General features: G+C 49.5%; 49 protein-coding genes and 1 tRNA gene. 25 read left to right on the top strand and 25 right to left on the bottom strand.

Annotated elements, in window-relative coordinates:
• Positions 1–409: 409 nt before the first annotated feature.
• The gene (locus AC1S52_RS26330; RefSeq protein ID WP_482032013.1) at positions 410–2,665 is read left to right on the top strand and encodes a spermidine synthase; all 2,256 of its coding nucleotides are present in this window, start codon (positions 410–412) and stop codon (positions 2,663–2,665) included.
• Between the two features lie 200 nt (positions 2,666–2,865).
• On the opposite strand, the gene AC1S52_RS26325 is transcribed toward AC1S52_RS26330, so the two are convergent.
• Together AC1S52_RS26325 and AC1S52_RS26320 are read right to left on the bottom strand one after the other, a co-directional pair.
• Positions 2,866–3,261 (bottom strand): PIN domain-containing protein, encoded by a 396-nt coding sequence (locus AC1S52_RS26325; RefSeq protein WP_482032012.1) that lies wholly within the window; start codon positions 3,259–3,261, stop codon positions 2,866–2,868.
• Between the two features lie 23 nt (positions 3,262–3,284).
• Positions 3,285–3,512 (bottom strand): hypothetical protein, encoded by a 228-nt coding sequence (locus AC1S52_RS26320; protein WP_482032011.1) that lies wholly within the window; start codon positions 3,510–3,512, stop codon positions 3,285–3,287.
• A 1-nt stretch (position 3,513) separates the two neighbouring features.
• Here AC1S52_RS26320 and AC1S52_RS26315 point away from each other — a divergent pair, with 1 nt between their 5' ends.
• Entirely contained in the window at positions 3,514–3,654 is a 141-nt protein-coding gene (locus AC1S52_RS26315) for a hypothetical protein (protein ID WP_482032010.1), read from the top strand.
• Between the two features lie 210 nt (positions 3,655–3,864).
• The gene (locus tag AC1S52_RS26310; protein WP_482032009.1) at positions 3,865–4,083 is read left to right on the top strand and encodes a hypothetical protein; all 219 of its coding nucleotides are present in this window, start codon (positions 3,865–3,867) and stop codon (positions 4,081–4,083) included.
• Positions 4,084–4,203: 120 nt separating this feature from the next.
• On the opposite strand, the gene AC1S52_RS26305 is transcribed toward AC1S52_RS26310, so the two are convergent.
• Complete coding sequence (locus AC1S52_RS26305; protein ID WP_482032014.1) at positions 4,204–5,235, bottom strand: IS5 family transposase; 1,032 nt, start codon at positions 5,233–5,235, stop codon at positions 4,204–4,206.
• 121 nt (positions 5,236–5,356) lie between these two features.
• Between AC1S52_RS26305 and AC1S52_RS26300 the strand changes: the two genes are divergently transcribed.
• On the top strand, positions 5,357–5,986 hold the full coding sequence (locus AC1S52_RS26300; protein WP_482032008.1) for a class I SAM-dependent methyltransferase: 630 nt from the start codon (positions 5,357–5,359) through the stop codon (positions 5,984–5,986).
• Between the two features lie 84 nt (positions 5,987–6,070).
• Here AC1S52_RS26300 and AC1S52_RS26295 read toward each other — a convergent pair whose 3' ends face one another.
• The 5 genes from AC1S52_RS26295 to AC1S52_RS26275 form a co-directional block, all read right to left on the bottom strand.
• Entirely contained in the window at positions 6,071–7,504 is a 1,434-nt protein-coding gene (locus AC1S52_RS26295) for a carotenoid oxygenase family protein (protein ID WP_482032007.1), read from the bottom strand.
• A gap of 206 nt (positions 7,505–7,710) precedes the next feature.
• Positions 7,711–8,445, bottom strand: coding sequence for a DevA family ABC transporter ATP-binding protein (locus AC1S52_RS26290; RefSeq protein ID WP_482032006.1), 735 nt, complete (start codon positions 8,443–8,445; stop codon positions 7,711–7,713).
• Positions 8,446–8,545: 100 nt separating this feature from the next.
• Positions 8,546–9,703 carry an ABC transporter permease DevC gene (gene devC, locus AC1S52_RS26285; protein WP_482032005.1) on the bottom strand — a complete coding sequence of 386 codons (1,158 nt, stop codon included), beginning with the start codon at positions 9,701–9,703 and terminating at the stop codon, positions 8,546–8,548.
• A complete protein-coding gene (locus AC1S52_RS26280; RefSeq protein ID WP_482032004.1) occupies positions 9,700–10,092 on the bottom strand; it encodes a DUF3291 domain-containing protein in 393 nt (130 codons plus the stop codon). The genes devC and AC1S52_RS26280 overlap by 4 nt, the downstream gene beginning before the upstream one ends.
• A 126-nt stretch (positions 10,093–10,218) precedes the next feature.
• The gene (locus tag AC1S52_RS26275; RefSeq protein ID WP_482032003.1) at positions 10,219–11,364 is read right to left on the bottom strand and encodes an ABC exporter membrane fusion protein; all 1,146 of its coding nucleotides are present in this window, start codon (positions 11,362–11,364) and stop codon (positions 10,219–10,221) included.
• A gap of 278 nt (positions 11,365–11,642) precedes the next feature.
• On the opposite strand from AC1S52_RS26275, the gene AC1S52_RS26270 reads away from it, so the two are divergent.
• The 5 genes from AC1S52_RS26270 to AC1S52_RS26250 all read left to right on the top strand — a co-directional run bounded on the left by AC1S52_RS26270 (position 11,643) and on the right by AC1S52_RS26250 (position 16,552).
• Complete coding sequence (locus AC1S52_RS26270; RefSeq protein WP_482032002.1) at positions 11,643–12,194, top strand: PadR family transcriptional regulator; 552 nt, start codon at positions 11,643–11,645, stop codon at positions 12,192–12,194.
• 86 nt (positions 12,195–12,280) lie between these two features.
• On the top strand, positions 12,281–12,784 hold the full coding sequence (locus tag AC1S52_RS26265; RefSeq protein WP_482032001.1) for a DNA-processing protein DprA: 504 nt from the start codon (positions 12,281–12,283) through the stop codon (positions 12,782–12,784).
• Positions 12,785–13,079: 295 nt separating this feature from the next.
• The gene (der, locus tag AC1S52_RS26260) at positions 13,080–14,441 is read left to right on the top strand and encodes a ribosome biogenesis GTPase Der (protein WP_482032000.1); all 1,362 of its coding nucleotides are present in this window, start codon (positions 13,080–13,082) and stop codon (positions 14,439–14,441) included.
• Positions 14,442–14,453: 12 nt separating this feature from the next.
• On the top strand, positions 14,454–15,446 hold the full coding sequence (locus tag AC1S52_RS26255) for an energy-coupling factor transporter transmembrane component T family protein (RefSeq protein ID WP_482031999.1): 993 nt from the start codon (positions 14,454–14,456) through the stop codon (positions 15,444–15,446).
• A gap of 221 nt (positions 15,447–15,667) precedes the next feature.
• Positions 15,668–16,552, top strand: a complete 885-nt coding sequence (locus tag AC1S52_RS26250) for an eCIS core domain-containing protein (protein ID WP_482031998.1) — start codon at positions 15,668–15,670, stop codon at positions 16,550–16,552.
• A 240-nt stretch (positions 16,553–16,792) separates the two neighbouring features.
• Here AC1S52_RS26250 and AC1S52_RS26245 read toward each other — a convergent pair whose 3' ends face one another.
• The 4 genes from AC1S52_RS26245 to lpdA all read right to left on the bottom strand — a co-directional run bounded on the left by AC1S52_RS26245 (position 16,793) and on the right by lpdA (position 21,495).
• A complete protein-coding gene (locus tag AC1S52_RS26245) occupies positions 16,793–18,211 on the bottom strand; it encodes a hypothetical protein (protein WP_482031997.1) in 1,419 nt (472 codons plus the stop codon).
• A gap of 233 nt (positions 18,212–18,444) precedes the next feature.
• Complete coding sequence (locus AC1S52_RS26240; RefSeq protein ID WP_482031996.1) at positions 18,445–18,741, bottom strand: DUF5340 domain-containing protein; 297 nt, start codon at positions 18,739–18,741, stop codon at positions 18,445–18,447.
• A 95-nt stretch (positions 18,742–18,836) separates the two neighbouring features.
• Complete coding sequence (gene trpC, locus AC1S52_RS26235; protein WP_482031995.1) at positions 18,837–19,736, bottom strand: indole-3-glycerol phosphate synthase TrpC; 900 nt, start codon at positions 19,734–19,736, stop codon at positions 18,837–18,839.
• Between the two features lie 325 nt (positions 19,737–20,061).
• Positions 20,062–21,495 carry a dihydrolipoyl dehydrogenase gene (lpdA, locus tag AC1S52_RS26230; protein ID WP_482031994.1) on the bottom strand — a complete coding sequence of 478 codons (1,434 nt, stop codon included), beginning with the start codon at positions 21,493–21,495 and terminating at the stop codon, positions 20,062–20,064.
• Between the two features lie 299 nt (positions 21,496–21,794).
• Here lpdA and AC1S52_RS26225 point away from each other — a divergent pair, with 299 nt between their 5' ends.
• Positions 21,795–22,028: a hypothetical protein gene (locus AC1S52_RS26225; protein ID WP_482031993.1), complete on the top strand. Its 234-nt coding sequence runs from the start codon at positions 21,795–21,797 to the stop codon at positions 22,026–22,028.
• 127 nt (positions 22,029–22,155) lie between these two features.
• On the opposite strand, the gene AC1S52_RS26220 is transcribed toward AC1S52_RS26225, so the two are convergent.
• Both AC1S52_RS26220 and AC1S52_RS26215 read right to left on the bottom strand, forming a co-directional pair.
• Entirely contained in the window at positions 22,156–22,935 is a 780-nt protein-coding gene (locus tag AC1S52_RS26220; protein ID WP_482031992.1) for a TrmH family RNA methyltransferase, read from the bottom strand.
• Positions 22,936–23,151: 216 nt separating this feature from the next.
• Complete coding sequence (locus AC1S52_RS26215) at positions 23,152–27,723, bottom strand: CHAT domain-containing protein (RefSeq protein ID WP_482031991.1); 4,572 nt, start codon at positions 27,721–27,723, stop codon at positions 23,152–23,154.
• A gap of 378 nt (positions 27,724–28,101) precedes the next feature.
• Between AC1S52_RS26215 and AC1S52_RS26210 the strand changes: the two genes are divergently transcribed.
• The 5 genes from AC1S52_RS26210 (at position 28,102) to AC1S52_RS26190 (ending at position 31,155) form a co-directional block, all read left to right on the top strand.
• Positions 28,102–28,305, top strand: a complete 204-nt coding sequence (locus AC1S52_RS26210; protein WP_482031990.1) for a hypothetical protein — start codon at positions 28,102–28,104, stop codon at positions 28,303–28,305.
• 275 nt (positions 28,306–28,580) lie between these two features.
• Positions 28,581–29,546, top strand: coding sequence for a GNAT family N-acetyltransferase (locus AC1S52_RS26205; protein WP_482031989.1), 966 nt, complete (start codon positions 28,581–28,583; stop codon positions 29,544–29,546).
• 365 nt (positions 29,547–29,911) lie between these two features.
• Positions 29,912–30,121, top strand: a complete 210-nt coding sequence (locus tag AC1S52_RS26200; RefSeq protein WP_482031988.1) for a hypothetical protein — start codon at positions 29,912–29,914, stop codon at positions 30,119–30,121.
• A gap of 318 nt (positions 30,122–30,439) precedes the next feature.
• Entirely contained in the window at positions 30,440–30,763 is a 324-nt protein-coding gene (locus AC1S52_RS26195) for a hypothetical protein (protein WP_482031987.1), read from the top strand.
• A gap of 179 nt (positions 30,764–30,942) precedes the next feature.
• The gene (locus AC1S52_RS26190; RefSeq protein ID WP_482031986.1) at positions 30,943–31,155 is read left to right on the top strand and encodes a DUF6887 family protein; all 213 of its coding nucleotides are present in this window, start codon (positions 30,943–30,945) and stop codon (positions 31,153–31,155) included.
• A 29-nt stretch (positions 31,156–31,184) separates the two neighbouring features.
• Here the strand turns inward: AC1S52_RS26190 and ccmO are convergent, their stop codons facing one another.
• From ccmO to AC1S52_RS26160, 6 genes are all read right to left on the bottom strand, one after another.
• The gene (gene ccmO, locus AC1S52_RS26185) at positions 31,185–32,153 is read right to left on the bottom strand and encodes a beta-carboxysome assembly protein CcmO (RefSeq protein WP_482031985.1); all 969 of its coding nucleotides are present in this window, start codon (positions 32,151–32,153) and stop codon (positions 31,185–31,187) included.
• Between the two features lie 188 nt (positions 32,154–32,341).
• Positions 32,342–32,965, bottom strand: a complete 624-nt coding sequence (gene ccmN, locus AC1S52_RS26180) for a beta-carboxysome scaffolding protein CcmN (RefSeq protein WP_482031984.1) — start codon at positions 32,963–32,965, stop codon at positions 32,342–32,344.
• Positions 32,966–33,035: 70 nt separating this feature from the next.
• Positions 33,036–35,108, bottom strand: coding sequence for a beta-carboxysome scaffolding protein CcmM (ccmM, locus tag AC1S52_RS26175; RefSeq protein WP_482031983.1), 2,073 nt, complete (start codon positions 35,106–35,108; stop codon positions 33,036–33,038).
• Positions 35,109–35,287: 179 nt separating this feature from the next.
• Positions 35,288–35,587, bottom strand: a complete 300-nt coding sequence (gene ccmL / locus AC1S52_RS26170; RefSeq protein ID WP_482031982.1) for a beta-carboxysome shell vertex protein CcmL — start codon at positions 35,585–35,587, stop codon at positions 35,288–35,290.
• Positions 35,588–35,596: 9 nt separating this feature from the next.
• Positions 35,597–35,938: a carbon dioxide-concentrating mechanism protein CcmK gene (locus AC1S52_RS26165; RefSeq protein ID WP_223050155.1), complete on the bottom strand. Its 342-nt coding sequence runs from the start codon at positions 35,936–35,938 to the stop codon at positions 35,597–35,599.
• Positions 35,939–36,014: 76 nt separating this feature from the next.
• The gene (locus AC1S52_RS26160; protein WP_482031981.1) at positions 36,015–36,323 is read right to left on the bottom strand and encodes a carbon dioxide-concentrating mechanism protein CcmK; all 309 of its coding nucleotides are present in this window, start codon (positions 36,321–36,323) and stop codon (positions 36,015–36,017) included.
• 655 nt (positions 36,324–36,978) lie between these two features.
• Here AC1S52_RS26160 and AC1S52_RS26155 point away from each other — a divergent pair.
• The 3 genes from AC1S52_RS26155 to AC1S52_RS26145 all read left to right on the top strand — a co-directional run bounded on the left by AC1S52_RS26155 (position 36,979) and on the right by AC1S52_RS26145 (position 41,731).
• The gene (locus AC1S52_RS26155; protein WP_482031980.1) at positions 36,979–38,814 is read left to right on the top strand and encodes an NAD(P)H-quinone oxidoreductase subunit F; all 1,836 of its coding nucleotides are present in this window, start codon (positions 36,979–36,981) and stop codon (positions 38,812–38,814) included.
• A 102-nt stretch (positions 38,815–38,916) separates the two neighbouring features.
• Complete coding sequence (locus AC1S52_RS26150; RefSeq protein ID WP_482031979.1) at positions 38,917–40,422, top strand: NADH-quinone oxidoreductase subunit M; 1,506 nt, start codon at positions 38,917–38,919, stop codon at positions 40,420–40,422.
• A gap of 166 nt (positions 40,423–40,588) precedes the next feature.
• Positions 40,589–41,731 carry a CO2 hydration protein gene (locus AC1S52_RS26145; RefSeq protein ID WP_482031978.1) on the top strand — a complete coding sequence of 381 codons (1,143 nt, stop codon included), beginning with the start codon at positions 40,589–40,591 and terminating at the stop codon, positions 41,729–41,731.
• 222 nt (positions 41,732–41,953) lie between these two features.
• On the opposite strand, the gene AC1S52_RS26140 is transcribed toward AC1S52_RS26145, so the two are convergent.
• Positions 41,954–44,038, bottom strand: a complete 2,085-nt coding sequence (locus tag AC1S52_RS26140; RefSeq protein WP_482031977.1) for an ABC1 kinase family protein — start codon at positions 44,036–44,038, stop codon at positions 41,954–41,956.
• Positions 44,039–44,416: 378 nt separating this feature from the next.
• Positions 44,417–44,617, bottom strand: coding sequence for a hypothetical protein (locus AC1S52_RS26135; RefSeq protein WP_482031976.1), 201 nt, complete (start codon positions 44,615–44,617; stop codon positions 44,417–44,419).
• A gap of 222 nt (positions 44,618–44,839) precedes the next feature.
• On the opposite strand from AC1S52_RS26135, the gene AC1S52_RS26130 reads away from it, so the two are divergent.
• From AC1S52_RS26130 to AC1S52_RS26100, 7 genes are all read left to right on the top strand, one after another.
• Positions 44,840–44,913, top strand: a tRNA-Val gene (locus AC1S52_RS26130).
• Positions 44,914–44,962: 49 nt separating this feature from the next.
• The gene (locus tag AC1S52_RS26125) at positions 44,963–45,106 is read left to right on the top strand and encodes a hypothetical protein (protein WP_482031975.1); all 144 of its coding nucleotides are present in this window, start codon (positions 44,963–44,965) and stop codon (positions 45,104–45,106) included.
• A gap of 462 nt (positions 45,107–45,568) precedes the next feature.
• A complete protein-coding gene (locus AC1S52_RS26120) occupies positions 45,569–46,264 on the top strand; it encodes a TetR/AcrR family transcriptional regulator (protein WP_482031974.1) in 696 nt (231 codons plus the stop codon).
• Complete coding sequence (locus AC1S52_RS26115) at positions 46,257–47,138, top strand: bile acid:sodium symporter family protein (RefSeq protein WP_482031973.1); 882 nt, start codon at positions 46,257–46,259, stop codon at positions 47,136–47,138. The genes AC1S52_RS26120 and AC1S52_RS26115 overlap by 8 nt, the downstream gene beginning before the upstream one ends.
• Entirely contained in the window at positions 47,128–47,286 is a 159-nt protein-coding gene (locus AC1S52_RS26110; protein ID WP_482031972.1) for a hypothetical protein, read from the top strand. The genes AC1S52_RS26115 and AC1S52_RS26110 overlap by 11 nt, the downstream gene beginning before the upstream one ends.
• The gene (locus tag AC1S52_RS26105) at positions 47,270–47,983 is read left to right on the top strand and encodes a Coq4 family protein (protein WP_482031971.1); all 714 of its coding nucleotides are present in this window, start codon (positions 47,270–47,272) and stop codon (positions 47,981–47,983) included. The genes AC1S52_RS26110 and AC1S52_RS26105 overlap by 17 nt, the downstream gene beginning before the upstream one ends.
• A 215-nt stretch (positions 47,984–48,198) precedes the next feature.
• Entirely contained in the window at positions 48,199–48,981 is a 783-nt protein-coding gene (locus AC1S52_RS26100) for a M48 family metallopeptidase (RefSeq protein WP_482031970.1), read from the top strand.
• Between the two features lie 204 nt (positions 48,982–49,185).
• On the opposite strand, the gene AC1S52_RS26095 is transcribed toward AC1S52_RS26100, so the two are convergent.
• The 3 genes from AC1S52_RS26095 to AC1S52_RS26085 all read right to left on the bottom strand — a co-directional run bounded on the left by AC1S52_RS26095 (position 49,186) and on the right by AC1S52_RS26085 (position 50,799).
• Complete coding sequence (locus AC1S52_RS26095) at positions 49,186–49,491, bottom strand: hypothetical protein (RefSeq protein WP_482031969.1); 306 nt, start codon at positions 49,489–49,491, stop codon at positions 49,186–49,188.
• Positions 49,492–49,785: 294 nt separating this feature from the next.
• Positions 49,786–50,118: a hypothetical protein gene (locus AC1S52_RS26090; RefSeq protein WP_482031968.1), complete on the bottom strand. Its 333-nt coding sequence runs from the start codon at positions 50,116–50,118 to the stop codon at positions 49,786–49,788.
• A gap of 60 nt (positions 50,119–50,178) precedes the next feature.
• Positions 50,179–50,799, bottom strand: a complete 621-nt coding sequence (locus tag AC1S52_RS26085) for a hypothetical protein (RefSeq protein ID WP_482031967.1) — start codon at positions 50,797–50,799, stop codon at positions 50,179–50,181.
• Positions 50,800–51,178 lie beyond the last annotated feature (379 nt).

Below are 51,178 nucleotides of genomic sequence, written 5' to 3'. Positions count from 1 at the left end.
CCCCCCAAGCAGGGTTTTGGCATTCACCGTTGACTCTGCGATCACCTACCGATTCAACTTTCACACTTGTGTATACACAGTAGCCCAGAGCGAGAGAGGGACTTTGATCATTTCCCTTTCTTCTCAATGGGAGAAGGGGTTAAGGGATGAGGGTCAGTCTTTTGGTGTTTCAAGTATGTAATTGACTAAGGTTTTACCTGACCCGGAGACGTTAGCCAGTCAAAAAGCTGCGAGGCGGGGATTGAGAAAGGCTTCATTCAAGGGAAATTGGCTATCGTCAAGGACTGATCAGTTCATTCGGAAACGCAATCTGCGACAACTTAACAGATCCCCGGTTTCTGTGAAGATTATTCGGTAAATTAAACCATATCCTACGAGAAACCGGGGATCTTTTTCCCCTACTACCCCAGTGCTGAGTCTGTTTGCCCTTACCCTGTTCATCAGCGCGTTTCTGCTGTTTTGGGTGCAACTGATGGTTGCCAAAATGATCCTGCCGCTGCTGGGAGGGGCACCTTCGGTCTGGAATACTTGCCTGTTCTTTTTTCAGTTCCTGCTGCTGGTTGGGTATAGCTATGCCCATCTCACCACGACCTGGTGGAAACTGCGGTATCAAACGCTTTTGCATGTCGGACTACTGTTCCTGCCTCTGCTGATTTTGCCCATTGCCATGCCTTCCAGTTGGATACCAACTCAGGAGGTAAATCCTATTCTCTGGGTGCTGGTGGTACTGCTGCGATCGGTAGGCTTTCCGTTCCTGATGGTTTCGACCACTGCTCCGCTGTTGCAACAGTGGTTTGCCCATACGGATCACCCCTCCCGGCACAATCCCTATGTTCTCTATGCCGCCAGTAATTCGGGTAGCCTGCTGGGACTGGTCAGCTACCCCTTATTGGTTGAACCGATGCTGCCGTTAACTCGACAAAGTTGGCTCTGGGCATGGGGGTATGGGTTACTCATTGGTTTGGTCGGGCTATGTGCGGTGCAGGTGTGGCGATCGCGCAGCGTCTCCACTGGAGAATCGGACAGTGCTTCAGACGTTTCTCTAGATGAGAGTATTCAAACATTGGCAGGGACTGAGCAAGGCTCTAGTTCGCTTGCAACAGCCGTTCCACCAACCCCTTTGCATCAGGCGAGGTGGGTTGTGCTGGCGTTTCTGCCATCCAGTTTGTTGCTGGGCGTGACCACCTACCTGACAACGGATATTGCCTCAATTCCGTTTCTCTGGGCAGTGCCCCTGGCGCTTTATCTGTTGACCTTTATTCTGGCGTTTGCCCGTCAACCTCAATTGCCCGCACCTGAAATGGTGGCTTTGCTACCCCTGGTGTTGACCGCACTGATTGTTCTGTTTTTGCTCCAGGTGACTCAACCCGCCTGGGTGTTAATTCCGCTGCATGGGCTGGGCTTTTTCGTGATTGCCCGCCTTTTTCATGGAGAACTCTCCCGATCTCGTCCCGATCCCCAATACCTGACCCTATTCTATTTCTGGATTTCACTTGGGGGTGTTTTAGGTGGATGGTTTAATGCGATCGCCGCTCCCCTCCTCTTCTCAACGATTCTAGAATATCCACTGGCACTGCTTCTCAGCCTGTTACTGTTGCAACAGCTAGCATCTGAGACAACCTTGGAAGAGCAAACGGCTGGCTTCCGGCTTGCCCGCACCCTCCCCTTTGGAGTTGGCATTTTGTTGGCGGTGCTTCTGGTTGGCTTCAACTTTCGTTTGCTCAACGTCAGCCTAGTCGGTGCCGTTCTGTCTCTGGGACTAACCGCAGGGATTGGATGGGTGTTTGCAATTAAACCCTTTCGGTTCATTCTGGCTCTAATTTTGGTGGTTCTGTTGAACCAATTTTCGTTGAATCCACTGGGACGGTTACTGGCTACAGAACGTAGCTTTTTTGGCGTTTACCGGGTGGTAAACGAACGCAACCTCTACCACAGCCTGTTGCATGGAACGACCCTGCATGGTAAGCAAAGTCTGGATCCGGCACGGCACCGCGAACCATTGACCTACTTCTTTCCGAGTGGACCGATTGGGCAGGTGTTTCAAGCATTGGGAGCAAACTTCTCCCATGTTGCCATTTTGGGTTTGGGAACTGGTGCCCTGGCTGCCTATGCTACCCCGGATCAGAACTGGACTTTTTATGAAATCGATCCAACTGATGTGGAGTTAGCAAAGCAGTATTTCACCTATTTGCAAGACTCTCCGGCTCCAACCCAGGTGGTCTTGGGCGATGGGCGATTGGCTGTGAATCAGGCCCCCGCTAACTACTACGATTTGTTGGTGATGGATGCCTTTAGCTCAGATTCTATTCCCGTTCATCTGGTTACGCGAGAAGCCGTACAGCTTTACCTGAGCAAGCTGACCCAGCATGGATTGTTGATCATCAACATCTCAAACCGTTACCTTGACCTGGAACCAATTCTGGGGGCGTTAGCAAACGATCTGGGGCTTGCCAGCCTGCGCCAGTTGGAGCTGACCGTATCCGATACTGAGCGGAAGTTGGGGAAATCCCCTTCCCATTGGGTACTGCTGGCACGCCATCCAGAGGATTTTGGTTCGTTGCGGCAAGATCCTCGCTGGCAGGCTATTCCAACAGATCGAGCATCCCTGTGGACGGATAATTTTTCTGATATCTTCCGCATTCTGAGAGCCGTCCGCGATCGCTGAGTTACTTGCTTCAACAACACTCGGATGAGATCACTCATCGACAGGTCATACTGGGCTGCTAATTGCTCTGCCAATTCCCGATCTTCATCACTGGCTCGAATCACTAGCAGTTTGGTCAGCAGTGCTGAAAAGTTTGAGTTGGTCTGTCATGGCATAGTGGGTAATTCGTTCGCCCTACCCAAAGCGGGTGGGTTAGGTTGTTACCTCAGAATTAACATCGACTTAAGGATGAAGGTTGAGGTTATCGCTAACGTTTGCAGACTCTCCACTTCTTGAAAATGAGCATCGCGTGTTACCAAAGTTAGAGCCTGTTGCAGTGCAAGGGCTGCAATCCAGACATCATTCTCAGGTAACGGACGACCCTTGAGCCTTAACTTGGTTTTGACCTCACCGTATTGCCGTGCGGTTTCAGCGTCACATACCAATATTGTGCTGCCAGCAACTAATTCATCAACTCTTGCTAAGTTTGATTCAACTCGTCCTGACTTTCTGGCTCCATAACACAGTTCACCAATGACAATGCTTGGAATGAAAACTTCACTGGCTTGAGCAAGATTGTCTTTGACGATCGCCTCATCTGAAAAAAGCGCAATCAACGATGTTGGTATCGAGCAAAAACCTACCACTCATCGATATCTACCCGCTCACAATCTTGCTCGATCGCCTCACGCATTAATTGAAGGTCATCAGAGGGAATTGAACCAGCGAAGCGCAACAATTGCTGCCCTGGTGTACCTCGAACTTCCGCTTTTACCAGAGAGCGAACGAATTCAAGCACCTGCCTTTGCAAAGGCTGAGGCATAGCTTTCAACTGTTCAACGACTTCATCGATGATAGGAATATTCATATTGCCCTCCTTGCTACCATCCTATACCGCTTACCTGGAGAGCAGTGAAAGAGCAGTCTTTAATGCTGACAGAGGGTTAACAGGGATTGCCTTTACCGGGGACTTCAGTCGCATAACGGTGCCCATCACCCGCCGCAGATAACCTTTGCATCATAACCGATCAACTTTCGGCGGTCGGTGTGCATGGGCGTTGTTAGACTGCGGCAGCTTGCTTTAAAGAATGCATGAGCATGGTGCGTTCCCAGCAATCTATCGGCGGGGTAGAAGGAGTTGCAGTAGGGAACGCACCCTACAAGATCAGCGATCGCACTTGACGTTATTATTAATACAGTTTTTCTAAAAGGGATACCTTATGAAAGAAATTGATGCCTTCAAAGATGCCTTTAAAGAAGAATTAGAAAAGGAATGGCTGGCTGGATTTAAAGAAGAGTCTGAAATCGAAAATTTAATATTTGAAGATCCAGGTTTTAGTGCTTTCTATCAAAAAATGGGAGCTATTAGAAGCCGCGAAGATTTCTGGAACTTCTATTTTAGGTTAAAAAGAGATATAACTATTGGGCACCTCGATTAATTGGTTTTCTAGCAATTTTCAGTCTCATAACAGTCTCATGGTCAATTGCTGGGCTTCTGCCAGCAAAATTTGCGGCGCATAGAGCGTCTAACCTGACTCAATACCCGATTTTGGGCAGATCTATCCCTCAAGTGGGCGCGTTTGCCAGAACACTAAGCGCAGCAAGTTGTAGGTCAAGTTTTTCAACCCTAACTGCACCTTTGCCCGCTCCCACCCAATCGAGCGCACCAGTTTGCCGCCCATTTGCATCACCCATGCCCCGAAGACATGCTCGACCTTGGCACGGGTTTGAGACCGCTCTCGGTTGGCCGCTTTCTGCTCTTCACTCAAGGGGCGATTGCGATAGGCTCGTTCATGGATGTGGCTGATGAATTTTAAGACGGCTAGCAACCCTTCCAGGGCCACCGACCGATAAGCACTGTCAGCCCATACTTTATCGTCTTCATTGTCGGCATCGAGCACAGTTGTGAAGGCTTGACTATCGTGCACGGCTGCATCGGTCACTGCATAGCGCCGAATAAAGCCATGCTCGACATCAATGCTGACGTGATCTTTGTAGCCGAAGTAACTCTTGCCGTTTTTCCTCGTCCATGTCGCATCGCTATCCTTTTGTGCCCCCTGATTGGGATTCGCCTGCCACTGGGGTGGGATTTTCCCCGCTTCCAGGTGCGCTTTTTCATCCTTGTCAAAGTGCTGTTTGGGTACCGGAATCAGGGTCGCATCAATAATTTGCCCCCCTTGCGCGTGATAGCCCTGTTCGCTTAAGTACTCCCCAAACGACTCAAACAAGGGTTCCACCAACTCATGCGCTTGCAATTGCTGACGGAATAACCACACCGTTGTGGCATCGGGCACCGGATCTTCCATCCCTAACCCCAAAAATCGCATGAACGATAATCGGTCTTTCACTTGATATTCCAATGCTTCGTCACTGATGTTGTACAACTGCTGCAACACCAGTAGCTTAAACATCATCACGACATCCATTGGCTTTCGTCCAGCCTTGCTCTTGCGAGGTTTGTCATGGATCACTTCGAGTTGAGCACGAAACGATTCCCAGGGAATTAACTGGTCTAAATCTGCTAAGGTGCTACTCTTGGCTGCTAATTCTTGCTGGCGTTGCTCTAAATCCCAGAAACCTGTTTGCCCCATTGCTGTTCTCGGATAGCCTAACTGCCGACATTTTAGCTGCTCATTCTCAAGTTGAGACACCCATTTTTCGATTTGTCGAGGTGCCCATTCATTTAGTCGATATAGCCGATATATAAAGATCATGCATTCTGATCCCGTTCAAACCGAATATGCGTATCTTGCGCCTCGCTATGATCGCCGTTGGTCATTTTATGTGAATGCGACCGTTCAGGAAACAATGAATCGCTTAGACATCAATTCGCATAAGCGTATCTTAGACCTTGGTTGCGGAACAGGGACTCTGATTCAGCATCTTTTATACCTGGCTCCAGGAAAAGAGATTATCGGATTAGATCCTTCTGCCGAGATGCTGGGTGTAGCTCGACAGAAATTACCAGAGTCCGTTGAGTTGCGAGTTGGTAGTGCAGATAATATTCCATTTTCAAACCAGAGTTTTGATTTGGTTATTTCGACCAATGCGTTTCACTACTTCCGTCATTCTTCCCAGGCAATTCAAGAAGCAAAGCGGATTCTCAAGCCTAATGGTCATCTAGTGATTACAGATTGGTGCGATGATTATTTAACCTGTCGTATCTGTGATATTTTCTTGCGTTTAGCCAATCGCGGTCATTTTCGGACATATGGCGTAGATGAATGCCAGAAAATGCTTCAAGATGAAGGATTCGCCAAAGTTTCAGTTGAAAAATATAAAATCGATTGGCTGTGGGGAATGATGATAGCGACGGCTATTAACGAAGCGATCGCAGCATAACTCAGTTGGAGCGGACTGCTGCGAGATCTTGATGGGGAAGCACAATACTCACACCTGCTACTCAATATCTGGTACCCGATTGTTCTACCCTGGTTTCCAGGTGCCGTGAAATCCGAGGGGAATGACTTCGGGTAAGCGCAAGCGGCAAACGGGCGGCTCCTCCAGGTGGTCTGAGTCGTAAATCCAAACTTCGCTGGTGTCGCGATCGCCATCGTAGACAACGGTTAAAACCCATCCCCGATTGAGGTGATCAGCATCGGGGGCATAAATCGGTTCACTGGGGTAAAGGTTGATGCCGTTGCTTGTTTCGGTCAACGTTCCCGTTTGATGGTCAAAGCGGGCGATCGCACCAAACAACTCCTCAGCCTCCTCCGCTCGGTCCCGATGCCGCACTGACAGATAGGTATAGCGCCACGGCTGTCCCATTTCCTGATAGTTGATTGTGGGAAATTCACAGCCACGACTTACCACTTCAGCCATTTCCAACACTCTGGCAGATGTAGGATCTAACCGCAGGCTCCAAAGAGTTCCCTTAGCGGGGGTTTGAATCTGTCCACTGGCAACTTCTTTTAAGTGCTGGTTGGTCTGGAAGTCTTCAAAGCGCAAAAGGCTAATCGAGAGTGAACCATCGGTTAGTTCGCAACCGTTGGCAAAGTGCCACTGATACCACGAATCTGTCTGGGCACGGCTGATGACTTCCAGGGTATCCCGATCGATGACTAAAATTTCTGTTCCCATTTCAGGATGCCACTCCAACGCATCGCTGTAGCTTTTGAGCCGAGCCAGAACGGGCAACACATTTAAGCGCACCGGAGCAATGCAAAAGACCAGGTATCTGCCTGCCAGAGCAAAATCATGGATGAGAGGAACCCCCTGGAGGTCGATCGCAGCTTGTTGCTGAATCTTGCCAGTGCGATCGCTGCGATACAGGTGCAGAACCGCGTCCTTACCGGGACTGACTCCAAAATTAAAAATATCTCCCGTTTGTGGATCGCGCTTGGGGTGCGCGGAATAACTCAGCCCTTTTAACCCTTCTAAGGGGTCGAGTCCGATCGTATCGAGCGTGTCCAGGGTCAGTGCATGGGGCGGTCCACCCTCCCACAGTGCCAATAACCTGTCGGGCAGGGCAATGACTGATGTATTTGCCGCATTCTTAACCGCTCTGGTGAAGCGCCCTAGCCAGGAGCTACCAGGCATCATCCCATAGCCCCAAAACAAAAACTTTCCGGCTTCTGCTTCCGCTTGCAGTCCCTCTGTTTCTACATAGCGATACACACCCGTTGCGCCACCATCTGAGAAATGAATGCCCAAAATTGCCCCATCCCCATCAAACCAGTGAGCAACCGATTGTCCTCCCCGTTCTAACCTGGCAGGACCATTGCGGTACAGGGAACCCCGCAGTCCTGGCGGGAGGGTTCCGGCGACAACTGGCAATGGAGTTGGACTGAAACCCTGTGCCGTATGCAGGACATTTTTTGCCCAGGCACGGGTTGGGATTGATGAATGAGTGGTAATCATTGGAAAAAGTCTCCCTAACCTCCCTCGATGCTAGACCAACTCCGGTCAACTTACAGCGGTTTTCAGACGGGTGCCACACAGGTGATACCTTTAGATCCATGGGAAACAGTGGATCTAAAGGCATACACAAATGAAAATGGCTGTAGTTTCAGACCTCGGAGGTTATCAAAACTTCCGAGGTCTTTCAAAACCTGCGAGATCTGAAATTAAGCCGCAAATGGGGAAAGACTGAGTCGTTCACTATCCCCCGTCAGATAACCGTCTTCCATATGAACGATGCGATCGGCAATGTCTAGAATACGGTTGTCATGAGTCACCAAAAGAATCGTGCAGCCCTGTTCTCTGGCAAGGCACTGCATCAGTTCAACTACATCCCGTCCTGATTTTTTATCAAGGGCGGCGGTGGGTTCATCGGCGAGTAGGAGTTTGGGACGGTTGACCAAGGCACGGGCGATCGCCACTCGTTGCTTTTGCCCACCCGATAAGTCATCCGGGTAGTCATTCAACCGATTGCCTAAACCAACCTGCTTCAGGATTTCAGCCGCCCTGGCTTGAGCCTGTGCAAAGGCAATATCCTGCAATTCCAGCGGCATCATTACATTTTGCTGGGTGGTCAAAAACTCTAACAGATTGTGTGCTTGAAAGATATAACCCATGTTGCGACGGGTTTCTACCAGTTTCAGTTGACTGGCACCGCAGAGTTCCTGATCAAAGATTTTGAGACTGCCTACCTGAGTCGATCGCAAACAGCCAATCAAACTCAATAAAGTTGTTTTACCTGACCCGGAGGGTCCCGTCATAATCACAATTTCACCAGTTTTAATTTCTAATTCAACATCAAACAAGACTTGCTTGCGTAATGAGCCTTCACCATAGAAGTGATTGAGTTGACTAATAGAAATTGCAGTAGAGAGAGAATTGAAAAAAGACGTAAGAGACATAGCAAATTTTCAGGTAATAGATAGTTTTTAGAGTCGGGATGGCTTAGACCTCGGAGGTTTTCAAAACCTCCGAGGTCTAGAACTTCGGAGTCATTATCCATCAAAAAATTTCCGCTGGATCCGCCGATTGCAGTTTACGAATTGCGATCGCGGCTGAAATCGTACACATGAATGCAGTTAACATCAGCACAAAGCCTGCCCGTCCAAAAGTCATCAACATTGGCAACAGAGTTGCCTGACGGGTGACATGGTAGAAACCCATTGAGATACTAATTCCGGGAATGAAGCCGAGGGCAGCGAGAATCAGGGCTTCTTGAAACACAACGGAAAGCAGGTAGCGATCGCGAAATCCAATTGCCTTTAGAGTGGCGTATTCTGCCATGTGATCAGAAACGTCACTGTAGAGAATTTGGTAAACAATCACCGCACCGACGATAAAACCAATCACGGCTCCCAGATCAAAGACATACCCAACGGGCGTACTGGTATTCCAAAAGTTCTTTTCCTGAGCCATGAACTCCTGTTTGGTCAGGACTTCCACATCATTGGGCAACCCTGCCCGCAAGTTAGCTAATACCTGTTGCACATTGGCTTCCGGCTCTAGCTTGATCAGTCCAATGTCAATCAGTCCTTTCTGGCGTTGCTGCCCAAACATACGGAGAAAGTTAATGTCACTGGTGATGAGATGACCGTTAATACCAAAGGAGGTTCCCAATTTGAACAAGCCCACAACTTCCACCAGGCGATTGCCAGCCTCCGTTTTAATTACCTGTCCTGCAAGGAACTGCTGGGCGACGGGTCCAAATTCCTGGCGGGCACCCTGGTCAAACAAAACCACATCAGGTTGCTTAAGCTGGTTCTGGCTTGCTTGCACTTCCGGCAAGTTTAGAACCGTGTCCTGCGGGTCAAACCCGATGGCGTATAACCTCCAGACCTCTTTGTTAGCAGGATTTTTCCACTGCACAAAATCCAAATAAATCGGGCTGACCGATTGCACGCCAGTATAGCCAAGCGCCTGGTACAATCGTCGTTCCGAAAATGGATCGAGGGAAATGAGGGCTTTGTAGCGACCACCAATCAACACAATTTCACCATTCAAATGAGAATGCATTTGCACGGCACTATTAAATAGGGCAGACCGAAAACCCATCTGCAACAACATCAGCACATCCGCAAATGCAATTCCAGCGATCGCCACCAGCATCCTGGCTCTCTCTCGCGACAATTGCAGCCACGCTAAGGGAAGTTTACGCTTCATAATTTGATCACTCCCGCCGCATGATCCGCAGAAGGGTGATTCACCCGTGACAATCGACCACTCTTGCGTATTTGCTCTTCCGCTTCCTGCCAACCTGGCATTTCAGCCCCGGCTTGATGCCAGTGAGCAACCGACGCTTCATCACACCACTTCATCAGCTTGGGCATTGCCTGACGATGGGCACCACTCATCATGTAATTTCGCATGGACGCTTCATCTTCCCAGACACTCAAAGTCCAAAATGTTTTTCCGGTCTGCTGCCTGGTTTGAACCCCCAAATTCCCAACCGCTTTCTTTGCCTGCTCAAAACTTGGAATTGCATGGATCAGAAATAGTGGGAGATAAAGGGGCGATCGCAACCGTAACCGTGTCACAGAAACCAGTGCCATGATGTTTTCCTCCTATTGATTTAGTTTTTGTTCTTAAGTTTTTAGTAGGCAGCCAGTAGTCAGCAGTCAGTAATCACTCAAACCTCAAACCTCATCCACCCCACTACCGCCCTCCTTGCTACCTACTCAAATCCCGATCGCCACCTTCACCTTCATATTGGTCAACCCTGCCACTTGCTGACTGTCGCTAGGATTCAAACGAATTCTGACCTCTACCACACGGGCATCAATATCCGCCGCTGGATCGGTATTGAGAACATCTTTCTTGGCAATTTCCAATCCCACTTCTTCCACCACGCCCTGCAATTCAGCCGGTAAAGAATTGCTGATAATGCGAGCGACCTGCCCAACTCGGACTTTAGGCAAATCACTTTCATACACCTCTGCCACGGTATACATCTGGTCAGTTTGTCCCAGGGAAACGATTCCTTTTTGACCCTCGACAATCTCTCCCGTCCGGGTATGAATTTTCAAAATCTGCCCAGCTTTGGGTGCCCGAATGTATGCCAGATCCAACTCTGCTTGCGCCTGTTGCACCGCTGCCACTGCACTGGAAACCTCTGCTCTGGCAGCACTGACATCAACCGGACGAACCTCTGCAATCCGATCCAAGTTCGCTTTTGCTTCGTTCAGTTGGGCTGTAAGCGTGGCGTTAGTCTGATTCCGGTTTGCTCTCGCTTCTCGTAGTTGTTCTGAAGTAGCATCCAGGGTTAGTCGTTTCCCATCCCGCAAAGAGGCAGAAACCGCTCCCTCCTGGTATAGGGACTCATGCCGCTGATATTCCAGTTGGGCATTATTCACTTCCGCTTCCATCCGGGCAACAATCGCATCCCTGGCGGTGGTATCTTCCATTAGCTGGGCTTGCAACCGTTGAATCGCAGCTTTCTGGGCATTGATTTCACCCGTTTTTGCCCCTGCCTCTACCTGAGCCAGCCTGGAACGGGCAATTTGAACCTGCTGCTTTGCCCGTTCCAGGGCAGCTTGCAAGCGATCGCGGCTATCCAAAACAGCAATCACCTGACCAGCTTTGACGCGATCGCCCTGCTTCACCAGCAATTGACCAATTCGATTGCCCTGGTTGGAAGGGGCAACCTGAATCACCTCTCCCTGGGGTTCCAACCGTCCCAAAGCGGTCACTGCCTGGATCGCAGGTAATGGGGTAGGAGAAGGTGGAGTTGCGATTGATGAATGAGAGATGGTGTATACAATGGCGGAACCAGTGGCGATCGCCCCCACTACCGCCATCACCATCCAGATTTGTCGATTAGTCAACCTCAGCTTCTGAACTGATGATATTTGCATAAACTGTAAGTCCTGTTGTGATTCAAGCCAAAAGGGAAAGAGGCATTAGGTAAGGAGTAATGAATGGGTAACAGGTTCTCGTCACAGGTTTATAGCCAGCGATACCAATGACCAATGACCAAAATCCTTCCGCTACCAAATCAATTAATATGCAACTTTTTGCATTTCATACTAAGATTATATTGAACAAATTGCATATGTCAACTATTGCATATTCAAAAATATGCATATATTAAGAGGTGGTGACAATGGCACTTGCGCACGCAATTCTGGCGCTTTTGGTGCAGGAACCCATGAGCGGTTATGACCTGAACAAAACCTTTGCCGGGTCAGTGGGCAACTTCTGGAAAGCCACTCACCAGCAGATCTATCGGGAGCTAGGCAAGTTGGAAGAGATGGGTTGGGTCAAAGCGGAGACAATTCCCCAGGAGGGTCGCCCCGACAAAAAGCTCTACCAAATTACTGAAGTGGGGCAGGAAAATCTGGCACAGTGGGTTGCGGAACCCTGTGACGCTTCACCAGTTAAAGAAGAATTGCTGGTTAAGGTGTTTGTCGGGACTCTGGCTCCAGTCCAGAATATCCAGCAAGAAATTGAACGCCACCGACAGATCCATCAAGCACGGCTGGCAAACTACCACCGGATTGAAGCGGAATCCTTCAAAGCCTGTAATGCTCCTTCATTTGCTGCCCAGTTGCATTACCTGGTTTTGCGTCGAGGTATCCGTTACGAAACCGACTGGATAGCCTGGTGTGATGAAGCATTAGAGTTAATCAACCACCAGGAGTCTGACTCCGGTTGACAAAACTCCCTTAACAGACTTAATAGATGCCGCAAGAAGGATTCTGTCTGATAAGATATTTGGGTTGTTCAGTCTGATACCTTCCGTTGAGTCAATCGATAGATATACCCAGGGTAGACGAGCTTCTACAGGAATTTGCCAGCATTCAGCAAACCAGCTCCAAGCGCATTGCGCTGCTGGGTTCCCGTCACGTCCCGATTACCCACCAAAACCTGATTGAGATGATGAGCTATGCTCTGGTACTGGAAGGTAATCGGTTGATTACTTCCGGGGCGACCGGGACAAATTTTGCTGCGATTCGAGGGGCACTCAGGGCAGATCCAACGCTGCTGACGGTGATTCTGCCCCAAGGGTTGGAACGCCAACCGCGCGAGTCCCGTGACCAACTGGAACAGGTGATGCATCTGGTAGAAAATCCCAGCAATGACACCCTTTCCCTGGCGGAAGCAAGTGCTTTGTGCAATGCCGAAATCATTTCCCGCTGCCAGCAGTTGATCTGCTTTGCCTTCCATGACAGCAATACGCTTTTGACCACCTGCCACCAAGCCGAAGAGCAGCGAAAAATTGTGACGCTGTTTTATTTTGACTAGCTGGTCTGTCAAGAATTATTTTATGGACTTAAAACCCCCAAATAATCATCCCTTTCCTATTCCCAGACTCACAAACATTAAGTTGACAACCAACTAGTGATTAAACCTCATTCAAGTTGAGAACTGGAGATTTTCCCAGGAAAACCTACGGGTTTCTAAGTTGGTGAGGCTAACGAACAAATTTTTAGTTCGTTAGAATAGGGAATTGTTAAAGATTACAGTCAGGCAGGTCAAGAGGGCAGAAAGCGCTGCGCCTATGGTTTCTTTCCCTGCACCTATCTCCCTATTTCTTACCATGCCTCTTCCCGTTGTTGCTATTATCGGTCGCCCAAATGTGGGCAAATCTACAGTCGTCAATCGGTTGGCGGAAGTACAGGATGCGATTGTCTACGATGAGCCGGGGGTTACCCGCGATCGCACTTACAAGCGGGCATACTGGGGCGATCGTGAATTCTTGGTGGTCGATACCGGCGGACTGGTATTTGACGATGACACTGAATTTCTACCGCTGATTCGGGAACAGGCGATGGCGGCTCTGGCAGAGTCCAGTGTTGCCATTTTTCTGGTAGATGGGCAGATGGGGCTGACTTCAGCCGATGAGGAAATTGCCACCTGGTTGCGGCAACAGTCGGTTCCTGTTCTGCTGGCGGTGAATAAATGCGAATCAGTCGATCAGGGAGTCACCCAGGCAGCAGAGTTCTGGCAGTTGGGGTTGGGAGAACCGTACCCAATTTCGGGCATTCATGGCAGTGGCACGGGTGATTTGTTGGACCAGCTAATTACCCATTTGCCCTCTGCCGAAGAAGTGACAGAGGAAGAAGAAATTAAGGTGGCGATCACTGGTCGTCCTAATGTGGGTAAGTCGAGTCTGTTGAATGCCTTTGTCGGCGAGAACCGCTCCATCGTCAGCCCTATTTCCGGGACTACACGGGACGCGATCGACATGGTGGTAGAACGGGACGGACGCACCTATCGGTTGGTCGATACGGCGGGTATTCGCAAAAAGAAAAATGTTGAGTACGGACCCGAATTTTTTGGGATTAACCGTGCCTTTAAAGCAATTAACCGCGCCAATGTGGTGCTGTTGGTGATTGATGCCTTGGATGGCGTAACGGAGCAAGACCAGAAGCTAGCTGGAAGAATTGCCGATGAAGGGCGCGGCTGCGTCATTATCGTCAACAAGTGGGATGCCGTAGAAAAAGATTCCTACACGATTTATGACTATGAGAAGGTAGCGCGCGATCGCCTCCATTTCCTCGAATGGGCAGAAATTATCTTTATCAGTGCCAAAACCGGGCAGCGGGTTGAAAAAATTCTCGATCTGGTTAATATTGCTGCGGAGCAGCATCAGCGAAGGGTAACCACCTCTGTTATTAACGAAGTGCTGGAAGATGCCGTTCGCTGGCACTCTCCTCCTACAACCCGCCAGGGACGGCAGGGCAAGATTTACTACGGCACCCAGGTCAGTACCCGCCCACCGACGATCGCTCTCTTTGTCAATGACCCAGAACTGTTCAACGACAACTATCGCCGCTATGTTGAGCGTCAGTTTCGGGAATCCCTGGGTTTCGCCGGAACCCCCATCCGTCTGTTATGGCGGGGCAAAAAAGTCCGCGACATGGAACGGGGTAATGTGAACCGGGCAACTCGGGTTTAGGTGGGGTCATTCATGGATCTACTGCGATCACTCCCAATTGGGCTTTACCTGGAACAACCCCTCACCTGGCTGCACCAGCTTGACCCTCGCGTAAAGCTGGCATGGCTGATGACGTTTCTGGCGGCTCCCCTGCTGGCAAATTCCCTTTGGCGGATTTTGCTAGTGGTTCTACTAATTGCGATTACCTTTGCAGCCATGATTCCCCTGCGGGTGTGGCGACAGCAGATGGTCTGGCTTTTGTTCCTCAGTGTGTTGGTGTTTGCCCTGACTGCCCTGCTCCCAGATGGATTGAAAACTCGATCTCAACCCCGTCTGCCTGCCGATGAACTCGCTTTCCAGCAGCAACCCGCCCAACTTACTCCTCCACCCCCTCAACAGTCCTGGAATCCCTTCCGCCTTGGGCAACCGTCTACCCCACCGCTTCCCGGAGAGCAGCGCGACCCTTCATTCCAGCAGCCAACAGATTACAATTACGTGCTGTTTCAGCAGGGACCCGTGACTGTCACCCGGCGATCGCTGGATCTGGCAATTCGCTTCAGTACCCTGCTGTTTACCCTGATCTACAGTGCGAACCTCTATCTACTCACTACGGCACCCGAAGAGATTACCGCCGCGATCGAAAACTGGATGGAACCGCTACGTCGTTTCAAAATACCCGTTACTGAGATTGCGCTGACGCTCACCCTTTCCCTACGCTTCATTCCTTTGGTATTAGAAGAGGTGCAAAACCTGATCCGTTCCGTCAGTACCCGTGCGATTAACTGGCGGAAACTTGGCTTGCGTCGCAGTGTTGAAGTCTGGTTGCTGGTGGCAGAACGCCTGCTCGAAAATTTACTCCTGAGAGCAGCACAAATTTCCAGCGCCATGAGCGTGCGTGGGTTTACCAGTCCCAATCAGCATCGGGTTGAATGGTATCCGTTTCAGTTGCGGTCAAGAGATTGGTTGGCGATCGCGGGCTTAGTTGGCTTTTGGGTTGCCCGTTTTGTTTGGGGAGCAGAGGCATAAACCCAACTGATTTGGTATAGGACATCCCCAGATCCCCGGCATCTGTGACATTGACTTCAGCCAATCACACGTAGATCAACGAGAAACCGGGGAGCTGAGCTCCCCGGTTTCTCGTTGCGTCAACTGCTAACTTTAGACAGATTGTCAGGGCACCATAGACCATAGACGATCGCATTACTAGGGTCATGGTTCGCTATACCTATCGCCTGTGGTGAATACCTATGAAAGCCCGTTCCTACCTCCAACGCCGCACCAACACGCAGTCTTCCGAATATCTCTCTGCTAGAATTCAGCCCCGTCTCTTTAGTGAACCCCACTTCGAGGAACCTCAGAATACGGGACACGACTTTTCCCAGGTGGATCTGTTCTCCCATGCACCTCAACGGAGTACCATTCAAGCCAAGCTCACAGTTGGGGCACCCAATGATGTGTATGAGCAGGAAGCGGACCGAGTTGCCGAGCAGGTCATGAGTACTCCGGGTTCTGCGACTCAGCAGCCTGTTCAACGAGAGGCGATGCCAGAGGAAGAGGAACTGCAAATGAAACCGCTGGCAGGCAAAATTACACCCCTGATCCAGCGAGAAGAAGAACCGGAACCAGAAAAAGAATTGCAGATGAAATCTCTCGGTACCCCCACCATTCAGCGGGATGAGGCAGCTGATGATGATGAGGCGGAAGATGAAGAACTGCAAATGAAATCTCTCGGTACCCCTACCCTTCAACGGGAAGAGGCAGCAGAGGCGGAAGAGGAAGAATTGCAAATGAAGCCCTCTCTGCAACGGCAAATAGATGGTAGTTTGCAGGCAGGGGGCAATCTGGAAGGTCAGTTAAACAGCAGTCAGGGTAATGGCGCTCCCTTGCCCGATGATGTACGCACCTTTATGGAACCCCGTTTTGGTAAAGATTTCAGCCAGGTGCGGGTACATACAGGTAGCGAAGCAATTCAGATGAACCAGGATCTCAACGCCCAGGCATTCACCCATAAGCAGGACATCTATTTTGGATCTGGCAAATCCCCTGCTAACGATGCCCTGACTGCCCATGAATTAACCCATGTCGTTCAGCAGAACGGGGCTAAACCCCAGCAAGAAACTCATCAAGAATAAAAAGCCACTAAGCAAATTTATTACAGCCGTTTCCGCTTGTCTAAGCCACACACACATCCACCCATCTACTCATCCACACGCCATTGTGGTTTACTCATCTGAAAATCGCTGTAGGACATAGCAGCACCGGGCAATTGGCTGTTGGCTAATCGCTAAATACAACCCTTTCCCATTGCAGAAGCCACCCTGTTCTCTATCATGGTCCGATTCCTCTTGTATTCATTTTTCCTCCTCTCCCCCTTAGGATCGCCTACTCTTATAACTCCGCCGCCGCATTAGAAACTCTGGCAGGTCTACCTTAGTCGAATGAGCAGGATTGGAAGATGCAAGGTGAGCCGGACTGGCAGGATCGGGAATGCCACTGGTGGATGCTTGCATGGCGATCAACAGGTCAGTCAATTCAGCCGGAGGATCGGGAAGGATTTGCTCCATCAATTCTTTGAGCCGCACCACCCGGCTCTGATTGTTTACATACCGATCTTTCCAGTGCTGAACAGCGGTTTCATACTCACTTGCCTGCTGCGCCTGCCTTAGAATTTGCTCCTGCATCTCGTGGGTCTGACTTTCCAGTTCTGCCGCACGGGACTGCTGCCGCTCCCGGTCTTCTTCTAGCTCCTGGCAGGCTTGTTGAAGCATTACCTGAGTAGTCAATTGACGGGCAATTTCCGCTTCCAGTTCTTCAACTTTGGTCTGGGCGATCGCCTGCGTGCGTTCGGTTGCAGCTTTTCCTTTTGTCTGGCGGGAATTATGGGTAGATTGGGGCGCATCCACAATCAGAGTTGGCTGATTTTCCAGATTCGTGCGTGCCTGGTTCAGTTCAATTTCTAATTGTTCCAAGCTGGACTGACGCTCATTCAAGGTTTGGGTCAGGTCTTGTAAGTGCGCCTGAGTTTGTTCCAGTTGAGTTTCCAACTCCCCTGCCCGCACCCTGGTAGATAACGCCTCGGACTCCAGCTCTAAAATGCGCTGCTGTTGAACGCGAAACGCATTTTGATAGTCTGCCAGTTGTTTTTCTAAGGATTGCTGGTAAATTTGACCTTCCGCACGATCTCGGGCAATCTGGCTGTGCAGATTTTCCATCTCTGTCTGCTGCGTCTGGGTCAGGGTTTCCATCATTGTCAGCAGTTCTTGCAGCGTGCGATCGCGCTCCTGGCTATCCGTCTTCTGAGTTTCCAGCGTTGCCTGCTGCTCTGCCAGTTGCAACTTCAGGCGCACAATCGCCTGCTGCTGAATATTAGCAATCTCTTCGGTCGAAGCCAGTTGGGTTTCCAGAAACTGCTGATCAATCATTTGATGCTGCATTTCCTTCAAACAAGTCTGGGACTGATCCAACGCCTGCTCCAGATGGCGGATCCGTTCAACCTGTCCGTGAGACAGCGATCGCACCTGCACCAACTCCGCTAGCAGGGCACCGTGCTCGGTTTCCCAGAGTCGCCGCTGGCGTTTGATTTCCGCTGTTGCCTGCTGCTTTAAATCCTGAATGGCTGCTTGAATCTCAGGTTCTAATTGATCTGGGTTCAACGCCAGCGGGGGATCGAAACAAAGCTCCAGTTGTTCCATAGCCTGAGGAATGCCCCTTTCATCCACAGCAATTCCTTCGTCGGAGCAATGACCATTCTCTACCGACCAGGAATCATGAACGATGTTCGGCTCAGACACTCAGGACCTCCCGAAATGCTGGCTGGATTTTGCACTTCATTGCCAGCCTCGATCTACCTTAATAGACCTAGCGGTGGAATGCCGATATTGTAAATTAACTCTACCCAAAAACGGTCTGGGCAAAAAAACAACGAAAGGGCAAAGGAAGGAACTAAACTCTACCACCCCATTTCTAAATGTCAACCTGGATGGGCACCAAAGCCAACTTCTTTAGGAAGTTAGAGGCATTAATTTCAGGATGCGCTCTCTTGGGGAAAGCCAGTCGTTTTTGAATTGGGGGGTTCCAGAGGCACTGGTTGCCCCAGTTTAAGATCATTTAAAGACCACCGATACTCAACGGGCAGCTTTTTGCGTTGACAGTTTTCTTCCAGATGTTTTTGCTGGGCAAGTGCCTTACGTAAGGTAATGATGAGCTGGTGTACCTGTTCCTGAACGGCAGGCGTAGAATTGGTGGCAAACATGGTCTGGCGTTCTAACAATTGGAGCAGCAATTCATAGTGAATGTGCGACGGAAGGGGAATGGGTTCCATGCAGACAACCTACCTCAATAGATGAATCAACCAACACAGCCAAGCAAAGAACAAACTCCCAAACAGAGGGGGACCCCGTATATCGTCCCGCAGGTTTAAGAGGGGGCGGCAGGCGCGTCAAATAACTGTAACAACGCACTGGCGGGATCGGGTTGTCTCATCAGTGATTCCCCAATCAACACGGCACTGGCACCAGCCTTTGACACCAGGCTCAAATCCGCAGGTGTATGCAACCCGGACTCACTGACGACTAAAATCCCTCTCGCTTGCAGTTGCTCCCGTCGCTGCGCCAAAATGTCGCAGGTCGTCTGCAAGCTGACTGAAAAGTTTTGCAAGTTACGGTTGTTAATGCCAACCAGCATGACACCATCCAGGGAAAGCACTCGGTCAAGCTCTTCCAGCGTATGCACTTCAACCAAAGCAGTCAACCCCAGAGCTTTAGCAATTTTGAGAAAGTATTGCAGGTCTTTATCTGGCAGAATGGCTGCGATCAACAGAATGGCATCCGCTCCGTTTACCCGCGCCTGATACATCTGGTAGGGGTAGATGATGAAGTCTTTGCACAGCAGCGGCAGGTCGGTAACAGACCGAATTTTGGAGAGATTGGCAAAACTGCCCTGAAAGAATTTTTGATCGGTGAGTACAGAAAGGCAGGTTGCCCCGCCTTGCTCATACGCCTGGGCGATCGCCACCGGGTCAAAATCCTCCCGAATCACCCCTTTGCTAGGAGATGCTTTTTTAACCTCTGCAATCACCGCTGGTTGGGTTTTTCCCTGCTTGAGCGCGGCTAAAAAATCATGAGGGGGAGCAATATCCAGGAGCTGCTTTTGTAGCTCAACCAGCGGCTGTAACTGCCGCATTCGGTCAACTTCCCCCTCCTTGTACCAGACAATCTCTTCCAAAATATGCTGGGGATCACTACCAGGAACTTTTACCTGGTAGCGCAGTTCTTCAACAGCAATCACCGGATTCGGTGGACGACGACGGATCTCCATGAGCAATCAGACCGTAAATTAAGGCATTTCAACACTGACACCAGAAGAGGAGGTATGAACCTCTCTGACTGACCTGTCATCAAAACTACTTTGATAGCGTAACGCAATTAGGAAAATTTACAGGAGGGAAAGGTATAGAGGTATACAAAAAGCCATTTTTTGGAGAAGTGAAAGGTCTTGAGTTGAAAGTTGAAAGTGAAGAGTTAAGCGGTAATGGGGAATAGTTTGTCATTGGTCATTCGTCCTTTGTCATCTGTAAGTACCCATGACCAATGACCAATGACTGCTAAACCTCTCCCCTGCCTCACTTCTCACTCCTCACTCCTCAATGCGCTCCGATCGCCCGTTTGTAGGCTTCATCCAGCACTTCAGATAGGGTCGGATGGGTGTGAACTAGAAATGCCAGGGAGTGGACAGACTGACGCTGGGCGATCGCGCTGGCGGCTTCATGGATCAGGTCGGAGGCGTGCAGCCCAAAGATATGAACACCGAGGACTTCGCCCGTATCCTTCCGGTAGATGACTTTGGCGATCCCTTCCGTCTCACCTTCAGCAAGTGCTTTGGCGTTGCCTTTAAAGTAGGTCCGCACCGATGCTACCTCAAACCCTTCCGCTTTCCCCTTTTCCTGGGCAGCCGTTTCCGTCATCCCCACGAAGCCAATTTCAGGGTGAGTAAAGGCGGCAGCAGGGATGCTGTGATAATCGATTGTCTGAAGTCGCCCACAGATATTTTCTACCGCCGCAATTCCCTGGGCTGAGGCAGCATGCGCCAGCATCATCTTGCCGGTGGCATCCCCGATCGCCCATAGATGGGGCACGGGTTCTCCTCCTGCCAGAACCGCCAGATGGTCATCAATGGGAATGAACCCACGCCGATCTACCTCTGCACCGACGGCATCAAGACCCAGATCTTTGGTGAAGGGAATCCGTCCAGTCGCAATCAGACAGGCATCCACTTCTAAAACTTCAACCGTTTCCTTTGTTTTCGCATCCGCCAGTTCAATCACGACGGGCGATCCCGGCGTTACCTTCTTTGCCAGCATCCCCACCTTTGTCTCAATGTCACGGGGAGTAATCAGCACCCGTTGTGCCAGTTTGGCAATGTCAGAATCAAACCCTGGCATCAGTTGGTCCAGAGCTTCAATCAGGGTAATTTCACAACCCAGTGCCGAGTAGACATCGGCAAACTCCAAACCGATGTAGCCACTCCCCACGATCGCTATCCACGGGGGCAATGACTCCAGCCGCACCGCATCATCACTGGTAAACACTGTCTTGTGGTCAATTTCTACACCGGGTGGGACAAACGGCACTGAACCGGGAGCCAGCAAGATATCTTTTGCTGTGATAGTCTTTTCGCCCTCTGGCGTGGCTACGACGATTTTTTGAATTCCAGCCACCTTTGCCCGACCGTGGATGGTATCAACCCCAAGCCGTTTCAGGCTACCAATCAAGCCCTCCCGCTGTTTGGTGACAATCATATTCGCATGGTCGGCGATCGCCTGTCGGTCAAAGGTCACATCCTCTACCTGCACGCCCAGCGCTTTCAGATGTCCAGCATTCTGTAGCTCACGCACTTTGCCCGACGCTGCCAATAGTGCCTTTGAAGGAATACAGCCACGGTTGACACAGGTGCCACCCATATCTGCCGCCTCAATGATGGCAGTCTTCAATCCACAACTTACCGCATGAAGAGCCGCTCCATGCCCGCCCACCCCTGCTCCAACAATGACTAAATCGTAATCAAATGACTGACTCACATCATTTCTCCCGTTAATTCCTTCCTATTTTAATTCGCCTGTACCCGCTGCCTCTTAACCCGTATCCCTTCTCTCAGTGCCACTTCTCAACGGATTGTATCCAAAAATGCAGGCATCTGATGAAGATTGGGAACTCTAGTATCAGGCTTTGGTAAATGACAGTCCCTCAAGCCAGAAGCCATCTATTCTTGGAGTGTCACAACCAATTGTTTGCTTATTGTTCAGATATGCAAGAATCCACTAAACCTGAGAATGCGCAAAGTCTGGTTTCTGGAATCCCTATTTTGGAGTCGAGCACTATGATGGATCAGCATCAGCGAGAACTGCGTCATGCCGCAGCCAGGGCATTTATGGAATCGCTCGACCAACTGCAAGATACCCTTCAAACCCCGCATAATCAGTCTGCTCAACCGCCCATCCGTCAACGCGAATCCAAAGCCTCGCCATCCCTCCAGTTTGACCTGAACACCTTTGAACAAGCAGTAGCCGATATTGAGGAGTTCATTGAGAGCCGTTATAAAAAAGAGGCATGAAGCGCTCAGCTTGAGCTTTGACAGTTTGACTTCAACGGTTTGACTTCAACGGTTTGGCTTCAAAAGGACATTCCGTTGATTACCTGTCTCCCCTGTCCGGTTTCACACCTCTAACCCCGTACCCCGGCTACCGCTGACTCCTCTGCCGTTTCGCTTCATAGAGGATGAGGGCAGCCGCGATCGCTACATTTAGCGACTCCACCCCTGGGCTGAGGGGGATTTTGCAGGTGTGGTCAGCCAGGGCAGCCAGTTCTGGGGAAAGACCGGCTCCCTCATTACCTAGCAAAATTAAGCTGGGGGGGCGGAGGTCAACTTCCCAATAGGTTTGGGTGGCACTGGGCAGGGTGGCAATCATCTGGATTCCCTCTTGCTGGTAATGGGATAGCTCTTGCCCCAATTGGTTACTAGAAGTGATGGGTACCTGAAACCACTGCCCTGCGGAAGCCCGCAGGACCTTAGGATGGTCGGGGTCTACACTATCGGCACTCAGTAATAGTCCATCGGCACCTGCCGCAGCCACCGTGCGGATCATGGTTCCCAGATTGCCAGGGTCTTGAATGGTTTCCAGGACCAATCCCAAAGTCTTGAATACGGGTTTAGGGGTTGCAGTTCGTTCTATCGTTGCAGCCACTCCATCCGGCTCGACTGTGGTGGCGATCGCCCGCAGCACTTCTGGACTGACCAGTTCTACCCGCTGAGCTTGTTGACTTACCTGCTCCCAAAGTTGGGGATATCGCACCTGCCAATCCTGGGTGTAGCAGACCGTTGCCAGTGGGTAATGAGCAGCCAGGGCAGCCTCTATTAAATGAGTCCCTTCTAGCAGAAAAAGTTGTTGCCGATGTCGTTCCTTCGCCTGATGTAGCTTGCGTAGTTGTTTGACCAGAGGGTTTTGGAGGCTAGTGAGCATGGAAGGGAGATGAGGGAATGGGGGGATGGGGGGAGAGGGAGAAGAAGGGGAGAGGGAGAAGAAGGGGAGAGATCCCAGGCATGACAGCGGTTCTCATGCTGATGCGGTACAAGCTAGTGGTTTGTTATGAGTCATTAGTCCTTTGTGGGCGACCAATGACCAATGATTAAGAACGACCAAAAACGTACCTCACAAAGCTGAGAATTGCTAAAAATCTCATAGTCCATTCCCAATCAGGATAAAGGGTGCCCAGTAGTATGGATGGCTAAAGTCACCCGCAGATTCTGGTTGCCCTTTGGAATCAGAAGCGGAGTCAGCCACCACACCTAGCCCCCGTGAGATTTCAGGGGATACTTTTTTTGCTTGAAGCAGGCTTAACTGTGCCTGCCGTAGTGCCTCTGCTTTTGTAATTGGGTTCTCTGGGGTTCCGTGTGCCAGGTTTTTATATAGCTGCTGCATCAAATAGCTTGTGCTGGCATCGTCAACCATCCACAAAGAGGCTATCACTGCCTTCGCCCTATCTTGCACAAAGTAGGAACTGATGCCTTGAATTTCTAAACCATTGGCTGCCAATTCTCCCAATCCCGTTTCGCAGGCAGACAAAATGACCAGATGAACCCCTCTTAAGTCCTCCAGGAATTTGATCCGGCTAATGGCGTAGCGTTCTCCTTCACCTGTTTTGCCGCTACTGAGCAGCAGAAATGAATCATTCGGGTTGGTTGAATCAAATTGTCCGTGGGTCGCGATGTGGACAATGTTGCGGCCCCTGAGATTTGATTCCAGGCTGGTTTCCGTAAACGCTTCATTCATAAAGACCGTGCCGGGATAAATTCCCTGGGCGTTGCCTTCTGCCTTGACGATCGCCTGAATTTCTTTCTCCACATGGGGCAAAGGAGAAAACCCTTCGATGGCTTCCGAAATACCCAATCCCAGTATTTTGGGGTTGGAGGGCAGGCGATCGCTGACATCCGTTAACCCAGCATTCAGCACATTTGATACAGCGTATTTTTGGATGAGGTACTGCTTGCCATCAAATAAAGCTGCCAGGGGAATGTAGTTAATGGCGTGATCGGGCGCAATCACCAGGTTTCGGACTTGATTTGCCTGCCAGTTGCCTTTCGTTTCAATTGGTTTAATTAAACAGTCGTACAGTTCTTTGCCCAACGTCTGAACCCTGGTGGGATTTCCTGGAATTCTCAGCGCAGTCCGAAATTCTGCAATCGTTTGGTTGAGTTGGATTTCACCCATTGGGCAGGTGGCACTACTCAAAACTCCTCCTGCCGATGCCCACAGGAGATGGATGCGATCGCCCATGACCAGGGGGTAAATCATCACTGTCCCCGGTTGGGCATCGACAATTTTGCTGGCACTGGCAATAAAGTCTCGACTGCGTTGATCAATTCGGACAATGGTTCCGTCCTTGATCTGGGTTTGTACCGTCTGAATGTATTGGTCAAACTGGGTTTGGAGTTGCCTCAGTTGCTCCCTGAGGGGGGTACACTCTGCTGGCTGGCACTGTTTGACCCGTTGACCAAAGGCAACCAGACTTTGATACTTTTGCTGAATTTGTTGTTCCGTTTCACTGAGGGCAAGTTCAGCCAGTCTGGTGGAGGAGCGAGTTCCCCCGGTAAAGTCGTTTAATTCCTGGACTTTGAGCAGTTCCAGCACCTGCTGTCCTTCTCCAATTCGTCCCTGGGAAATCAGCAGGTCAGCCAGTTGGCGATAAATATCAGCGGTTTTGACCTGATCAAAATCGAAGGTGGCTTGCAAGAACGATTGCTGTAAATCGGTGGAAAGTTCTTTAATTTGAGAGCGTCTATCTTCAATGCCGTTGATTGCCTGTTTATAGAAGACGATCGCCACTTCTGGCTGGTTGCGATCGGCGTAGGTGCGGGCTAACCCGGCATAAATCCCCGTATTAGCAATAGCAGCTCTGGAATTTTCAAGGTTTTTGCTGATCGATAGCGCTGCTTGATAGGTGGCGATCGCCTCCTCAAATCTGCCAAATCGACGGTGCAGGTTGCCCAACAGGGTGAGCGTGCCCTTCTCGTTATTTGTATCTTGCAATTGGCGACTGATTGCTAAAGCTGTATTGGCGGCTGCCACTGCCTGTTGCTCATTCCCCATCTCACCATAGCTGAGACTGAGAATAAAATGGCTGTTTAACGCTAACGGCGGGGTTTTATCCTGGGCAACTGCCACCCCCTTTTCAGCCAACTCGACGGCTTTCTGAGCCTCACCCTGCGCCCAGGCGACATGAGCTAACTGTAGCCATGCCAGAGCCTCTACGGGAACAAACCCAACTTTTTGAGCCTCAGAAAGGGCTTCTGTATAGAGAGTACGACTGGTTTGATAATCACCCAGGGTGACATAGGTATAGCCCAGGGTAATCAAAGCCAGGGAGCGGGTGAGGGCACTGGGCAGTTTTCGGCTCAGTTCGGTGCTTTGCTGCAAAAATTCTAGTGCCTGGGGAGTTTTTCCCTGCGCTCCATAAATTTTAGTCAGGGCTTTAAGAGCTTTGGTTTGCAGTTCAAGTTCGCCGCTTTTCTGAGCAATCTGCAACGCCTGCTGTCCCAGTTCGATCGCCTTTGGATAATGCTCCTGCGCGGCATAGAGTTGACTGAGTTGAGCCAGGGCATCCACCTCCAGTTTGGGTTGGTTAGGGATATTTGAAGATGGTTTGGATTGGGCGATCGCTAACGCCTGTTGGGTAGAGGCGATCGCCTGGGGTAACTCCTGACGGCTGGCATAGGTCTGTCCTAAATCCATCAGCGCCATAACTTCTTCCCCGGGTTCAGCCATCCTGCGCGCCAGAGCCAGGTGTTGCTGGCTAAACTCCAGTGCCCTGTTATAGTCTCCCATCAGTCGATGATCCAGGCTCAACCCCGACAGTGCCCGCATCTGGGCAATTCGCAAATGGGGTCGGACATTGAACGGCAATGTTGCTAAATCAATTGATTCTGCTTTAGCCAGGGCTTGTTGCCTATATATAATTGCCTGAGACAGGTTGCCAAACAGCCCATAACTGCTGCCGATTCCAGCTAAAGCAAAGACTTCTCCCACCGGGTCCACTTGACGACGGGCAATTTCCAAAGTCTGCTGTTCCACTTCAATCTGCTTGCGATACTCCCCCTGCTGACCGTAAATGCTTTGCAGGATTCCCAATGCCCCATTTTGTGCTCGCCAATTTTCAGATTTATGGGCAATATCAACTGCCGTTTGAGCTGATGCCTCTGCTTTTCCAAAGTCTCGTAGTTCCTTGTAGACCGCTGCAATGGTCGTGTAAGCATCACTCTTCAGTCCCAAAATCTGTTTCTCCAGATCTCGGTCTTCTAATCCTCTGGCAATCTGCAATGCCTCTGTCGCCAGGGTCAGCACCCGATTTGCCTGTTGAAGCCTTTCCGGGTGATTTTTTTGATCCCGGGCAAAACTGGCAATTAATGTATGTACTCGCATTGCTCCCAGCAGGGCATTGACCTGTCCTGCCGGAGCGTCCAGGGTTTTGTAAAGGGTCCGCGCTTGATCAAAGAATTTCAGGCTTTTGGTCAGGTTATCCAACCGTTGATCCTCATCACTGATTAGTTTATGGATATCCCCCAAGCGTAGAAGGGTATTGGCTTCCTCACCTGGTTGATTCCAGGCTTTGGCAAGTTCAAGTTTTTGTTGACCCAATTGAATGACTCGACCAGCGGATTGATTGAGCTGTACGCGATCGCCCCGGTGATGGGCATCCAGGGCAATCGCCTGATAAATGGCAAGCATGACATCCAGAGCACTCAACTGTCCTGGCTTGCTGTCTAGCTTCTGGTAAACGGCTGAACTTTGCTCTGCGGCTGCGATCGCCTTTGGAAATTCCTTCAATCCCAAATAGGCGCGAGCTAACCCCTCCAAATTTTGAGTTTCCCAGGTGGGTTCCGAAGCTTTGCGAGACACTTCTATTCCCCGTTGATAGTAGGGAACGGCTGCTTTGTACTGTCCCAGAGCACGATTAAAATCCCCCACTGAGGATAGGGCTATGGCAATCATGCGGTGATTTTCAGCTTTTTCTGCCAGTTCTAGAAGCTGTTGAGCGCCTTCTAATGCCTTGGGGTAATTTTTCAGGGTGTTGTAAGTATTGATGATTGCCAACAAGGCTTCCAGTTGAAAGGAGGTTTCATTCAGTTCCTGCGCTCTGGTCAATAGACGCTGGGCGGTTTTAATCGATTGCTCCGGTTGTTTCAAACTGCGGTAAGTCACGGCTAAGTTCTGGAGGGCGACCAGCTCCATAAAGGGATTCTGGTGCTGCTCCGCGATCGCCAGTGCTTGCTCCAGGTACTCCATCCCCTGTACCAATTTTCCAGAGTCCCGATAAGCCAGACCCAGGTTATTCAATGCCCTTGATTCCAAATCAGTGTCCTTAATGGAGCGGGCAACCTCCAGGGCTTGCTGGTAGTAAACAACGGCATTGGGGTAATCCTTTTGGGTCAAGTAAACATTGCCCATACTCCGCAGGGTATGCCCTTCTTTCAGCCGTTCCTCAAGCTTCCGGTAGATGATCAACGCTTGCTCAAAAGACCCCAGTGCTTCCAGGTACTGATCTTTTCCAAGCTGCTGGGTTCCCTGCTCAAACAGGCGATCTGCGTCAGCTTTGCGGTCTTCCAGGGTTTGTGCCAGGAGGGGAGGGGAGGGATGGGGCGTGGAGGGGAGGGGAGCAATTAAAAATGCAAAATTGCCCAGGAAAAATGTGAGTGGTAGAAGAACTTGATTTTGAATTTTGAATTTTGAACTTTGAATTTTTGAGCGGCGCATTCAGGCTCTCCTCCATTCGCTGAAAAGGCTCCTCCATAATTTACCGCTCGATTACCGGAAGTTATGCTGCGATCGCTCTTTCCCAAGCCCTCCGAGGTCTTTAAAAACTTCGGAGGGCTGAACCATAGAGATCACAGCAATTCGATGCCGAATTCTGGAATCCTTGAAACATAGTTGTAGTATTTGTAGTACCTTTGCTTAAGTCGTGCTTCTGGCTAGCTCGTAACCTGGTGTTTCGCTCCAAATGCGACCAAAGCAACGAACTCTCTATCAGCAACCGTCATCCATTCCAAAGAAATATCACGGATTTCTCTAAATGCGGAATAACAAAATGGTTTGCTGAAGCTAAAACAGCCCCCCATCTAAAAGGTAAAGATCATGGTGTTACTCTACTCTCCTCTGTTCAAACCATTCCAGTTCCCTTCCAGAACCAGTGAAAAACCTGAATCTGCTGAACTCGCTAATCAACCAAAAATTCCTCTGGATGACAAAATCCAGGAACACAATCGGCGGGATGGAGCAAGGGAACCTATCAATCACATTCAACCAACCTATCATCTGGAACGGAGACTGTTCCTCTAAAAATTGTCTGCTTGACAATTGAACTGAAACATTAAAACCACTAGGGGCTGTCATCAATTACCGGCTAGTTCCAATCGGCAGAAAGAGTTACAGCCTCTAGCCTGTTTGATTTGGAAGGGCGCGCTAATGCTTATTCCCTCAAGCTTTTGGTGAGGAATTGATGACGCGCCCTAGCGCAAAGCATTTGGGTTAATTTTGGTCAGTCCAAACTACTTCCTAACCCAGTGCTTTGCCTGTGATTTGTAGAAGCCTATTTAAGTATTCGGATAATTTTTATGAATATGCTAACCTTTCGTCCTTACCAGGGAGAAAAGGATTTACACGCGATCGCCGATCTCGCCAACCTCTGTGCGATCGCCGATCAGATTTCCGATTCATTTGTCTCGCTTGATGAACTTCGGGCTGATTTCAAGGCTCCCTCCTTTCAACCAGCGCGGGACCTGCGCCTGTGGGAAGACGACGACGGTCGGTTGATTGGCTTTGCCATGCTATGGATTCCAGACTCCAGTGAAATTTCGGCAGGAAATCTCTGGTTCAATGTGCATCCAGAGGCTCGCGATCGCGGACTGGAACTGGAAATGATTGGTTGGGCAACCACCGTGATGCGGTCAATCGGTCAGGAGCGAGGCGTTTCCACCAGTCTTCATACGGCTACGCGGGAAACCCTGACCAACCGGATTGCTTTTCTGGAACAGGAGGGTTTTCAACCAATCCGCTATTTCTTCCGCATGGAGCGATCGCTTCAGGAACCCATTCCTGCGCCCAATTTTCCAGAGGGTTTTACGCTTTACCAGATGAACGGCGAACAGGATCTCCAGCCCTGGGTTGAGATGTTTAACCAGTCCTTTATTGATCACTGGAACCACCATGAGTTGACTCTGGAAGAATGCCTCCACTGGATCAAGCACAATCCAAACTATCGACCAGAGCTAGACCTGGTGGCGATCGCCCCCGATCGTACCTTTGCCGCATTTTGTTATAGCGAAATCGATTCCACTTACAACGCTCACATAGGGCAACAGATTGGAGGAGTTCACCTGTTAGGCAGCCGCCGGGGGTTTCGCCGGATGGGTTTGGGACGGGCAATGCTGCTGACAGGTCTACACCGGCTCAAAGCCGCAGGCATGGAAATCGCCAGACTGGGAGTGGATACCGAAAACCCCTCTGGAGCAAAACATCTCTACGAATCTGTTGGGTTCAAACAGGTGTTGACCAATATCGTGTTTGCCAAACCGGTGTGAGTTATGGGGCCGAAGGAAGGATAAAGGATGAAGTCTAATAACTAATAACTAAAAACTAAAAACCCCCTCACTACTTCTTTCCCCTGCCTTTTTTCTTCATCTATAGCCTAAACTCCAATGTTAGGCTGCTTTATCTTTCGGTGAGGACGTTCTTCAAGGCTATCTTTCATTTTTCAACGCTAAGTTACAGTTGAGTTGTCCTGAAAACGAAGTAGTGAGTCTACCATCTGTTTTCGCTCTTTACCACCAAATAAACTGTTTACCTCATACTGACTACGAACAAACAAGGTACGGGAAACACTCTTTGTCAGGTTCAAAATAGGCTGAGTATAATTTGAAACAAGTTTACTTTGGAGATACTGGTTATGAGTAACAACGAAGGAGCAAAAGCGGCAGGGGCAGCAGCGGCAGGGGCAGCGGCAGGATATGGAGTCGTTGCGGCAACGGGTGTGACCGCGGCTGGTATGGTTGGCGGTGGTGCAGGTTTTGGTGCAGCAGCGGGTCCTGTTGGTGCAGGTATAGGGGCGTTGGCAGGATTAGCTACCTATGGCATCTATCGTGCTTTTAATGGCTAGTCAATTGAATCTAATGCTGGTAATGCAGCAGTTATATTTTATTAATCGAGGTGCAATAACTGTATTTACCAGCGTTCAAGGTTACAAATTATCGGAATTTACTCACTCAAGATTCTGGAGTGTATAGATGGTTTTTCCTTTGTGGTGGTTACTTAGTGGAATACTTGGAGTTGGAGCGCTGCTACTTCGATGGTTCTTCAGGGTATGGAACGAATTAGATGATCGGACTAAAAAATTAATTATTGAAGCGGTTGTTAAGGCTTTTGAGGAGATACTTCGTGCTTTTTACAAATGGTGGAAGCAAAGAGGAGGTAAATTATGAGTAACCTCGAAGAGTTTATGGATGAAGTACAAGAATCACCTACGAAAGCCCTACTAGCATCCAATACAACACTTCCAGCAATTCAATTAGGACTAAAAACAACTGTTGGTGGGCTTTTAGCACCGTTTTCAATCCCTAGTAGTGAGCAGCAGAAGTTTTCAGAAGAAGTATCTAGCTTAGTTCAAGATAAAGCTTTTTTATCTGAGTTCAGTGATCAAATTGGTGAACCTCTAGAGAATGAATCTGAGGATGAATTTGTGAAACGAGGTAGTGACGAATTAAGGAAAATGCTTTACAGAAAGTTTAATATACAATCTTAGCTAGATATTTGAATACAGAGCAGTACTCACAGCCTAAAAACCGCGCTGCACCGGAACGCTCCAATAGGGGTCGGTTGAGTTGCAAAGGTTATCGCTATCCGGTGAGCGCGAACGTTCAAGCTAAGGATAGCTGATGAGCTTGCGTTAATAATTGAAGATGGCAATTGGGATTTTGTTCTATGACACAAAACCTTTACCAAATGACCAATGCTGAACTAAAGCAGTATATTTCAGCACGCCGAAACGATGAAGAGGCATTCAGGTCAGCTTTGGAAGTGCTCATGAGTCGTCGTGATCCAAGTACTCCCTATCAACCCTATCCCTTTGAACTGGCTGATCCTGAAGGGGAGGTACAAGCCATTTTCGTGGAGAAGCTTAGAAAAACTGAGTAGTAGCGATCTAATAAAGTTCGCCTCCACAGCTATTCAGCGCCACCCGTTAGCTTTTTCGTTTTCTTTCGTTTCAGTTTAGGTACCTCTCCATCCTCTGAGTCTATCGAGGAGTCTAAATCGCTGGGGTCTTCGGTTGCCGTTGTTTCCAAAGGAGCAGGCTCAGGCAATGCCTGGGACAGTTTAGAGCTGGCTGGCTCATTCAGCTCATTCAGCTCTACCAGCTCTACCACGGGTTCCACGGTCAGCGGTTCTACTTCTGGCATGGCAGGTTGTTCCGCCATTGCCAGCGTTTTTTGCTGTTGCTTCAACTCCGGCAAAGCGATCAGTTGTTTCTCAGTTTCCTTAACCGCGATCGGGATCTTCAGCGGCTGCAATTCCTCAATCCAGCAACTTGCCAGAGGCAGCGTTTGATCCAGGTCTTCCAGGGGACGAGGTACCAGCATCACCGCATGGAGTTCGCCAATTCGTTCCGCTTCGACCATGCCGACATCCAGCGCCACAGCAACATTCGCCACCGAACCTCGAATGATGGCGGTACACAATCCCGCTCCAATCGTCTCGTAAGCTGCCAGGACCACATCGGCTGCCTTCATCATGGCATCGGCAGCACCTACCATTGCCGGAAACCCGCGTGTCTCCAGCAGCCCAACTGCCTGATTACTTAACTTACTGTGCCCACGCCCGGTAGCCAGTTGTGCCAATCGGTTGCCAATCGGCAATACTGCTTCCAAATTAGGCATGGGACGCGGCACCACCAGGGTCGCAAGCTCTTGTCCAAACTGCTGCGCCCGCTCTGCCCCTTCCTGCACCGCCAGCCTCACATCCGCTACGCCTCCCCGGACGATCGCCGTACAGTGCCCACTGCCAATCTTTTCATAGCCCACCAGGGTCACCCCTGAAGACTTCAACATATGGTCTGCAATCCCGACAATAGCGGGAAAACTCTGGGCAGAAACCAACCCTAATGCGGTATCCGTAAAATCTTCTCGGCGGCTCATTCGCTCTCTAACTGGCGGTGTTGTGAATACTCCTATCCTATAGCAGGTGCCAGGTGTTAGGTGTCAGTATCATTCCATCGGCCCTAGTGGTAAGTCAATCAATGATTGATGGGTAACCAAAATCCAAATTATTGATTGGGTTTAAATTTCGCGGGTCTTCGACCCGTCAAAATTTTCCTGACGGAACACTAATCCTCCCAGGGATCATCCGAAGCAGATAGCTTGCTCGACCCGGTTGGAGGCTGATTTGCCCGGTGGCTATTGGGAAACATCTTGACCAGAAGCTGGTTGACATAAACCTGCCCATACACATTGACCCCGGAACTTTCGGTGGGTGCAGCTAGTTCAGCCGAACTAGCTTCCGGCGGTGCCTGTCCATTCTGAGGGGATTCCGATGGTAATTCGGGGGAAGACAATGGCACTGTCTCCGTCACCTGAAGCGGCTGCTCCGCCTGCCGACTGGTGTCACCCATCAGCGAACCAGAGGGAACCATCTGTCGAGACTCAATAGACCAGTTGCAAATTGTTGTCGCAGCCCCAATACAGGCGTTTGGACCAATCGAAACATTGCCAATCAGCAACACCTCTGCCCCAATGTTTGCCCCTTCTCCCACTTCCACCGCGCCCTGGCTGGCATGGAGCACTGAGCCAATGCCAATACAAGCTCCGGTTTTGATAATCACACGACTCCCCGGATCTGCCTGAAGCAAAACCCCAGGGGCGATCGCGGCTCCATCATGAATGATTACATCGCCACTGGTGTAATAGTGGGATGTACTAATCGGTCGCAACTGGAGGGGCGGCAAAGACATCAACAAAAAAACCTCTCAACCACTGCGCGGCTAATAATTAAGCAGCCCCAAGTGCTGGGACTGCTTAAAATTAACGAACCGCTGCCTTCGCTGGCTTATGAATCACCGTTTCAGCCACCCGCCGTTTGGTCTTGGGATCAATCCCGATCAACCGCACGTAGTCATTCTGATGTTCACCCAGGAAGGATTGTAGCGAAGACACCACCTCCGCTTCCCGGGATCCCTGAATGCTTCCCGTCTGCCAGGAACTTGTTTTATAGCGACGTTCATCCGCATACTCAGCCCCGACCCGGTAGCCCTGCGCTAGCAACTGGTGTACCTGCTGGCTCACTTCAGACCCAACCGATCCTCCCGTGGAACGACCACTACTGGGAGCATAACTACTATATCCACCGGCTGATGCCGCAGAGGACTGATACGAGGAGCTAGGGGCACTTGTCGACTTATCACCGGGACGGTGAACGATCAGCTCTAGCACCCGCCGTTTTGCCTTTGGATCAATGCCGACCAGCCGGACATAATCTCTGCTGTGCTCACTCAGGAAAGATTCAAGAGCGGCGATCGCCTCCGACTCCCGCCGTGCCTGAATGGGTGGCACACTGTTCCACGAACTGGTTCTAAACCGGCGCTCATCTGCATACTCTAGCCCCACCTGGCAGCCCTGCCCAATCAACTGGCTGAGTTGTTGCACGACTTCAGGCGCTAACCGGCTGGTTGATGTATAACCACCCGCCGACACTGATGAACTGGGAGCCGTGTAGGAGGATTTGGGAGCCGTGTAGGATTTAGTAGAACCGTTAGAACTGGATCCGGTGCCTTTGCCATTGGGCCGCTGAATAATCAACTCACCCATCCGGCGCTTTGCTCTGGGGTCAATGCCAAACAATCGGACATACTCACCGGCATGTTCTGCCATGCAGCCTTCCAACAGCGACAAAACCTCGGATTCCCGGTTAGATTGAATGGGGCTACAGGTGTACCAGGAACTTGTCTGAAAACGCCGCGCATCTGCATGTTCTGTGCCAATCCTGGCGCCCTGCGCCAACAGGTTGCGAACTAGCTCAACGGCATCACCAGGCAATCCTCTGCCCGTATGCCCGTTAGAATTGCTGGGTGCCGGACGGTAGCTCGACTGAGACGGAGCCGACTGACTGGCATAGCTCGATCCATTGTGGGAAACCGGCGCTGGCTTACCCCCAGGGCGCTGAATAATAGTTTCCAGCACCCGCCGTTTTGCCTTCGGGTCAATCCCAATCAGGCGCACATAATCACCACCATGCTCAGACATACAGGCTTGTAAGCCTGCTATCACATCAGATTCACGGGTGGATTGGATAGGTGTGCAACTCTTCCAGGAACTTGTCTGGAAACGCCGCTCATCTGCATACTCCGTACCGATGCGATAACCTTGCGCCAGCAATTGCCGCACCTGGTTGACGACGTTGGCATCTAAATTACCGTTCGCCGGACTATAAGAATAAGTATTCATTTCTGACCAACCGGAAGTACTGGTTTGATTTTTCGAATCACGAACGGAAGTGATGCAGTTAGCATTCTCAGCGCACTGATAGCCCGATCGCAACGCATTATTGACACCGACCACATGGGTCGCAAACTGGATATCTGACTCCTTCACACTGGGCAACCGATCCGCCTGCTGCTGATTGGTAATAATCGAACCAGACGGAATATACCGACCGGGCGGAATTTCCACATCCTGGATCAACACATGCATCATGACAATGCAGCCATCACCCACTCTGGCATTAAACACCGTGGAACGGAAACCAATAAAGCAGTCAGATCCAATATAGGCAGGACCGTGAACCAGAGCCATGTGAGTGATCGAGGTATTATTCCCAATCCAAACAGAATAGGAGTTTTCATCGTCCCCCAGCACACGACCCTTGTCTAAACCATGAATGACAACGCCATCCTGAACATTCGTACCTTCGCCAATATAAAAGGGAGACCCTTCATCTGCTCGAATCGATGTCCCCGGAGCAATTAAAACATTGGCACCAATGCGAATATCCCCAACCAGGTTCGAGAACGAATGCACATATGCCGATTCATGAATTTGAGGTTCGGCTAAATTTCTCGACCAGGGAGTCGGCGGAGCCGCACTGCTACGGACTGCCATAGAACTCTCTCCAAACTAAAACGCAATGCAGGGTAGCCGTGACAAGGGGGGATGGCGAAGGAGGCAGGAGGTGGAAATCAGCAGTTGGGAGACAACAGCCAAAGTGCCTGGATTCGTTATGGTTCCAGAACGCTTAACTCTCAATTCCTAACGTTGAACTCCGACTCCAAACCCTTCCCTCAATACTGATCTTTTTTGCTGTAAAGCAGACCATTCTCCACACTGACCGTATCAATAATGGCGATCACTGCGGCATCGACTGGTCGTTGCTCACTACCCGGAACTTGACGAGCAGCACTACCACGGCTAACCAAGACCCACTCACCCACCCCTGCCCCTACGCTATCGGCTGCCACTTCATACATGGGCAGTGGCTGCCCTTCTTCATCCATCAACTGCAACACCAAAAATTTAATCCCTCTGAGACTAGGTTCTTTTTGGGTACTGGTGACGGTGCCACGGACTTTGGCAATCTGCATTAGTTTCTACTATGAGCGGTTAAGGGGACGAATACCGCTAACGCTCTCCCGGAAAGGCTCAACTGCCTCGGTGTAGCGAATGGGCAGAACATACTCCAGGTTTTCGTGAGGACGAGCAATAATGTGGGTAGAAAGCACCTGTCCGCCATTCACCCGTTTCACATTCTCAATCCCAGCGGCAACAGAAGCCTGCACTTCAGACACATCCCCCCGCACAATCACAGTGACGCGACCACTACCAATTTTCTCGTAGCCAACCAGAGTCACACGAGCCGCCTTCACCATGGCATCAGCCGCTTCTACAACAGCGGGGAAGCCCAGGGTTTCAACCATTCCAACTGCAATTGCCATCGTAATTACTCCCTTCCATGAACTATGAGGTCAAATCAAAACAAACAGGTAAAGACGTTTCGGTGAAACGCCTTTACTAGCTACGAAATTGCTCAACTGATTCGGTGTAACGAATCGGCAAAACGTATTCCAGGTTTTCGTGAGGACGGGCAATGATGTGGGTGGACAACACTTCGCCACCATTCACCCGTTTCACATTTTCAACGCCTGCCGAAACGGAAGCCTGCACTTCAGACACATCCCCCCGCACGATCACGGTGACACGACCGCTACCAATTTTCTCGTAGCCAACCAGAGTCACACGAGCCGCCTTCACCATAGCATCAGCCGCTTCTACAACAGCGGGGAAGCCCCTGGTCTCAATCATTCCTACTGCGATCGGCATTATTGGTCTCCTGATAAGTGAAACTAATCGTAAAAACAAGGAATGAAAATTTGGGCGAAAACGCCATTATTCCAAGCTTTATGAAGGTTTTTACATTGCCTCACCTAAGAATAGGATGGTCGATGACGCTTGACAACATAAAGACCAATGATAGTTATAAATTTAAGTCATTAATCGAAGTTATACCTGAACCGAACCTATGATTTGAACATTCGAACCTAGATTGTTGAATGGTTTTAGATGGCTTGAAGAAACCCAGATTACCACCCGAACTCTCCAGCCAAATGCCTGGGATCCTCGAAAAGTAGCTATCTCAAGATTAATTTAAATCGCGATCGCTGAGAATATGCCGGAGCGATCGGTCTCAAAATTTCTGCCTCAATCATCATAGACTCTTTTCAATCGGTATAATTGGATTCTTGATAAAATATAAGTTACGGTTATACATAAAAATTCGTGATTCGCCACAAATGTTTTTCTAACTGAACCAGTCTACTTTTTGAGTCGAACTGGGTTTAAGCTGAAAATAGAATTAAGATTCATTTAATATGCATTAGGTTCCAATACCAGAAAGGTTTGCAAGCCTTCCAAAGATTAGGTTTGGGGAATTTTTTGCTAACTTAATCGCTGTGAAATTTTAAAAGGGTCGTTTTTAATGGAACAGTTTCTCCTCCAGAACAGTTGGTGGATCCCCTGTTATGGTCTGATTGGCGCAATTGTGGCATTACCGTGGGCCGCCGGCATTATTCGTCGCACGGGACCACGACCGGCTGCTTACTTAAACCTATTGATGACGATTATTTCTCTAGTGCACGGATTCCTCGTATTCCGTATCACTCTAGGAGAAGATGTGCAGCCGCTCGTCATCCATTGGTTTCAAGCTGCTGACCTGGATTTGACCCTGATGCTCGATGTTTCCTCCGTCGGCATGGGGGCTGTGGAACTGGTGACGGCATTGAGCTTACTGGCACAGTTATTTTCCCTGGGATACATGGAAAAGGACTGGGCGCTGGCACGGTTCTTTGCCTTGATGGGATTTTTTGAAGCTGCCATGAGTGGTTTGGCGTTGAGTGAGTCGCTATTTCTGAGCTATGCCCTATTAGAAATGCTGACTCTTTCGACCTACCTGTTGGTAGGTTTCTGGTATGCCCAACCCCTGGTCGTGACTGCCGCCCGCGATGCTTTTTTAACCAAACGGGTAGGGGATGTCTTGCTGCTAATGGGTGTCGTCGCCCTGGGAACGATGGCTGGCACCCTCAATTTTCCCGAACTTTATGAGTGGGCGGAAACTGCTGAACTGTCACCCACGGTGTCAGCCCTACTGGGCTTGGCATTAATTGCAGGACCGATTGGGAAATGTGCCCAATTTCCCCTCCACCTCTGGCTGGATGAGGCAATGGAAGGACCCAACCCGGCATCCATTCTACGGAATTCAGTCGTGGTTGCCTGTGGTGCTTACGTACTGATTAAGCTTCAGCCAATTCTGGTGCTATCACCTGTGGCATCAATGACTCTGATTGCGATTGGGGCAATGACGGCGATCGGCGCTTGCCTGGTGGCGATCGCCCAAATCGACATTAAGCGTGTTCTTTCCCACTCAACTAGTGCCTACCTGGGAATCGTATTCATTGCCATAGGAACGCAATGGACAGATGTGGCACTGCTTGTTCTGTTTGCCCATGGCATGGCTAAGGCACTCCTATTCATGAGCATTGGTTCGGTCATTCTTACGACTAACAGTCAGGATATTACCGAAATGGGTGGGCTATGGTCACGCATGCCTGCAACCACCGTTGCTTTCATCGTCGGAATCGCTGGCTTGGTTGGTCTACTGCCCCTGGGAGGTTTCTGGGCGCTTTATGAAGGGGTGGATACCTATTGGTATGGTCAGCCCTGGTTGGTAGCTGTGCTTTTAATCGTCAATATTCTGACGGCTTTCAATTTGACCCGTGTGTTTCGCCTGGTCTTCCTGGGACAGCCTCAACCTAAAACCCGACGCGCCCCAGAAGTTCCCTGGACCATGGCAGTTCCAATGGTGGCATTAACGATCATCACACTGCTGGTTCCCTTCATGCTCCAACGTCTGTACATTTTGCCCGATTGGAGCTACCTGAACTGGGCCGCAGTGGCATTACTGGTGCTATCCAGCGTCATTGGGCTTGCCATTGGTTCAACCATTTACCTGAACCGCACCTGGGCACGCCCGATTCAGATACCCCTCAAATTTGCTCAGGATTTACTGGCATACGATTTTTATATCGATATCCTCTATAAAGTCACTGTAGTTTGGTTGGTTGACCGGATTTCCCGATTCAATGCCTGGTTCGATCGCTACGTCCTGGATGGAGTCGTTAATTTTGTCGGATTAGCTTCCATCTTCAGCGGCGAAAGTTTGAAATACAGTATTTCGGGGCAATCCCAGTTCTACCTGCTAACCATCCTGGTTGGGGTCAGCATCTTTGGAGCACTCCTGACATTCTTAGCGTGGTAGACGTTGAGTAATGAATTAAGAGTTTTGCAGTTTATGGTCACTGACTACTGACCACTGACCACTGACCACTGACCACATCACTTCTTCCTCCCTCCCTTCCCTATGCTCAGCGCCCTGATCATCATTCCCCTCTTAGGAGCCATTGCGCTTGCCCTGCTGCCTGGTGCGATCGCACCCCGCTATAGCCGTGCCATTGCTCTGCTAGTGACGGTACTGGCGTTATTCTGGTCAATTCTTTTAGGAATCAAATTTGATGTTGGCATCACTAATTTACAATTCATAGAAAGCCTGCCCTGGATTGATTCGCTCGGCTTAACTTACCGACTGGGACTGGATGGTTTATCCCTACCGTTGATCGTCCTAAACGGACTCCTGACCTGGATTGCCGTTTACAGTACCGATGACTCGGTTCAGCGTCCACGGCTTTACTACACGCTGATTCTGCTGCTCAATGCCGGAGTGGCTGGCGCTTTCCTGGCACAAGATCTACTGCTATTTTTCCTCTTTTATGAAGTTGAACTGATTCCTCTTTACTTTTTAATTGCAATCTGGGGTGGAGCAAAGAGGGGTTATGCAGCGACCAAATTCCTGATCTACACCGCAATTTCTGGGGTTTTAATTCTGATTGCATTCCTGGGCTTGACCTGGTTAAGCGGAGCCTCCTCCTTTGAGTATGATCCGACCCGCAGCCAGTTTCTACCGCTGGCAAGTCAGATCTTACTATTGGGGACTTTGCTGGTTGGTTTTGGTATCAAGATTCCGCTGTTCCCCCTCCATACCTGGCTACCGGATGCGCACGTTGAAGCGTCTACGCCCGTTTCCGTATTGCTGGCAGGGGTCTTGCTAAAATTGGGAACTTATGGGCTTTTGCGGTTTGGGCTGGGGCTGTTTCCAGAAGCATGGTCAGTTTTGTCTCCCTGGTTAGCCATTTGGGCGGTGGTGACTGTATTGTATGGGGCGCTTACAGCGATCGCCCAAAATGATATGAAAAAAATGGTCGCCTATAGCTCGATTGGGCATATGGGCTTCATCCTGCTGGCTGCCGCCGCTGCAACCCCCCTGAGCGTCCTGGGAGCATTGTTCCAAATGATCAGCCACGGTCTCATATCTGCCCTCCTATTTCTCTTGGTTGGCGTGGTTTATAACAAAACAGGCACCCGCGATATCAACATCCTGCGTGGACTGCTTACGCCCGAACGGGGATTACCGATTATTGGCAGCTTAATGGTCGTAGGGGTCATGGCAAGTGCCGGAATCCCTGGCATGATGGGCTTCATTTCCGAATTCATTATTTTTCGCGGCAGTTTTCCCGTATTTCCCGTCCAAACCCTACTCAGCATGATTGGGACAGGTTTAACGGCAGTCTACTTTTTGCTCCTGGTCAACCGCACTTTCTTCGGTCGCCTGCCCGTGCAATTCTCGACGTTGCCCCCCGTTCAATGGTCAGAACGCATCCCTGGCTTTATTCTCGCTGTCCTGATTGCCGTTTTGGGGTTACAACCCAGTTGGTTATTGAAATGGACTGAACCGACCACAACCGCCATGCTTATCTCCTATCCCGTTATTGGAGCAACCGATCAACAGTTAGTTGTGAAGGATAAAGGATAAAGCATTGTTGGTTGTTAGAAGGTGGTAGGTGGTAGGAAGTGAGGGGTCAGGTGTTAAGTGTCAGATCTTAGGCAACCTTCCGCCTTCTGCCCTTTACTTTCTGCCTTTTACCTTCTGCCTTCGCCCATAACTCTCAACTCTCAACTCTCAACTCTCCTCTTCCCCTATGGTCAGCACTCGCAAAACCCCTTCTTCAAACCATCCCCTGGCAGATATCATTGCTCGGTTGGAGTCTGGCGGTGCCCTTCTACCAGATTCACCTGAAAATGTTATGGAAGTAGTAGGTATTCTCAAGAGCTATGGAGTGGTTCTGGATGCCTACTGGCGTAACCTGCTCTATATTTCTGAGCATCAATTCCTGGTATTGTTTCCCTTTTTTAAGTACTTCAATGGTGAAATTTCGCCGGGTAAGCTGCTGCGCCACTGGTGGCACGATCGCATCAATTACGAATTCGCCGAGTACTGCATGAAAGCAATGTTCTGGCATGGGGGTGGCAAGCTAGATACCTATCTGGATACACCGGAATTTTGCGATCGGGCACAACAGGCAATTCAGGCAAAGCTACAAGGCAACTTCCTGATGCAGGGGTTAGCCACAGGGTTCCCTGATTTTCTGCCTGAACAGGTACGACAAATGGCTTACTATAGCGGGCTAGGGCAGTTCTGGCGAGTGATGAGCGATATGTTTCTGACTCTGTCCGATCGCTACGACCGGGGCGAAATCAAAACCATTCCCGATGTGGTGAATCACGTCCTGCAAGGGCTGGTTGCTGCGGCTGATAAGCCCATCACCTATGCGATTAATATTCGTGGTCAGGAGTATGAAATTATTCCCAAATCTGCCGGGCTTACTTTTCTGATGGACACGGCTGTACCCTACGTTGAAGCGGTTTTCTTCCGTTCGTTTCCTTTCATGGGTACGGTATCCTACAACGCCCAGGCGCGGCAAATCCCCCCGGAGCAGGAGCTTTTCTCCTACGGTGCCCTCTATGCTGACCCACTACCCATTGGGGGAGCCGGTATTCCGCCCACCCTCCTGATGCAGGACATGACCCACTTTTTACCGGATTACCTGCACACCTTTTATCAACGTCCCCCCAGAGGTGAAAACGATCTGCGCGTAAAAATTTGTATCAGTTTCCAGAAATCCATGTTTTGCGTCACGACAGCCGCCATCCTGGGCTTGATGCCGTTTCCATCCGACACAACCGATCCAGAACAGCAGCAGCAAAATCGGGTATATCTGGAATCCTGGATGAATCGGCTGATGGAGTCCCGTTTGTCGAGTGTGCAGGTGTGTGAGGTTTGAGGCGTTTGTTGATGGACTGGCGACAAGCAGGGAACTAAGGCAGGAAGATTGATACCCTGTACCAATTGAAGGTTGAGAGGTTTCAAATTTTCGGTTCAAATTTTCGGGTGAAGGCGGAAGGTTAAAGGTAGAAGACGTTTATGTTTGACACCCGACCGTTCGGCGGAGAATCACGTCCAAGCCACTAGTTGCTGGGGAACCTCACACCTAGCACCTCACACCTTATTTACCATACCCAGCCGGAGAAAGCCGAGGTTGGTTAGATGGCAACGGATTGGTTAGTGGGTCAGTGGCAGAAGCGAGTTCTTCAGCCAGGAGAAATTCACGGATAAACCGAGCGATCGCCCGTTGAGTTAATCCACCGACAATTTGTTGCCCCATGTGGTGGACATTCGGGTTAAATAACAAACGCGGAATTACTGGCAGAATTTTGGTTGGGTCAAAACCGCGAGTTTCCTGCAAAATACCCCAGATTCGTTTGATGTGATCTAACGTTTTTTGACTGTCAGATGACACCGTGGAACGATGAACAGTTAACCCCAATTGCTCGTTGAGGGTGAGGCTAAAGCGGTTAAACGTGTTCACTGCAAAAGTATCCACACTTTTGACGACTTCATTCACCAGCTTTTGCCGGATCAGTTCTCCCCGTTCCGAGAACAGATAATCTAAGGTTTGATCCACCACCTGTCCCAAGTCATAATCTGTACTGCTACGGGCATTCCGGAGCAGATTTTCCAGCCGGTTCCAGCGGAAGCTGTCATCCTTGAACAGAAGGTCCCGTAGGGATGCCCGCAGTTCGGGGGCTGGGTCTGTTAACAACCGCTTTGCCACATAGGGATAAGCCTTACTCAAGACTTTAAATTCCGGATCGACATTGATCGCAATCCCTTCCAGGGTTACCAGCGATCGGATAATCAGGGCATAGTAAGCAGGCACCTGAAACGGATACTCATACATTAACGCTGAAAGCTGATCAGTAATGCTTTTGATATTGATTTCAGCCACACTGGCTCCCAAAGCATTGCTAAATACCGCCGCAAAAGCAGGAATAATCGGGGTCAGATCCGTATCAGGGCTGAGAAACTCTAGCTTTACATAATCATTTGCCAGTCCTTCAAAATCCCGATTGACCAGGTGGACGATCGCCTCAATCAGCCCATAGCGTTGGGGTGGCTTCACCTCACTCATCATGCCAAAGTCCAGGTAAGCCAGTTTGCCATCCGGTGTGGCTAACAGGTTCCCAGGATGGGGGTCAGCATGAAAAAACCCATTCTCCAAAAGCTGGCGCAGGGAACACTGCACACCCACCTCAATCAGATAGCTAGCATCTACCCCTTGAGCGCGAACCGCCTCTGGCTGAGTCAGCTTGGTGCCTGTGATCCACTCCATTGTTAGCACCCGTCGTCCCGTGTATTCCCAGTAAATACGGGGTACATAAATGTCTGGAATATTGCCATACAGTTGAGCGAATCGCTCAGCATTGCGACCTTCCTGGGTGTAGTCCATCTCCTCAAAGATGCGGGTGGCAAATTCATCCATAATGCCAACCAGGTCACTCCGCACCCACTTCACCCGCGTCTTCACCAAATGGGCCAGCGTCCGAAGGATATACATATCCAGGGCAATTCCCTGAGCTAGTCCAGGTCGCTGAACTTTAACAGCAACCTCCTCGCCTGTTTTGAGTTTGCCTCTATAGACTTGCCCTAAAGAGGCGGCGGCGATCGGCTCTGGAGTTAACTCAGCATAAATTGCTTCAGGAGAGCCTCCCAATTCTTCTTCTATAAACTGGTATGCCACCGCATTGTCAAAAGCAGGCAACTGATCTTGCAACTTGGCAAGCTCATCCATAAAGGTTGGATGAATCAAGTCAGGACGAGTTGAAAGCGCCTGCCCCACCTTAATAAATGCAGGCCCCAACCGGGTCAAAATTTCGCGCAGACGAATTGCTTGCTGCCGCCGTTTCTGTTCGCTAATCGTAGTACCCCGGCTCAACCACCAGTTCAGCCCAAACTTGAAAAAGGGAAAAAAGATTTGAAAAATTCTTCCCATCACGGCAAAAGGACGTCGCCGATAGTAAGCAGAAATGACCTCCGAGTCGTACCGTAAAGCCGGGGTATCTACCTGCCCAGAAAATGGCTGAGCGGACTTTAACTGGTCTTCAAATTCAGACAGCAACTCTCCTTCAACCGTCATGGTTGGAGCTACAGACGGTTCAACCAGCTCAGGGTAGTCCTGCCCAGGAGTCTCGACGGCAAGCGTATCTGAGATAAAGGGAACCGATTCAAGGTTTGCAGTCTTGGCATTCATGGGGTTGCAGTCAAGGGTGAGACAGCTATGTAAAGCATTGTAACAAGAGGCTTCGGGATTAGCCGTGTATAGAGCGATAGACTTTTGGGCAAAAATGCCTTCATTCACATCTTTATTCCCACAAATACACAGCCGTTACGCACAAAAATCGCCAAAACTCAGCCTACTTCTTCCAGTTAATCACTATGTCTCTACCTTTGCCCGCCCTCAAAGGCAGAATTTATGGCGAACTTTCCACACTTTTGGGGCTTGATTTCTACCCCTCCGGTAGGGAGACTAAAACGTTTGGGACAAGATTCAATCCCAATTCACTACAAAAAATCAGAGCTGGAACTCAGCTCTGATTCAAGTAAATAGACGAGTAAAGAATTAATACGGCTAAAGAGCCTGACGAGAAACCAATTTCTCAAAGGTCGCCTGGGTCTGGTGCAGAAGCTCTTCCCGGCTATCAGCGGTTTGCGTGAGAGTAGGAACCAGATTACGTGCATGCAAAGACATGTGAAGCTGGAGATGGGCAACGTATTCACTAAAGTCTTCGCGGGGAGAGGAATCGAGAGCCTGCCGTGAACGCGTATCCAAAAGTGTTCTCCTTTCCTAACTCTTTTTGGTTATGAATCAACGTAAACGAAGTTATCACGCGGGGAGGCAAGGTTTTGGCTTCGCAACGAAGTTTAACCAATTAGGTGGCAAAATGTTGAGAAACTTAAAGAGTAGGGCAAAAGGGTAGGGCACCAGTATTTATGTCTTAAGCGAATAGATGTTTTAATCCCAGAATCGTATGTTATATTGTTATACCGTCCCGGACGCATAGCTCAGTTGGTTAGAGCACCACGTTGACATCGTGGGGGTCACTGGTTCGAGTCCAGTTGTGTCCATAGAAAGACAGTCCCAGAGGGACTTAAACCAAGAACGAGCATTCGTCCAGTGAATGAACCGTTAATCCAGCAGTTGAAGCCAACTTCAGTCACGATTGTTCAACGGGTGGAAGCGGCTTCCAAGTCCGTCAGAATGCACGACATTGGTTTGGGGTTATTCATGAATCGATTTGAGTTTGGAAGGGCAGTCTAAACTTGAGAACCACACGTCTAGAACATTACCCAGCAACAAAGCGAACTCATAAAAATCACTCATCGCGCTTTCTCCACCTTTAGGCAACTTCAAAGAGCAATGCCTATAAAGTACCCACTAATCGCCTAGCGGTCTAACGTTCCAAATCAGCGGCTGCCCACATCTCAAACTCAGCACAGGTGTCTCTCGACAGTCCGCTGCATTTGGGTTGTTAGCCAGCGTTGTCCGGCGATCGTCACCACCACACCTCTCCTAACCTCCCTCCCATAACCACTATCGTTGTACTCAACCTTTTACTGAAGACAGAAAATTCTTTGGGACGCTTAATGTTGACCGAAAACCTCCATGAACTCAACCTCTCGGCTGGGGGTGATCGCCCCTTCACCCATAACCAGATGAGGTTTCGAGACAAGGGATTGACAAATTGCAAGTGCTCACAATAGGATGTGACTAAGCAGTCATGTGACCAGTCAGTCATATGACTGCTTAGTGGAAATTATGCCATCCCAAACCTTCTTCAATCTGCCTGATGTGAAGCGGCGAGTCATTATTGACGCGGCGATCGCGGAGTTTGCCAACCATAGCTATGAAGCGGCGTCGATCTCAAGTATTGTCAGCCAAGCGAAAATCGCCAAAGGTAGTTTTTACCAATACTTTGAAAATAAACAAGACTTGTATCTCTACCTGGTTGATTGGGTACTGGAGGTAAGGAGAGCCTTCATTGCCACGGCCAATCTTCCGAGCATTCAAGCTGGGTTTTTCGTGTATTTGCGAGCCTTATTTCAAGCAAATTTAGAGTTTCAATTGGCGAATCCAGCTTTTACTCAGATTCTGTTTCGGGGACCTCTTTATGGCGATGTGCCATTTCGGGAGGAAGTCTTTAGGCGAACAAAGGCTGGCTTAATCGAATTTATGCGACGGTGCGTGCAAGAGGGCATTAACCAAGGGCAACTTTCAGCTCAGATCAATCCTAATATTGCTGCGTTCATGATTGTCACCTTGGGCATTGAACTCAGACGCTTTATTCCGATCGTTTTAGGAATAGATGTAAATCAATTAGTTAAGGATAACCCTGATGTAGACAAGGATGCCATTAGCAAAATTCTAGACGACTTCGTCCGGATCTTAGAGCGCGGTATCGGAGGAAGCGATGATTGATAATCCTCTGCCTAGTTCCATCAAAATAGTCATCTTCTGGTTTCTGTTTACATTTCTCTTGTCCGTAGCGCTAGAGAAACCGAAGCAAGAAATTCTGGCGCTCATGAAATCAAGCTTGATGGGGCGATCGCTGTTTGCAAATTTCATTCCACTGCCGATTTTGGGCATGATTTTAGCTTGGTTATTCAGACTACCGCCCGATATTTCTGTGGGCTTTCTAATGGTTGCCCTTGCTCCTGGAGGGATGCTGTGTCTGCATTTTGCTCGTGTTGCCAAAGGCAATCTTGCCTATGCAGTGGGGTTGATTTTTCTGTTGTCGCTCCTATCCATCGTCATTACACCGGTGCTGATTCATCTGATTTTTCCTAGCATTGCCGCAACGGATGGATTTGTTGTGTCACTCATCGGTCGCCTGTTGTTCTTGATTATCCCTCCGTTTCTGGCAGGACAGGTCATTCAACATTGGCTAGCGTCGATCGCCACGAAATTGCAAAAGCTATCTTCCTTTTTATCGATTGTCCTGTTCATTACATTGACGGTTCTCACATATAAGCTCAAAGTTCTGGATACTCAAGCACTGGCATGGAATGGGTTGGCTGTGATCGTGGTGTTTATTGGGATGGCGTGGTTCATCGGTTGGCAATTGGGCGGACCGGAACTAGAAAATCGTAAGGTGTTGGCAATCAGTACCAGCATGAGAAATGTGGCAATTTGCTTCTTAATCGCTACGAGCAGTGTGGTCAATCAGAATGCTGAGGCGATGATGATTGGGTTTAGTGTGTTGCTGACTCCGATGAATCTAGTCTTTGCGATCGCCATGAGTCGCATCAAGCCAAAGTCTCAAAAGCAGGTAAACCAAGCCGATGCTGATTGATTCTATTCCGGGGTTACTGGTGCCGCAATGTCGTGGTTCCCCGACCTGTCCGCTGGCATTGCCGACATGCCAAACTCAGCATGTCCTCAACAGTCTGACCAATCACCAAATCTACAATCCAGGAGAAACTAATGCTGAAACGATTTGAAGAGTTGAGCCGTACCGTCCGCAATCTACATTCCGTTACCGATTTACTCAAATCAATGGGGGAGAATACTGACAGCGTATTTGACATTGAAGATAACTTTCGGGGCAGCCATCAGATGAAAGTCTGTGTCGATCGGGTCAAGGCAAGCCCTGAAGCGCGCGCAATGATGGAAAGTCGTTATCTGGGTCCAGCGATCGATCTTGAAGCCCTATCTCAATTGTCTCGCGGCACCCTGGGCCATACTTATGCCACGGTGATGAAGGCACTGGGCTTTGACCCGAATTTCTTCCGCCATCGCGAGATCGAAACGGATGAAGACTGGTTGACCATGCGCCTTCGCAAAACCCACGATCTCGTTCACCTGGTGACGGGGTTTGGCCCCACAGGCGGAGAGTTAGGTGTGCTCTCTACTCAAGCAGTGCAAATTGGTTATCCAATGGGTGTAATGCTTCAGGTTGCCAGCATCGGTATGGCGCTGAAAAAACAACCGGAAAAACTTCCAGATATAACGCAGCAAATAGCGAGAGGCATGGGGATGGCAATCCAAATGAAGAAGCCGCTAATTGCTCAGCGATGGGAAGATGGTTGGGATAAAACAGTGCGTCAATGGCGCGAGGATTTGAACATCACTGATCCAGTCATTGATGAACCCTACAGCCTCAAGAATCGCCTGCCAGATCTGGATTTGGATTGGTAACAACTGGCATTCCTTTTTAAAAGGGGGGACTTCTAACCCATTGTTGGTTTGCGCTTTATACACGCTACGCGAACGGTTCCCCTTCTTTCTAGATCATCTCAATTATCATGTCTCCAACTCTTAAATCTCAACTCAGTTTCGGTTGTCAAGTGCTTAGACAGTCCCCCGTGTTGCGAAAGCGGCTGGGATACCTTCTCCTAGCGGTTCTCACCGCAATGAGCCTTTGGCTTAGTCAAGCCCAGGTATCCCAGGCATCCAGGGTGCGCGATCGAATTCGAGGCGGCACTCAGACCAACCAAAGGATTCAGCTTAATCGCATATCTCCTGAACAGGAGATGAAAATAGGTCAAATAATGAATCGGGATTTGTTGAGAAGTGAGTTTAGGCTCTACCGAAATCCCGGCATTCAGAATTATGTCGTACAGATTGGTAAACGTTTGGTGCCCCATAGCGATCGGGCTAATGAGTTAACCTATACCTTTCAAGTCATAGCCGATGATCAGGTTAATGCCTTTGCCACAATGGGGGGGTATGTGTATATCACAACAGGTCTCATGAAGCTTGCAGACAATGAGGCTGAACTTGCCGGTGTTGTCGGCCATGAAATCGGCCACATTGACGGAAAGCATCTGTTACAACAAATTCGTGCGGATGCCGTTCGTCGAGGACTTGCGACGGCTGCCGGACTCGACCCTGGTAAGATCGCCCAGATTGGTGTAGAACTTCTCCTAAGGCGTCCCAACAGTCGTGAGGATGAGTATGATGCAGACCAACGGGGCCTGAGCATGATCGGTGATGCTGGCTATGCTCAATCGGCTATGCCAGATTTCATGCAGAAGCTAGGGGATCAAGGCGGCTCACCCCTCGAGTTCCTCAGTACTCACCCTGACCCAGAAAATCGGGTTGAAGCCTTAGAAAAGAGCATTAATCCGAACCAACGGAATGGCGACGGATTGGATTCAACCGCCTATTACAATCGCACTCTGCCCCTACACTAGAGTTTTAAGGATAAGCCTTGTGCGCCCAGGGAGATGAAGCATAACTTCAACTCTCTGGTTATGTAGGTCTTGCTAACGGTTCGGGTCAGCGGTTGCCAATACCCTTGCATCTCACCCAAGCGGCTTCGGTCAATCCGCTGCACCCGAATTGTTAGACCGAGCTTTTGCTGTCAAATCTGATAACCCGCAGGTGATATTAAGAACCTAATCAACATCCTCATAGGAATAACACAATGGTTCTTGCTCAGAATCAGAACTATCTTCTAGTTCGATCTCATCATCCTCAACCTCCTCATACCAAATTGACCACCAATTGCCACTAGCACGCCCTTCTTTGAGCAACTGATAGCGAACTTGATTTATATCGCAGTCATCATTTTCGATGTGGTCAGAAACCATATCGAGACAAAATTCTAAGTTTCCACCACTGCCATATTTATCCTGCCAAAGACACCCCCAATCGCCTTCGGGATCAAAATCAAATTTAGACTTTTTTGTGCTTTTACTCATCCACCAATCATCCCAATTATCATTAGGCTTAAATGCTATTTTATCGGAACGCTCAATATAACCCTTCCTAAACTATTCCTCAAATATGGGATATTGCTAATTCTTTGAGGAACTGACTTCAATATTTGTTAGAGGTCTGGAAGAACTGCCATCACCGAAAGATAAGCGGTCTAACGTTCTGATTGAGCGGCGGTGAGTATTTTTTGCAGTTTCACCTGGATCTAGCAACAGTCCGCTCCAATCGGGTTGTTAGACCGTCGCCTATTATCCAAATTCATCGGTACTGAGTTGAGTTTACGGAAGATACCGAATTGGATTTTGCCCACCCTCAGCGAACTCAAGCCAATTTTTAGATGTTACCCCGATGTATTGAACATGAGTGAGTTGAATGTTATGTCGTCCTTGCCTATTAGCTGGCTCTACACCAGCATGATTAGCAATATATAAAGTATTGGTTTTCAACTCATCATTTCGGTGATAGATAATAACTCGATCAACTGGACGAGTTGCATCAATTTCCCATTCGCCTGTTGAACCTGTACTGTCATCATGGAGTTCAAAGTGAATGCCATGAGTAAAGATAACTAAGATGTTTTCACCAGGTTTGATAAAATCACGCGCTTTCACAGATCACTCCTTTAGATCTTCAATATAGACCAAAAGCTCTAAGCCAACGTTTTTAGGATGCTATCTTGATCTAACAAGAATGTCATTTTGTATAGATTGTTCATCGTATATTGTGACCTTGCCATCTGGTCTAGCTATCGAGTAATGCCAACGACCAACCTCTAAAGCATATTGTTTAAGGGATATCTGCTCTGGATGCTGCTGAAGAATATCGAGAGCAGCATCATAAAAAACTTTAGATGGAACTTGAGTGGACAAAGCAGAACGAGAAATAGATCTTTGAGCACACGAAAATACCACAGCACGTACGCGCTCATCTAATGGTTTAATCTTCAACAACGGTAAGACTATGCTGCTAATTAGAGGTTTAAGCTTTTCTTTGTTGAGACCCTCAAGCACCTCTAAAACATAATCTAATGCTTTAGTATTGGTAGGGTCTTTAGACAATTGTTGAAAATTTTTCTCTAACCCTTCGGCGGCTTTAGCAGCAGCAAGTTCAGCACGTTTAGCCTCGGCTTCTTGCTTCCCACGAATCGCCTTAGCTTCTGGAGTATTAGACCAAGCTGCTAGGACAACACAAGACAGTATAAATGTCAGGAATGCCCATAAACCATTGGAAAAAATGAGGATAATAGACCAAAAAATTAAGAAGACCCAAGTAAAGAGGAGCAAATTTGCCATAGTACTGCCAACATCAGTTTTGTCTAGTATTACCCACGATCCAGCGGATCGAAACAAATACAATTGGTTAAAGGGATTGAGGTCTAACGATCGCGCTCACCGGATGCAAATAACCTTTGCAGCTTAACCGACCATATAGGTACGTTCCGGTGCAGCGCGGTTGTTATGCTCTTATCCTTTAGGTCTGACTTTTAAGAAAACAATGTATTTGCTCAGCAAGCAACTCAAGTGATTCATTTGGGCACCTCGAAAAATCGAAAAATGGGTGTCTCAACTTGAGAATGAGCAGCTAAAATGTCGGCAGTTAGGCTATCCGAGAACAGCAATGGGGCAAACAGGTTTCTGGGATTTAGAGCAACGCCAGCAAGAATTAGCAGCC

The sequence above is a fragment of the Kovacikia sp. CALU 1929 genome, from assembly GCF_056784235.1.
The sequence above is the reverse complement of the archived record's forward strand: the minus strand, read 5'-3'. Positions and strand labels throughout refer to the sequence as shown.

Bases quoted from the DNA above. Each gene is read 5' to 3' on its own strand.
- ccmM (WP_482031983.1), bottom strand. From the start codon at position 35,108: ATGGCAGTCCGTAGCAGTGCGGCTCCGCCGACTCCCTGGTCGAGAAAT.
- AC1S52_RS26255 (WP_482031999.1), top strand. From the start codon at position 14,454: ATGGATCTACTGCGATCACTCCCAATTGGGCTTTACCTGGAACAACCC.
- AC1S52_RS26215 (WP_482031991.1), bottom strand. From the start codon at position 27,723: ATGCGCCGCTCAAAAATTCAAAGTTCAAAATTCAAAATTCAAAATCAA.
- AC1S52_RS26250 (WP_482031998.1), top strand. From the start codon at position 15,668: ATGAAAGCCCGTTCCTACCTCCAACGCCGCACCAACACGCAGTCTTCC.
- AC1S52_RS26190 (WP_482031986.1), top strand. From the start codon at position 30,943: ATGACACAAAACCTTTACCAAATGACCAATGCTGAACTAAAGCAGTAT.
- AC1S52_RS26300 (WP_482032008.1), top strand. From the start codon at position 5,357: ATGCATTCTGATCCCGTTCAAACCGAATATGCGTATCTTGCGCCTCGC.
- AC1S52_RS26320 (WP_482032011.1), bottom strand. From the start codon at position 3,512: ATGAATATTCCTATCATCGATGAAGTCGTTGAACAGTTGAAAGCTATG.
- AC1S52_RS26155 (WP_482031980.1), top strand. From the start codon at position 36,979: ATGGAACAGTTTCTCCTCCAGAACAGTTGGTGGATCCCCTGTTATGGT.
- AC1S52_RS26310 (WP_482032009.1), top strand. From the start codon at position 3,865: ATGAAAGAAATTGATGCCTTCAAAGATGCCTTTAAAGAAGAATTAGAA.
- AC1S52_RS26240 (WP_482031996.1), bottom strand. From the start codon at position 18,741: ATGGAACCCATTCCCCTTCCGTCGCACATTCACTATGAATTGCTGCTC.
- ccmO (WP_482031985.1), bottom strand. From the start codon at position 32,153: ATGAGCCGCCGAGAAGATTTTACGGATACCGCATTAGGGTTGGTTTCT.
- AC1S52_RS26220 (WP_482031992.1), bottom strand. From the start codon at position 22,935: ATGCTCACTAGCCTCCAAAACCCTCTGGTCAAACAACTACGCAAGCTA.
- trpC (WP_482031995.1), bottom strand. From the start codon at position 19,736: ATGGAGATCCGTCGTCGTCCACCGAATCCGGTGATTGCTGTTGAAGAA.
- AC1S52_RS26225 (WP_482031993.1), top strand. From the start codon at position 21,795: ATGATGGATCAGCATCAGCGAGAACTGCGTCATGCCGCAGCCAGGGCA.
- AC1S52_RS26305 (WP_482032014.1), bottom strand. From the start codon at position 5,235: ATGGGGCAAACAGGTTTCTGGGATTTAGAGCAACGCCAGCAAGAATTA.
- devC (WP_482032005.1), bottom strand. From the start codon at position 9,703: ATGAAGCGTAAACTTCCCTTAGCGTGGCTGCAATTGTCGCGAGAGAGA.
- AC1S52_RS26160 (WP_482031981.1), bottom strand. From the start codon at position 36,323: ATGCCGATCGCAGTAGGAATGATTGAGACCAGGGGCTTCCCCGCTGTT.
- AC1S52_RS26105 (WP_482031971.1), top strand. From the start codon at position 47,270: ATGCTGAAACGATTTGAAGAGTTGAGCCGTACCGTCCGCAATCTACAT.
- AC1S52_RS26145 (WP_482031978.1), top strand. From the start codon at position 40,589: ATGGTCAGCACTCGCAAAACCCCTTCTTCAAACCATCCCCTGGCAGAT.
- AC1S52_RS26205 (WP_482031989.1), top strand. From the start codon at position 28,581: ATGAATATGCTAACCTTTCGTCCTTACCAGGGAGAAAAGGATTTACAC.
- AC1S52_RS26210 (WP_482031990.1), top strand. From the start codon at position 28,102: ATGGTGTTACTCTACTCTCCTCTGTTCAAACCATTCCAGTTCCCTTCC.
- AC1S52_RS26280 (WP_482032004.1), bottom strand. From the start codon at position 10,092: ATGGCACTGGTTTCTGTGACACGGTTACGGTTGCGATCGCCCCTTTAT.
- AC1S52_RS26095 (WP_482031969.1), bottom strand. From the start codon at position 49,491: ATGAGTAAAAGCACAAAAAAGTCTAAATTTGATTTTGATCCCGAAGGC.
- AC1S52_RS26085 (WP_482031967.1), bottom strand. From the start codon at position 50,799: ATGGCAAATTTGCTCCTCTTTACTTGGGTCTTCTTAATTTTTTGGTCT.
- AC1S52_RS26165 (WP_223050155.1), bottom strand. From the start codon at position 35,938: ATGGCAATTGCAGTTGGAATGGTTGAAACCCTGGGCTTCCCCGCTGTT.
- AC1S52_RS26115 (WP_482031973.1), top strand. From the start codon at position 46,257: ATGATTGATAATCCTCTGCCTAGTTCCATCAAAATAGTCATCTTCTGG.
- AC1S52_RS26195 (WP_482031987.1), top strand. From the start codon at position 30,440: ATGAGTAACCTCGAAGAGTTTATGGATGAAGTACAAGAATCACCTACG.
- ccmN (WP_482031984.1), bottom strand. From the start codon at position 32,965: ATGTCTTTGCCGCCCCTCCAGTTGCGACCGATTAGTACATCCCACTAT.
- AC1S52_RS26150 (WP_482031979.1), top strand. From the start codon at position 38,917: ATGCTCAGCGCCCTGATCATCATTCCCCTCTTAGGAGCCATTGCGCTT.
- AC1S52_RS26295 (WP_482032007.1), bottom strand. From the start codon at position 7,504: ATGATTACCACTCATTCATCAATCCCAACCCGTGCCTGGGCAAAAAAT.
- AC1S52_RS26200 (WP_482031988.1), top strand. From the start codon at position 29,912: ATGAGTAACAACGAAGGAGCAAAAGCGGCAGGGGCAGCAGCGGCAGGG.
- AC1S52_RS26270 (WP_482032002.1), top strand. From the start codon at position 11,643: ATGGCACTTGCGCACGCAATTCTGGCGCTTTTGGTGCAGGAACCCATG.
- AC1S52_RS26290 (WP_482032006.1), bottom strand. From the start codon at position 8,445: ATGTCTCTTACGTCTTTTTTCAATTCTCTCTCTACTGCAATTTCTATT.
- ccmL (WP_482031982.1), bottom strand. From the start codon at position 35,587: ATGCAGATTGCCAAAGTCCGTGGCACCGTCACCAGTACCCAAAAAGAA.
- AC1S52_RS26140 (WP_482031977.1), bottom strand. From the start codon at position 44,038: ATGAATGCCAAGACTGCAAACCTTGAATCGGTTCCCTTTATCTCAGAT.
- AC1S52_RS26100 (WP_482031970.1), top strand. From the start codon at position 48,199: ATGAGCCTTTGGCTTAGTCAAGCCCAGGTATCCCAGGCATCCAGGGTG.
- AC1S52_RS26110 (WP_482031972.1), top strand. From the start codon at position 47,128: ATGCTGATTGATTCTATTCCGGGGTTACTGGTGCCGCAATGTCGTGGT.
- der (WP_482032000.1), top strand. From the start codon at position 13,080: ATGCCTCTTCCCGTTGTTGCTATTATCGGTCGCCCAAATGTGGGCAAA.